At 66.1% G+C, this 57671-nt stretch carries 43 protein-coding genes and 1 pseudogene (1 of these 44 running past the window's edge); 19 read left to right on the top strand and 25 right to left on the bottom strand.

Going from position 1 to position 57671, the window contains the following annotated elements:
* The 3 genes in view from WS46_RS10425 to WS46_RS10415 are tightly spaced (at most 8 nt apart) and all read left to right on the top strand, a layout consistent with a single transcriptional unit that may run on beyond the window.
* Window positions 1-231 carry the end of a cytochrome c oxidase subunit 3 gene (locus WS46_RS10425; RefSeq protein ID WP_059690458.1) on the top strand. 384 nt of this gene lie to the left of the window's left edge, so 231 of the gene's 615 nt are visible here — the last part of the coding sequence; its start codon lies off the left edge, out of view; the stop codon is at window positions 229-231.
* Entirely contained in the window at window positions 228-935 is a 708-nt protein-coding gene (locus tag WS46_RS10420) for a heme-copper oxidase subunit III family protein (protein WP_059690457.1), read from the top strand. Before WS46_RS10425 ends, WS46_RS10420 begins: the two co-directional genes overlap by 4 nt.
* Window positions 936-943: 8 nt before the next feature.
* Window positions 944-1285 carry a cytochrome C oxidase subunit IV family protein gene (locus tag WS46_RS10415; protein ID WP_059690456.1) on the top strand — a complete coding sequence of 114 codons (342 nt, stop codon included), beginning with the start codon at window positions 944-946 and terminating at the stop codon, window positions 1283-1285.
* Window positions 1286-1452: 167 nt separating this feature from the next.
* On the opposite strand, the pseudogene WS46_RS35225 reads toward WS46_RS10415, so the two are convergent.
* The 4 genes and pseudogenes from WS46_RS35225 to WS46_RS10400 form a co-directional block, all read right to left on the bottom strand.
* Window positions 1453-1566 (bottom strand): annotated as a pseudogene (locus WS46_RS35225) (oxidoreductase); the annotation flags it as partial.
* 93 nt (window positions 1567-1659) lie between these two features.
* Window positions 1660-3099 (bottom strand): DEAD/DEAH box helicase, encoded by a 1440-nt coding sequence (locus WS46_RS10410; RefSeq protein ID WP_059690455.1) that lies wholly within the window; start codon window positions 3097-3099, stop codon window positions 1660-1662.
* A 129-nt stretch (window positions 3100-3228) separates the two neighbouring features.
* Window positions 3229-4284 carry an aldo/keto reductase gene (locus WS46_RS10405; RefSeq protein WP_059690454.1) on the bottom strand — a complete coding sequence of 352 codons (1056 nt, stop codon included), beginning with the start codon at window positions 4282-4284 and terminating at the stop codon, window positions 3229-3231.
* A gap of 71 nt (window positions 4285-4355) precedes the next feature.
* Complete coding sequence (locus tag WS46_RS10400; RefSeq protein WP_059690453.1) at window positions 4356-4946, bottom strand: flavodoxin family protein; 591 nt, start codon at window positions 4944-4946, stop codon at window positions 4356-4358.
* 118 nt (window positions 4947-5064) lie between these two features.
* Between WS46_RS10400 and WS46_RS10395 the strand changes: the two genes are divergently transcribed.
* Both WS46_RS10395 and WS46_RS10390 read left to right on the top strand, forming a co-directional pair.
* Window positions 5065-5970, top strand: a complete 906-nt coding sequence (locus WS46_RS10395) for a LysR family transcriptional regulator (RefSeq protein WP_059690452.1) — start codon at window positions 5065-5067, stop codon at window positions 5968-5970.
* Window positions 5971-6214: 244 nt separating this feature from the next.
* Window positions 6215-6742, top strand: a complete 528-nt coding sequence (locus WS46_RS10390) for a RidA family protein (protein WP_257129952.1) — start codon at window positions 6215-6217, stop codon at window positions 6740-6742.
* A gap of 681 nt (window positions 6743-7423) precedes the next feature.
* Here the strand turns inward: WS46_RS10390 and WS46_RS10385 are convergent.
* Window positions 7424-10438 carry an MAC/perforin domain-containing protein gene (locus WS46_RS10385; protein WP_059690450.1) on the bottom strand — a complete coding sequence of 1005 codons (3015 nt, stop codon included), beginning with the start codon at window positions 10436-10438 and terminating at the stop codon, window positions 7424-7426.
* Between the two features lie 719 nt (window positions 10439-11157).
* Between WS46_RS10385 and WS46_RS10380 the strand changes: the two genes are divergently transcribed.
* The gene (locus WS46_RS10380; protein ID WP_059690449.1) at window positions 11158-11559 is read left to right on the top strand and encodes a hypothetical protein; all 402 of its coding nucleotides are present in this window, start codon (window positions 11158-11160) and stop codon (window positions 11557-11559) included.
* Between the two features lie 246 nt (window positions 11560-11805).
* Here the strand turns inward: WS46_RS10380 and WS46_RS10375 are convergent, their stop codons facing one another.
* The gene (locus tag WS46_RS10375; protein ID WP_059690448.1) at window positions 11806-12897 is read right to left on the bottom strand and encodes a nitroreductase family protein; all 1092 of its coding nucleotides are present in this window, start codon (window positions 12895-12897) and stop codon (window positions 11806-11808) included.
* A 289-nt stretch (window positions 12898-13186) separates the two neighbouring features.
* Here WS46_RS10375 and WS46_RS10370 point away from each other — a divergent pair, with 289 nt between their 5' ends.
* The gene (locus WS46_RS10370) at window positions 13187-13639 is read left to right on the top strand and encodes a pyridoxamine 5'-phosphate oxidase family protein (RefSeq protein ID WP_059690447.1); all 453 of its coding nucleotides are present in this window, start codon (window positions 13187-13189) and stop codon (window positions 13637-13639) included.
* Between the two features lie 96 nt (window positions 13640-13735).
* Window positions 13736-14113 carry a hypothetical protein gene (locus tag WS46_RS10365; protein WP_156443114.1) on the top strand — a complete coding sequence of 126 codons (378 nt, stop codon included), beginning with the start codon at window positions 13736-13738 and terminating at the stop codon, window positions 14111-14113.
* A 215-nt stretch (window positions 14114-14328) separates the two neighbouring features.
* On the opposite strand, the gene WS46_RS10360 is transcribed toward WS46_RS10365, so the two are convergent.
* Window positions 14329-15198: a CoA ester lyase gene (locus tag WS46_RS10360; protein ID WP_059690445.1), complete on the bottom strand. Its 870-nt coding sequence runs from the start codon at window positions 15196-15198 to the stop codon at window positions 14329-14331.
* 599 nt (window positions 15199-15797) lie between these two features.
* Here WS46_RS10360 and WS46_RS10355 point away from each other — a divergent pair.
* A complete protein-coding gene (locus tag WS46_RS10355; protein ID WP_059529163.1) occupies window positions 15798-17105 on the top strand; it encodes a dicarboxylate/amino acid:cation symporter in 1308 nt (435 codons plus the stop codon).
* 13 nt (window positions 17106-17118) lie between these two features.
* Entirely contained in the window at window positions 17119-18060 is a 942-nt protein-coding gene (locus WS46_RS10350) for an amino acid ABC transporter substrate-binding protein (protein ID WP_059690444.1), read from the top strand.
* Between the two features lie 86 nt (window positions 18061-18146).
* On the opposite strand, the gene uvrA is transcribed toward WS46_RS10350, so the two are convergent.
* From uvrA to WS46_RS36415, 4 genes are all read right to left on the bottom strand, one after another.
* Complete coding sequence (gene uvrA / locus WS46_RS10345) at window positions 18147-24050, bottom strand: excinuclease ABC subunit UvrA (protein ID WP_059690443.1); 5904 nt, start codon at window positions 24048-24050, stop codon at window positions 18147-18149.
* A gap of 420 nt (window positions 24051-24470) precedes the next feature.
* Window positions 24471-25133 carry an OmpA family protein gene (locus tag WS46_RS10340; protein ID WP_059690442.1) on the bottom strand — a complete coding sequence of 221 codons (663 nt, stop codon included), beginning with the start codon at window positions 25131-25133 and terminating at the stop codon, window positions 24471-24473.
* 126 nt (window positions 25134-25259) lie between these two features.
* A complete protein-coding gene (locus WS46_RS35220) occupies window positions 25260-29255 on the bottom strand; it encodes a YadA-like family protein (protein WP_059690441.1) in 3996 nt (1331 codons plus the stop codon).
* Window positions 29256-29669: 414 nt separating this feature from the next.
* Window positions 29670-29798 carry a hypothetical protein gene (locus WS46_RS36415; protein ID WP_257129951.1) on the bottom strand — a complete coding sequence of 43 codons (129 nt, stop codon included), beginning with the start codon at window positions 29796-29798 and terminating at the stop codon, window positions 29670-29672.
* A gap of 940 nt (window positions 29799-30738) precedes the next feature.
* Here WS46_RS36415 and WS46_RS10330 point away from each other — a divergent pair.
* The gene (locus WS46_RS10330) at window positions 30739-31572 is read left to right on the top strand and encodes a response regulator (RefSeq protein WP_059690440.1); all 834 of its coding nucleotides are present in this window, start codon (window positions 30739-30741) and stop codon (window positions 31570-31572) included.
* Window positions 31565-33898 (top strand): sensor histidine kinase, encoded by a 2334-nt coding sequence (locus WS46_RS10325; protein ID WP_059690551.1) that lies wholly within the window; start codon window positions 31565-31567, stop codon window positions 33896-33898. The genes WS46_RS10330 and WS46_RS10325 overlap by 8 nt, the downstream gene beginning before the upstream one ends.
* A 150-nt stretch (window positions 33899-34048) precedes the next feature.
* Here WS46_RS10325 and yjfF read toward each other — a convergent pair whose 3' ends face one another.
* From yjfF to WS46_RS10305, 4 genes are all read right to left on the bottom strand, one after another.
* A complete protein-coding gene (gene yjfF, locus WS46_RS10320) occupies window positions 34049-35161 on the bottom strand; it encodes a galactofuranose ABC transporter, permease protein YjfF (protein ID WP_059690439.1) in 1113 nt (370 codons plus the stop codon).
* The gene (locus WS46_RS10315; RefSeq protein ID WP_059690438.1) at window positions 35158-36198 is read right to left on the bottom strand and encodes an ABC transporter permease; all 1041 of its coding nucleotides are present in this window, start codon (window positions 36196-36198) and stop codon (window positions 35158-35160) included. The genes yjfF and WS46_RS10315 overlap by 4 nt, the downstream gene beginning before the upstream one ends.
* Window positions 36195-37709 carry a sugar ABC transporter ATP-binding protein gene (locus tag WS46_RS10310; RefSeq protein WP_059690437.1) on the bottom strand — a complete coding sequence of 505 codons (1515 nt, stop codon included), beginning with the start codon at window positions 37707-37709 and terminating at the stop codon, window positions 36195-36197. Before WS46_RS10310 ends, WS46_RS10315 begins: the two co-directional genes overlap by 4 nt.
* Window positions 37710-37777: 68 nt before the next feature.
* Window positions 37778-38740, bottom strand: coding sequence for an ABC transporter substrate-binding protein (locus WS46_RS10305; protein WP_059529188.1), 963 nt, complete (start codon window positions 38738-38740; stop codon window positions 37778-37780).
* A 425-nt stretch (window positions 38741-39165) separates the two neighbouring features.
* Here WS46_RS10305 and WS46_RS10300 point away from each other — a divergent pair, with 425 nt between their 5' ends.
* Window positions 39166-40212, top strand: a complete 1047-nt coding sequence (locus WS46_RS10300) for a DNA topoisomerase IB (RefSeq protein WP_059690436.1) — start codon at window positions 39166-39168, stop codon at window positions 40210-40212.
* Between the two features lie 51 nt (window positions 40213-40263).
* Here the strand turns inward: WS46_RS10300 and pqqE are convergent, their stop codons facing one another.
* The 6 genes from pqqE to WS46_RS10275 all read right to left on the bottom strand — a co-directional run bounded on the left by pqqE (window position 40264) and on the right by WS46_RS10275 (window position 45773).
* Window positions 40264-41382, bottom strand: a complete 1119-nt coding sequence (gene pqqE / locus WS46_RS10295) for a pyrroloquinoline quinone biosynthesis protein PqqE (protein ID WP_059690550.1) — start codon at window positions 41380-41382, stop codon at window positions 40264-40266.
* Between the two features lie 25 nt (window positions 41383-41407).
* Entirely contained in the window at window positions 41408-41689 is a 282-nt protein-coding gene (gene pqqD / locus WS46_RS10290) for a pyrroloquinoline quinone biosynthesis peptide chaperone PqqD (RefSeq protein WP_006751646.1), read from the bottom strand.
* Window positions 41686-42405 (bottom strand): pyrroloquinoline-quinone synthase PqqC, encoded by a 720-nt coding sequence (gene pqqC / locus WS46_RS10285; protein WP_059529194.1) that lies wholly within the window; start codon window positions 42403-42405, stop codon window positions 41686-41688. Before pqqC ends, pqqD begins: the two co-directional genes overlap by 4 nt.
* 2 nt (window positions 42406-42407) lie before the next feature.
* Window positions 42408-43331: a pyrroloquinoline quinone biosynthesis protein PqqB gene (pqqB, locus tag WS46_RS10280; protein WP_059529197.1), complete on the bottom strand. Its 924-nt coding sequence runs from the start codon at window positions 43329-43331 to the stop codon at window positions 42408-42410.
* Window positions 43332-43395: 64 nt separating this feature from the next.
* Window positions 43396-43470, bottom strand: coding sequence for a pyrroloquinoline quinone precursor peptide PqqA (pqqA, locus tag WS46_RS33665; RefSeq protein WP_006410019.1), 75 nt, complete (start codon window positions 43468-43470; stop codon window positions 43396-43398).
* A gap of 293 nt (window positions 43471-43763) precedes the next feature.
* Entirely contained in the window at window positions 43764-45773 is a 2010-nt protein-coding gene (locus tag WS46_RS10275) for a sigma-54-dependent Fis family transcriptional regulator (RefSeq protein ID WP_059690435.1), read from the bottom strand.
* Window positions 45774-46092: 319 nt separating this feature from the next.
* Here WS46_RS10275 and WS46_RS10270 point away from each other — a divergent pair, with 319 nt between their 5' ends.
* Window positions 46093-47070 (top strand): alpha/beta fold hydrolase, encoded by a 978-nt coding sequence (locus WS46_RS10270; protein WP_059690434.1) that lies wholly within the window; start codon window positions 46093-46095, stop codon window positions 47068-47070.
* On the opposite strand, the gene WS46_RS10265 is transcribed toward WS46_RS10270, so the two are convergent.
* From WS46_RS10265 to WS46_RS36410, 4 genes are all read right to left on the bottom strand, one after another.
* Complete coding sequence (locus WS46_RS10265) at window positions 47055-49355, bottom strand: TonB-dependent receptor (RefSeq protein WP_059690433.1); 2301 nt, start codon at window positions 49353-49355, stop codon at window positions 47055-47057. The two genes, WS46_RS10270 and WS46_RS10265, sit on opposite strands and share 16 nt — an antisense overlap.
* An 88-nt stretch (window positions 49356-49443) precedes the next feature.
* Window positions 49444-49872 (bottom strand): biopolymer transporter ExbD, encoded by a 429-nt coding sequence (locus WS46_RS10260; RefSeq protein ID WP_059690432.1) that lies wholly within the window; start codon window positions 49870-49872, stop codon window positions 49444-49446.
* The gene (locus WS46_RS10255) at window positions 49869-50588 is read right to left on the bottom strand and encodes a MotA/TolQ/ExbB proton channel family protein (protein ID WP_059690431.1); all 720 of its coding nucleotides are present in this window, start codon (window positions 50586-50588) and stop codon (window positions 49869-49871) included. Before WS46_RS10255 ends, WS46_RS10260 begins: the two co-directional genes overlap by 4 nt.
* A gap of 10 nt (window positions 50589-50598) precedes the next feature.
* Window positions 50599-51435, bottom strand: coding sequence for an energy transducer TonB (locus tag WS46_RS36410; protein WP_059690430.1), 837 nt, complete (start codon window positions 51433-51435; stop codon window positions 50599-50601).
* Window positions 51436-51480: 45 nt separating this feature from the next.
* On the opposite strand from WS46_RS36410, the gene WS46_RS35215 reads away from it, so the two are divergent.
* The 5 genes from WS46_RS35215 (at window position 51481) to WS46_RS10230 (ending at window position 57257) form a co-directional block, all read left to right on the top strand.
* Window positions 51481-51837 carry a hypothetical protein gene (locus WS46_RS35215; protein ID WP_156443113.1) on the top strand — a complete coding sequence of 119 codons (357 nt, stop codon included), beginning with the start codon at window positions 51481-51483 and terminating at the stop codon, window positions 51835-51837.
* An 87-nt stretch (window positions 51838-51924) separates the two neighbouring features.
* Window positions 51925-53652 carry a methanol/ethanol family PQQ-dependent dehydrogenase gene (locus WS46_RS10245; protein ID WP_059690429.1) on the top strand — a complete coding sequence of 576 codons (1728 nt, stop codon included), beginning with the start codon at window positions 51925-51927 and terminating at the stop codon, window positions 53650-53652.
* An 82-nt stretch (window positions 53653-53734) separates the two neighbouring features.
* The gene (locus WS46_RS10240; RefSeq protein WP_059690428.1) at window positions 53735-54994 is read left to right on the top strand and encodes a c-type cytochrome; all 1260 of its coding nucleotides are present in this window, start codon (window positions 53735-53737) and stop codon (window positions 54992-54994) included.
* Between the two features lie 75 nt (window positions 54995-55069).
* On the top strand, window positions 55070-55387 hold the full coding sequence (locus WS46_RS10235; RefSeq protein WP_059690427.1) for a high-potential iron-sulfur protein: 318 nt from the start codon (window positions 55070-55072) through the stop codon (window positions 55385-55387).
* Window positions 55371-57257 carry a sigma-70 family RNA polymerase sigma factor gene (locus tag WS46_RS10230; RefSeq protein ID WP_082725296.1) on the top strand — a complete coding sequence of 629 codons (1887 nt, stop codon included), beginning with the start codon at window positions 55371-55373 and terminating at the stop codon, window positions 57255-57257. The genes WS46_RS10235 and WS46_RS10230 overlap by 17 nt, the downstream gene beginning before the upstream one ends.
* The last annotated feature ends 414 nt before the right edge of the window (window positions 57258-57671 follow it).

Below are 57671 nucleotides of genomic sequence, written 5' to 3'. Positions count from 1 at the left end.
CTCACCGGCCTGCACGGATTGCACGTGCTCGGCGGGCTGGCGGCCTGGGCCGTGACGATCGTGCAACGCCGGCATGTGGACCCGTTCCGGGCTCAACGCGCCATTTCGCTGTGCGCCCTCTACTGGCATTTCCTGCTGGCGGTCTGGCTCGTGCTGCTGGCCGCGATGTGGTGGCTCACCCCCGCGGTTGTCGCCGCCATCTGCGGGCCGCTGTATGGAGCCGCGCCATGACCTCGCCCACGCTCCCGCCGGAATCCGCCGCCACCCCGCCCGCCGACGCCGGGCCTGACGGCTGGCGCGGCATCGTCACGGACTGGTCGGCCGACCGCGAAGCCTTCAAGGTGCCGTGGGGCAAGGCGATGATGTGGATCTTCCTGCTGTCGGACACCTTCGTCTTCAGCAGCTTCCTGATCGGCTACATGACGGTGCGCATGTCGACCACGGCGCCCTGGCCCGACACGTCGAAGGTGTTCGGGCTCACGGTGGCGGGCGTCGACGTGCCGTTGCTGCTGATCGCCATCATGACCTTCACGCTGATCACCAGCAGCGGCACCATGGCGATGGCCGTCAATTTCGGCTACCGGCGCAATGCACGGCGCGCCGCCGCGCTGTTGCTGGCGACCGCGCTGCTCGGCGTGACCTTCGTGTCGATGCAGGCCTTCGAATGGACCAAGCTGATCGTCCACGAAGGTATTCGCCCGTGGGGCAACCCGCTCGGCGCCACGCAGTTCGGCGCGTGCTTCTTCATGATCACCGGGTTCCACGGCTTTCACGTGACCTGCGGCGTGATCTACCTGCTGCTGATCGCACGCAAGATCCTGCAGCCGGGGTTCACCGAGCACGGCAACTTCCAGATCGTCGAGATCGCCGGCCTGTACTGGCACTTCGTCGACCTGGTGTGGGTGTTCATCTTCGCGCTGTTCTATTTGTGGTGAGGCAGTCCATGGACCACTCCGATCCCGCCGATCGCCCCGACGCCGCGCACGGCCAGCAGCATCCGATCGGCATCTACCTGAAGATCTGGGGCCTGCTGTTCGTCCTGAGCACGTTGTCGTATCTGGTGGATTATTTCCACGTGCAGGGCCTGATGCGCTGGGTGCTGATCGTCGTGCTGATGATCGCCAAGGCCGGGCTGATCGTATCGATCTTCATGCACATGATGTGGGAGCGGCTGGCGCTGGTGTACGCGATCCTGATACCGCCGCTGTGCCTGCTGGTGCTCATGGTGCTGATGGCCGCCGAAGCGCATCACACCTTCGGGATGCGGGAACTATTCTTTCACTGACCGCGTTTCTCGTTCGTTCCTCGGGTGACGGATGCTTCGGATCACGTACGATCCGGCGCGCCGGCGTGCGAGCGACTGGCTTTGCCCGGCAATCGACCGATCGCATCGGAACACTGAACGAGCACAATCCGGACTGTGCCGGAGCCAGTCCGGCCACGGAGCTAGTTGAAAATGATGCGCCCCCGGTCGGCCTGCTTCATCGCCGGCAGGAACAGGCGGGCAAGGCGTACGCCGCTCAGGACGTTGACGTCGAAGAAACGCGTCCAGTCCGCGCCGGGGACGCAAGCCCGCCATGTTCCGATATTCAGGTTGGGGTGCGCGCGATCAACCGATGTTCGACTACACGGCGGCAGTCCGCGCCGCCCCGATCGGCATCAGCGCGTCCCGCGCCCACCCGCGGGCTTGCCAGCCGGCTTCCGCGAACCCGCCGACGTCTTGCCAGCCGGTTTGCCGCGCGGCTTTTGCACGCTGAACGGGCTACCGCTCGACAGGCTTGCCCCCTTACCCGCGGGCGCGGCGCGCTGCCCCGTGGGCTTGCGCTTGCCTTCCCCGCCTTGCGGTCGCGGCTTTTTGCCGGCCGCCGGCATGGCGCCCGCCCCCGCTTGCGGCACCTTGGGCTTCTTCGGCTTTTTGGGTTTCTTGATGATCTGCCCGGTCGCGCTGGTTTCCGGCACGCGGTGTTCGGCTTCGAAACCCGGCTCTTCCTCACGGCGCAGCGTTTGCCGGATCAGCGCCTCGATCGCGGCCAGTTGCGGTGCTTCGTCGGCACACACGAGCGACACCGCCACACCGCTGGCGCCCGCGCGGCCGGTACGGCCGATACGGTGCACGTAGTCTTGCGCGACGATGGGCAGATCGACGTTGATCACCAGCGGCAGGTCGTCGATATCCAGCCCGCGCGCGGCCACGTCGGTTGCGACAAGCATCTGCACTTCGCCCGTCTTGAAGCGCTCGAGCGCACGCAGGCGCGCAGGCTGCGGCTTGTCGCCGTGGATCGTGTCGACCGCATAACCCGCATCGTTCAGCATGGCCGCGAGGTAATCCACGCCATTGCGGGTCTTGACGAACACCAGCGCGTGGTCCCAGTTGTTCTCGGCCACCAGGTGCATGAAGAGGTCGGGCTTGTTCCGCTTGTCCACCGGCACCACCCACTGCTTGATCTTGCTGGCGGTGACGTTGGGCGGGCTGACGCTGATATTGACCGGACTGCGCAGAATGCTCGCCGCCATCGCGCGGATGTCGTCGGTAAACGTCGCGGAAAACAGCAGCGTCTGGCGCTGCACCGGCAATGCGGCAAAGACGGCGTTGAGTTCGCGCGCGAAGCCCAGATCCAGCATGCGGTCGGCTTCATCCAGCACCAGCGTCTGGACTTGATCGAACTGCACGGCGTTCTGGCGATTGAGGTCCAGCAGACGGCCCGGCGTGGCGACGAGCACATCCACGCCCTTGCGCAACTTCATCATCTGCGGGTTGATGCTCACGCCGCCATAGGCGGCCAGAAACCGCAAGTCGAGGCCCTTGCCGTACTCGACGAAACTCTGCAGCACCTGTTCGGCCAGTTCGCGCGTGGGCACCAGCACCAGAACGCGCGCGCGGTTGCTCGACACAGCCGGCCCGTGCTGCACCAGCCGCTGCAGCAGCGGCAGCGCGAAACCCGCCGTCTTGCCGGTGCCGGTCTGCGCCGCGGCCATGACGTCCTTGCCGCTGAGCACAGCGGGAATCGCCTTGGCCTGCACCGGCGTGGGTGTCTGGTAATTGAGGCCCTGCAGATTACGCAGCAAGGGATCGATCAGGCCTAGCGAGGCAAAAGACATGGACGTGTTCCGGGCTAAAACCGCAATTCTAGCGGTTGCGGCGACGATCGCCGTGCGGATACCCGGTGCGGGGCGGTGTTCAGCGTCGGGCGATCCCGTCGAGCACGACAAGGATCGCCGTCGGCCGCCCTATTTCGACACCGCACGCGTGAAAGGCCGCGGCACCCTGCCCGCCGCCTGACGATCGATCATCCAGCCGGGATAGTCGGGAGGCAATGCGCTCACGGCATCGAGCTGCGCAAGCTCGTCCCCGGTCAGCACGATATCGGCAGCACCGAGATTGTCTTCGAGCTGTTCGACGCGTTTGGCGCCGATGATGACGCTCGTGACATGCGGCTTGGCGAGCAGCCACGCGAGCGCGATCCGGGCGACCGACACGCGTCGCGCGTCCGCGATCGCGCGCATCGCTGCAACGCACGGCCAGGCGCGCTCGAGATCGACCGGCGGAAAATCGAAATGGCTGCGCCGCGAACCCGCTTCGGTCGGCGCGCCGGGGCCGAACTTTCCCGACAGCAGCCCGCCGGCGAGCGGCGACCAGACGAGGAGCGCCATCTGCTCGTCGATCGCGAGCGGCACCAGTTCGCGCTCCACGTCGCGTCCGGCGATCGAATAGTAGGCCTGAAGGGTCTCGAAGCGCGTCGCATGGAGCGCTTCGCTGAGCCCGAGTGCCTTGCCGATCTTTCCGGCGCGCCAGTTCGAGACGCCGACATGACGAACCAGCCCCTGACGCGTCAGATCGTCGAGCGCCCGCAGCGTCTCTTCGATCGGTGTCACGGGATCGTTCGCGTGGATCTGGTAAAGGTCGATGTGGTCGACCTGCAGCCGTTCCAGGCTTCGCTGCACGGAATCCATGATGTGGCCGCGCGACGCGCCCTGATCGTTGGGTTTCGTGCCCATCACGCCCGCGGTCTTCGTCGCCAGCACGATCTCGCTGCGTGCGACGCCGAGGTCCCGAAGCGCCTGTCCGACGAGGCGTTCGGACTGACCGAAGGAGTAGATGTCGGCGGTATCGATGAAGTTGATTCCCTCGTCCAGTGCGCGCGAGATCAGTCGGGTCGCGTCGTCCTGGCCGACCGCGCCGATCGAGGCCCACATGCCGGCATCGGCATTGCCGCCCAGCGTCATCGTGCCGAGACACAGCTCGGAGACGTACAGGCCGGTGCGGCCCAGTTGCTTGTATTTCATGGCCGTTTCCTTCGAAGTCGGCGGGAAAAAGTGCGGCGGCGTCCGCTCCGGGGCGCCCCGCACGCCAGGTTTCAGCCGATGCGAGCGTGTCCTGCCCGGAATTGTCCGGCGATCGTTGCGACCCGTGCGCCGTAGCGGCGTGCCGTCTCGAGATCCCCCGGCGACATTTCATCGGGCGACGCATCGGCCGGCGTCTGCGCCATCGGTGCGATATAGGAGCCCATGCGATTCAGGTCGTCACGCATCGACGCCTTCAGGTTCGCCGGCTTGATGTCCATGCTCACCCAGATGCCGCCGTGCTGCCCCGCAAGCAGAACGAAGTATTCGAGCGTATTGAGCTTGTCGCCGTTGATGCTTGCGCTGTTGGTGAAGCCGCCGAAGATCTTGTTGCGCCATGCGCCTTCGAACCAGGCCTTCGACGATGCATCGGCGAACTTCTTGAACTGCCAGCTGGGACCGCCCATGTAGGTCGGCGAGCCGAACAGGATGACATCCGCGCCGGCAAGCGCGTCCCACGCGTCCTGCGCGATGTTGCCATCGGCGTCGATTGCGACGAGAACGCCGCCGGCCCCCTCCGCGACAGCCGTCGCCATGCGTTCGGTGTGCCCGTAGCCGGAGTGATAGACGACGATCGTTTTAACCGGAGAGATGTGCTGTGTCATGGTTGTGCCCTTTCGTTCAGGTGGTCGTCGGGGGACGACATCGGAAGGCACTTTACTGAGTTCAAATTGAGTTATAAATGACGGCCGATTGAACGTTCTGTTACTCCCTGGAAGAACAATGCAAAACCTCGACGCGCTGTTGATCTTCGCCCGTGTCGCCGAAATGACGAGCTTCACGCGCGCGGCCGAAAGCCTGGGCATCCAGAAAGGACGGGTGTCGATGGTGGTCCGCGCGCTCGAGCGCGACGTGGGCGTCGCGCTCCTGCATCGGACGACGCGCAGCGTGCAGCTGACCGAGGACGGACGCGCCTTTTATGCGCGCGCGCGGGACCTGCTGGCCGACGTACAGGAACTTCAGTCGATGTTTTCCGGCAATGGCACGCGGCTGCGCGGACGATTGCGCGTCGACATGCCCACCGAGCTCGCGCGCAGCGTCGTGGTTCCCGCGCTACCGCAACTGATGGCGATGCATCCGGAGCTCGAACTGGAACTGTCGAGCACCGATCGGCGCGTCGATCTCGTCCAGGAAGGATTCGATTGCGTGATCCGTCTGGGGCCGATCGTGGACGAGACGCTGATTGCCCGGCCGTTGGGCCGCCTGCGCATGATCAACGCGGCGAGTCCCGGCTATCTGGCGCGGTATGGCGTGCCGCGAACGCTCGACGATCTCGTCGGTCAGGGACACCGGATGGTCCACTACGCGCTGACACTCGGCGCGCGGCACCCCGGGTGGGAATATCCGAGCGGCGACGGCTATGCGACGCTTGCATTGCCGAGCGCGATGCAGGTCAACAACGTGCAGACCTATCACGCAGCCGGGCTTGCGGGCATCGGGTTGATCCAGGCCGGGTATTCGGCACTCGCGAATCATATCGAAAGCGGCGCGCTGGTCGAGGTGCTGCCCGATCTGCGTCCTGAGCCTCTCGCGGCGTCGCTCGTCGTCGCGCATCGGCGCAATCTGTCGCCGCGCGTTCGGGCGTTCATGGACTGGATCGAGGGGGTGTTGCAGCCTTATTTCGATTGACGGCGGTATGTAGATGAATGCGCCCACCCGTCACGATCAATATGTCCTACGGCGATGCCGCTCCTGTTCTATCACCAGCCGGTCGCGTCGAATGGCTCAAAACGGCGGCGGATTCAACCGTTCGACGGCATCACATGATTTGTTCACGATCGACTCCACGTTCCCGAAAATGGACGCTTCATTAATAGAAGCACCTCACTCACGCTGAGGCCGTCGTGGATATAACACAGGCAGATATGCCAAAATGACAAGCGAAGCTGATCAACCTTTCGCGTTCAAACCGGGTACTAAAACCATGACCGCCACGACTACCGCCGATCGCATTCAAAGTTTAGGTTTAGTGCTGCCTCCAGTTCCCACCCCGATCGCCAACTTCGTGAGCTGGCGTCGATCCGGTCAGATTCTTTATTTATCTGGTCAGGGGCCACGTGATGCTTCCGGCTCAGTGATCAAGGGAAAATTGGGTCGAAATTATAGTGTCGATCGTGGCTACGCCGATGCCCGTCAAGTGGGTCTACAGCTTTTATCGACAATTCAGCAGGCGGTGGGGTCGCTCGACCACGTGGAGGGAGTTTTGAAGATCTTCGGAATGGTAAACGCCGAGCCGGATTTCCATGATCACCCGAAGGTCATCAATGGCTGCTCAGACCTGTTGGTCGAGGTTCTAGGTGATCGCGGCCGACACGCCAGATCGGCGGTCGGGATGGGTTCTCTGCCAAACGGGATGTCTGTGGAAATCGAAGCGATCGTAGAGATCGTGAACGGATACTAAGGCATCGCCGGGCGCCACGCCAAGAGTGGCACACAGGCGTCGTCGATCGTTTGCGGATTCAACCCGCACGCCTCGTGTGCCGCTCAAACGACAAGATTTCGTTTGGAAGCGGCCGACTACGCTGATCGATACGACGAACGGTTCGATCGGTTTGTTGTTACCGGACCCACGGCCTCGGAACCGAGTTTTGCAACCAAGTCCGGGGTGCAATGAGCATGCCACCCATCGCCAACCTATCCAGACATCCCAAGAAAGCCTGGGTACGTAGTCGAGACGGCTTGAGCGTCAGATATGCTTACGGTCTACATGGCACATGAACACTCTTCGTATGTGCGTAAAGATTATCGACTTTGCATTTTGATGAGCTCATTCCATTGACGGTGAAGTGCGGATCGCTCTTCTGATGACAGCCCTTGGTTACTTGAAGTACGCAAGCATCCGGACTGTCGATGATTCTTTTAAGGTCGTCAGTCTCCCCCCTCAAGAAATTCTTCGCCCCCGACTTATCGTATTTTCGCACATCGCTGTTTTCTGGCTCGCTCCACCCGTTCGCAAACTGAATCTTCGCATGGGCAGACGCTGCAAATGCCAAAAAGAAGCTGAAAATCAAAAGAATTCTTAACACGATTCTCCCCCAGTCTGAAAATGCCAAATTCAATGAGTTGAACTGTCTCGTTCGCGTCAAAGGTGTTCGTTCTTCCAGTCGGTATAGGCGTCCTTGAACGAACAATTGTAGCCTGCTCCCGTATGCGACTCCGGAGTGATGCTCGTTTCGATATTTTTCAGGCCGATGGTCACGAGCTGCAACTGTTGCTCATCTTTCCAATCCGCACGGTCGGCGCTGTAGGCCTTCCAGATGCCGCGCCCGTCTGCGTCCAGCACGGGCATGCTCCACGAAATAAAGTTGCGTTGACCCGTTACCCATGCGCCGCCGCCAATCATTGGCGAGTCGCTTGCACCGCGTTCATGTACCAGATCGGCGGTCGGATGGTGCCTTTTGTCGGTCAGCGTGGACGTGTACACAGGTTCGAGCGCCGCGCCATTGGTCGCCTTGATGGCGATGACATAGCCCGTCAACATGTGCGCTCTCACATTTGTCCCATCGCCTCCATGTGGAGACTGCACGTTGGCTGTCTTCACGCACCAGACTCTGAGCGGCGCATAGCGGGCCTGCGTGACAGCTTCGTGAGGAAATCCGATACCAGTAATCGTTGGACGTTCATAGTAGTCGATGCGCGCGCCGCCTCCGGTGATGACAAAGCCGAAGGCATCTATGCCCATCTCATGCTGCTCCAGACTATCCTCTGCTTTACGATCGAACACGCGCACATCCCACTCATTGTCCGGATCGTAGAGCAGAATGAGACCCATCGTCAGCTTGGCCTTTGCCCTGCCATCATGATCCGTATAGGCTGCAGCTCTTGTCTTCAAGCGCCATTTCCAGATTTCTTTGCCATTCTTGGTTTCCTTGATCGGATAGCTTTCGATGAGCACGTGGTCTGTGTTCGGGAGCGCACCGCCGCCGCCGGAGAGGATCTTCCATGGTGGCGGTAACGTGATTTCCACGGCGCCGCCCTTGGTTTCCTCATCCCTGGTCACCGTCACGTATTTCAGTCTCATCTGCGGTTTCGCCAGAGCGGATGCGTGCGTTTTCAGGACCTCCTCCAATTGCTTCACCGTGTCGATTCTCGTGCCTTTCTCTGTCGCTGCACGTATCCCTTCGGCGAGCCGCCGATAGCATGCCAAGTCCGATCCGTTCAGCGACTGAAGGAAGACATCGTGAATCCAGACGCGCTCGAGCAATTTGGCCAGGATGCCGCGCTTGTCGGCATCAAGCTCGACAGATTCCGTCGTGCGCAGCAGGTCCCAGACGGCAATCGCCTCCCGGCGGTCGATTACGCTCCACCATTCCGAACGCAACAGGCTCTGCCTCCATTGGTCGAACGGCATCTCCTGCAGTCCTCCGCGCCCTACGATATTCACGCGGACATCCTGTTGCTTTTTTCCGGCCTTCGTGACCATGCTCGTCGCCGAAACCGAGGACGTCGTGTTCTCATGCGCCGACGATCCGCCCGCCAAGAACTTTCCGAAGAATCCGGCACCGAGCGACCCCGCCTTCTGTTGCGCTTCGCTCAGCGCTGTTTCCAGGTCATCATAGGTTTCTCTACTGGTTGACTCTGCTCTGGCCACATAGCTGTATCGTCCACCTAGCGTGACCGACCGGAAGACGTGACCGCCAAAGTTTGAAAGAAAGAGGCGCGCATACTCGTCGTGCAATTGCGGGTCCGCCTTGGAAATCTGCATCAGATGGCGCACGGCCGTGTCAGACAGCGCGATCGTTTCGCGCGGTAGCGTGATGACCATCTTTGGGGCATAGACGCTGCGCTCTTTCACCTTCACGGACTGCCAGGTTTTTTGCGCGTGCGCCTTGGATTCGCTGGTCATCCTCGATTTTGCGTACTGGAAGGCGCCGCATATTGCACCGATGCCCGAAGAGGTGAAGAATCCGCCAAGAAGACTGTTCGAGGTCGAGTAGGTATGCGAGGATTCCTTAATAGTCCTCTCTGCGAGTTGGTAATTCTGTTCGCTCTCGTAGTCGCTGACGACTTCTTCATATGCTGCGGGCGTACCACGCCCACAGACGGCTGTCACCAGATCGCTGCCACTGACCTCGTAGATGCCAGTCGCCGAAATCAGCAACCCGCGCTTCAGACAATTCTGCGTGGCCAGGGCGTCCACGTCCTGTGGTTTCCAGTCTTTGAAAATCAACGCGCTGAATGCCTCATCCGCGGCTCTACTTAGCCCGTGCGTCACGGCATCGAGCGCTTCATTGAGGTCCTCCACGGTCGCAGGTGATCGACCGTCGAATACATTGAGGAGATCCCGCGAATTCACCTTGGTCAGAATCGATGCGAGCCTTTGCTGGGTCTTCTCGGAAATGTCGTCGGACAGATCATGGGCCTTGTCGGCATCTTGTTGGCGCAGCGCATTGACTTCGTCCACAGCTTGCTTCAAATGCTCGTAGCGTGCGACCGCATTCGCATCGAGCCCTGACTGCCGGAAATCCGGACGTGGTTTCGCCTGCTCTGCCTCCAGCATGGGTAATGATAGCGATGCCAGTTGATTGCTGAGCTCGGCCGAGCCAAGTACGGTAGTGGTAGCGTCGAGGTCTGTCGTTTTGCCGAGTTTCCTCGTCAGTTTTTGAAAGGTTCCTTTAGCGTCGGACTTGTTGTTCAATGCGCGACGCAGTGAGTCCAGTGATGTTACCCCCTCACTCTCGAAGACGGGCATCAGTTCCGCGCCGAAGCCGTTGGCGCCGAGATACGCTTTCAGTTCCGCGTTCGCACGCGGACGCAAGATGGTGCGGGCCGGTGGTTTGAGTTTCACCATTCGATTCGGCTCGATCTCGGTCAGCAAGGTTCCCAGCCTTTCGTCGACATTATCGGCTCCGACCAACTCTCCCGCAAGGGCATCGCTCGTGGTCGCAGTCTTGCCGCTAAGCGCTTTACGGAGCGCGTCTTTTCCAGGGGCGCTACCGATGACCTTCCGCAGCTCGACGAGGTTGGTGACGCCTTGTGCTTGTAATTTCTTATAAGAGCTGCCGGCACCAATATGGCTCAGGAGGAGCTGTAGCGATCGAGGATCGTCATCCTCAAGTCTGGCGGTTGTAGCGGCGTCTTGTGTCTTCTTAGCCATGGCGGATCCCCATTCTTACATTATTTTTCAGGAATTCTTTCGACTTTCTCTTTGTAATTTTCTTGTCGCTCTGGACATATGAATTTACGCATTTCGAGCGGGATTGCCTAGTGATTTTGCATCATCTCCGGCTAGCGGCGGCGTGGCCTCAAGACTTTAATGTTTCTTGTCCGAATTATCCGAGTACCGCTCCACGGTGCAGTGGAAACTTTGAAGACCTGCGTCGGCAGGCGTGCAACTCCGGCCTACTGATCCTGATGCAACGAGAACCTTGGGTTCTCGGTTCTTACCTATTCGGTCTGGCGTCGCGATAAACGTAAGCTAACCATTCGTTGAATAGCCGTTCAGCCCGCCGAGCCGTCAGCGCCGTCGCGACTGGCCGTCTTACGCTCGTAAGCGACCGCTGAGTACGTGCTGGATCGGAGGACCGTTTCGGGTCGATGTCGGACGTCGACGTCACGAGGAAGCACATCGTTCGATGCGCATCACGGAGGGCCCGCACCGATAGACGCGAAAGTTGAATTCCGGTCTCGGCGGAAACAGCGGCCGTCTAATCGTGGAGTAGTATTCCCCCAATGTCCAAGTTATTGCTCGGCCTTTGCGACGCACTGGCAACCCATCCGTGACGAGGGCGGCAAGCTCGTAGGAGGGTTTGGAAACCGCTTGAACAATGCGTGTGGTGGCGTCGGCCGTGACGATGGCGTCGACGGGAATGCATCATGTCAACCGAGTGGAAGCACCGCGTCAGACTGTTTATCCAGCGCTTCTGGCAGCCGACCAGTGCGTGCATGACCTGCATGCCGGGAAGCTGGGGAAATATCACGAGCCTTGCCCACTGGTCCATTGCATTTCATACAGGTTTGTTCACCGGACTCCTGGCGGTACTTTTGACTTTCACGCCCGCGGCGAAGCTCTACACGCATCGATACGGCAATGCGCTGATCGTTGGTGTCCTGACAACGTTGGGCGATGCCTACTCACACACGAGTCACTACCGCATCCCCTTTGTCGAGCACATTCTGACGGGTGCAATTTCAGGTCTCTTGACGCTCGCGGCCTCATATCTGCTCGAAGATCGCGCGCGACGCCTTCGGGCGGTATGGGCTCGGGTTTTCGGATAGCGGATCCGCTGACTTTCCGAACCCACCGCGGCCGCTTGCGGCGGCGAGACTCTGGACTGAAAGATGTCTGACGAAGCAGCGACTTGAAAGACCGTTCGTCGCCGAGGGTCGCCTGACGCAGCGGACCACACTCGCCCCTTTCCTTACGTTCGGAGTCCCATCCGCCTAACGGCAACTGTCCAGGTCAAACAGTCCCCTCCTCACATCGTGCTCCACGACGCCGACAGCGCGGCAATACCGGCGGCATCAAACCAGCACCGCCTCCACGCGACGGCGGGGCGAGAACGGCAAAGTCGGTCCATAGCCGAAGCGCATGACGATATCCGGCCGTCGCCGGCCAGTATCGCCGACGATGCCTGCCAGAAGCGGACGAAAGCGAGCGACCTCGACGGGCTGATTGACGAAGGCGACCTTGATTCCAAGGTTTGTCGCCGTCAGCGCGAAGCGCTGACAGGCCCGACCGACCCTGATCCAATGCTCGTTGTCTTCCCGATCGCCGACAAACACGGCGATGCCCGCTGACGAATCGATTTGGCGTGCATATTTGTCGTGCTCCGTTCGGGCGTTGAAGAACCGTTCGAACGCGAAGCGACCGAGTGCGCTCGGCAGCACGGGATTCCCGCTCGCAGCGGAGAACAGGCCGTCGCCCGACGACATGGCGCTGCGTGGGTTGAATCGGATCCATCGCTCCAGTTCGTTCATGAAAGCCGAATCCGCCATTTGAACGTCGTTGGCCGCGACAACCAGATCTCTGACCTTGTCGATCCTCATTCGGTCAGTGATGAGGGTCAAGTGAACGCCGGGCGTGGCGGCAGCCTGCTCGAGGACTGCGAGATCGGCGACAGGAACGGGATGCCTGTCATATTCCGCGCGCGTCGACTGTCGTTTGGCAATTGCAGCATGGAGCGAACTCGCCCTCGTCGATCCGTGTACGAATGCATAACGCGCGCCGTCCCCGCCGGGCGCCATCTGCACCTCGCCCGGCCAGCCGGTTGCCACCGCCGAGATGGCGAGGTTTTCCGCCGCGCATCCAAGGCTCACGAACAGATGATGATCGTCCGGGTCGACAGCGGGCGTGCGGCGCGAGATATCCGGCAGAATGTCGATGAACCCGTCGCCGACATGAAACCGCCAAGGCTGCGTATTGTGGCTGTTGGCGGCAAGTGTCGCATGGCGGATGAGCCCGCCAAGGTTCGGCGGCATTGTCAGATCGGCACGCAGGCGCTTTGCATAGGCCTGATAGTCGGCCATCGATCCCACGGACGACATCCACGCCGTCGTGCCGCCCGCCAGCAACAAGGCGCCGCCGGCGCCGACGAAAAAAGTTCGCCTGTTCATGCCAGATTCCCGTACGTTGCAGCGGGCAACGGAAAATTCGCAATGCCCCCTTTGGACCGCGAGTCCAAATCCCCCGTGCCTCAACCTATGCCAGGCAAATGCCGGCGCTGTTGATTTCAGTCAATTGCGGTCGGCTTGAGTCGAGTCCCGCGAAGCGGGCCGTGCAGGCGGGCCGCTCGCTCTTGCGCGCCGTGCGTCTCGAAGCCGCTCATCTTCGGCATTTGATTTGCATCAAGCGCCAAATGACACGGTGGTACAGGATAGGATTTCACGAACGGGAAGGTGATCCATGGACGAGCAGATCAAGCAAAAGATCCTGTCATTGCTGGACCAGCATCGGATCATGACGATCGCCACGCTGAGGCCGGACGGCTGGCCACAGGCGACCACCGTCGGCTACGTGAGCCAGGGGCTGACGCTTTACTTCCTTTGTGGTCTGGAAAGCCAGAAGGCGGCCAATCTGGCCCGCGACGACCGCGTATCGCTCACGATCGATCACGACACGTCAGATCTGATGGCGATTACCGGCTTGTCGATGGCGGCGCACGCACAACCCGTGACCGATCGTGCCGAAGCAGAGAAGGTCTTGCGCATGCTTCCGCTGAAGTATCCGGATATGCAGGCGCTGCCGTTGCCGATGCCGTCTCCTGACGAAGTCCGGATATTTCGCGTGATTCCGAAAGTCATTTCGGTGCTCGATTACTCGCAGGGCTTCGGGCACACCGATCTTTTCACTTGCTAGTACCCCTCCCTATCAACCACTTGAAACTCCGTGACGCGGCGCTCGCATCGTAGCCTCAGGTGGGCAATCTGCGCCAAAGCGGGCTGCGTTTATGCATTGACCGTTTTTGTGATCGGCTTCGCTTTCGGCGCGATTCGTGTCCTGCTGCTGGTGCGGTTCCTGGGAGAGACGGCAGCGGTATCGCTCGAAGCGCCATTCATGCTTGCCGCGAGTTGGTACCTGTCGCGCTGGAGCGCGAAAAAACACGACATGCTGACAGACACCAACGAGGCGTTGCTGATGGGCGCGATCGCGCTGGCCATATTGACGTTTGCGGAGTGGTGCACTGGCTGGCTGCTGTTCAAAAGGACCGTGCTCGAGTACTTTGCCGGCTTTTGGTCTGTGCCCGGCGCGATCAGCCTCGCAAGCCAACTTTGCTTTGCAGGCTTTCCATTTCTGCAGGCGAGCGGTCACCGAATCGAATCGAGCAGGTGAGCGCGATTGCCGCGTGGTTTTGAAACGCCGTGCTCGCACATGCGAGGGCCGACGTCGCTCACGATCAACGCCCCCGAATTTCCACAACAGGATCGTTCATCGACTGGGTCGTCGAGCTGATGAACGAACCTGCTTCGGTGGACAGGCGATGAACGTGCGCGATGTCGCCGGGAACGACTCGCATCTCGTCCCGATGCCGGCAAGATCGCGCTTCGTCATGCACGGCCCGCCCCCTCCGCTGCCGGGCTGACGGACGCTGCCAACTCCGCAATGCGGGTCGCACGCAACAACACGGGCCGATCGACCATCTTCCCGTCGACCGTCACCACGCCGCCGTTCGCATCGCGTATCGCGTCGAGCACGCGGCGCGCCCAGTGCACCTCATCCGCACTCGGTCGAAAGCACGTGTGCACGAATCCGATCTGCCTCGGATGAATGCACAGCTTTCCGCCGAATCCCAGTTGCTTTCCGTTTAACGCGTCGCGCTCGATCCGTTCACCGTCGTGAATATCCGGCGTCACCCCGTCGACCGGCGATTCGATCCCGGCGACGCGCGAAATCAACGTCAGCTGCGAGCGAAAGTGATTGAGCGAAACGCCATCATCCGACATACCCATGTCCACGATGAAATCGAGCGTGCCGAACAACAATCGTTCGACATGCGGAGCCTTGGCGACCTCAAGCGCATTCCACATGCCATGCGCGCTTTCGATCAGCGGATAGACCGGCACACGCCGGCGCGCAATCGCAACGGCAGCGCACACGTCGTCCGCACGCTCGGCCTTCGGCAGCACGATTCCGGCCACCCCGTTCAACGCGCCGAGCGCGGCATCCGTCTCGAACCACGGCGTGTTTCGCGCGTTGATTCGAACGAGCACCGGATGCCCGGGCGAAACCCACAGTGCTATCGCCTCGCGCGCGGCCACTTTGGCCTCCGGCTCGACCGCATCCTCGAGATCGATGATGACCGCATCGGCGCCGCTCGCGAGCGCCTTGTCGAACCGTTCGGGCTTGTTTCCCGGCACGAACAGGTATGACCGGGCATTCACGCGCACCGCTTCTCTCGCCGCGATGTCGACGCCCATGTTGTCCGACCTTACGCGGCCCTTCACGTCGTCATCGACCGCTCGTTTCACTGCTGCTGCGATCTTCACGGGCGGCTCCTCCGTCGAGTCGTTGGCATCATCCGGTTTCGGAGGCCATTACACGCGGAAACCCGTCACGCGACAACTATCGATCAACTCTGCCGGTCATAGCCCGAACCTATTGCGCCGCGCATTTTTGAGCGTCGGGAAGAAGTCCTCCACGGTCACTCCTCTTCATTGCGCCTGCCTGCTTCCGAATGTTGTGCGCTGCATGAGCGGCGGCGTTCACCCGCGCAGCGATTCGAGGGACGCGCGGCCTTTCTCCGAAGCCGGAAGCCGACGCGAAGCGCGTCGCCCACCGCGAAACCGCCGTCGGGATTCACAGGCCATCGGACAAGCCGTGTGCTGCTCCGCACAAACCGGATGCCGGGTTGCGCCGGCCCCGCGCACCGCGGCGCCACCGGTGCAATCGTCGCCGGGCAATCGGTCGCGACACCGCGCTAGCGCAAACCCGCCCCCGGTTGCACTGTTCATCGCCGTTCGCGTCCTGTATTGTCCTTCCATCCCCGGTTGCGGAACCGGTGCATGGGAGGCTCACGATGCAGAAAAAGAACGCTGCAGCCATCTGGATCCTGATCGCGATGGTGGCAGGCATCCTGATCGGCTACATGATCTTCACGAGCTTTCCTGACAAAAAGGCCACCACCGAGATCGCCGGATACATCTCGCTGATCTCCGACGTGTTCCTGCGCCTGATCAAGATGGTGATCGGGCCGCTCGTCTTCTCCACGCTGGTCGTCGGCATCGCGCACATGGGCGACGCGGCATCGGTCGGGCGCGTGTTCGCGAAATCGATCGGCTGGTTCGTCACCGCGTCGCTGATCTCGCTGCTGCTCGGGCTGTTCATGGCGAACCTGCTGCGGCCCGGCGACAACCTCGGCCTGCCGCTGCCGGACATCGGCGCATCGGCGAATCTCGCGACGTCCAAGTTCACGCTCAAGGATTTCGTCGGCCACATGGTGCCGAGGTCGTTCGCCGAGGCGATGAGCAACAACGAGATCCTGCAGATCGTCGTGTTCTCGATGTTCTTCGGCGTGGCGCTCGCCGCGCTCGGCGAGCGCGGCAAGATCCTCGTGGCCGCGATCGACCAGCTGTCGCACGTGATGCTCAAGATCACCGGCTACGTGATGAAACTCGCGCCGCTCGCGGTGTTGGCGGCGATGGCCGCGACCGTCGCGGTCAACGGGCTGTCGGTGCTGCTGAAGTTCGCGGTGTTCATGGGCGATTTCTACGTGAGCCTGTTCCTGCTCTGGACCTTGCTCGTCTGCGCGGGTCTGCTGTTCCTCGGCCGCCGCGTATTCAAGCTGCTCGTGCTGATCCGGGAAGCGTTCATGCTGTCGTTCGCGACGGCCAGCTCGGAAGCCGCGTATCCGAAGATCCTCGACGCGCTCGACCGGTTCGGCGTCCGGCGCAGAATTTCGAGCTTCGTGATGCCGATGGGCTATTCGTTCAATCTCGACGGCTCGATGATGTACTGCACCTTTGCGGCGCTGTTCATCGCGCAGGCGTACAACATCCACCTGTCGCTCGGCACGCAGATCACGATGCTGCTGGTCCTGATGCTGACGTCGAAGGGGATGGCCGGCGTGCCGCGCGCGTCGCTCGTCGTGATCGCCGCCACGCTGCACCAGTTCGGGCTTCCGGAAGCCGGGCTGCTGCTGATCCTCGGTGTCGACACGTTCCTCGACATGGGCCGCTCGGCCACCAACGCGGTCGGCAATTCGATCGCCAGCGCCGTGGTCGCGAAGTGGGAAGGCCAGCTCATGTCGGAGGCGGAAGCCGAGGCCAACCTGGCGCGCATCGACGCGGAGCAGGAAGGGACGATCGCGCATCCGGCGGATGTCTGACGGAGGCCCGGCGATGAAGATGCAGCGATTCTGGCGCGCGCTCGCGCTCGCAGGCCTGCTTGCCGCGGGCGCCACCGCGCGCGCGGAAGATGCGCCGTCCACGACGCCGCGCGTCGAGCCGTTCGCGCCGGCCCAACTGACCGGCACGCTCGCGAAGGTACGCAGCAGCGGCACGATCGCGATCGGCTATCGCGACGCGTCGATCCCGTTCTCGTACCTGAATGCGCGCAACCAGCCGATCGGTTATTCGATCGAGCTCTGCAAGGCGCTCGTGTCGTCGATCGAGGATGCGGTCAACAAGAGCCTGACGATCCGCTGGGTGCCGGTCACGTCCGACAACCGCATCGACGCGGTGGTCAACGGCACGGTCGATCTGGAATGCGGCTCCACGACGAGCAACCTGGAGCGCCAGAAGCGCGTGGCGTTCTCGCCGATCATCTTCGTGGCCGGCACGAAGGTGATGGTGAAGCGAGGCTCGCCGATCCGCTCGTTCCGCGATCTCGCGGGCAGGAAGGTCGCGGTGACGGCCGGCACGACCAACGAGAAGGCGCTGCGCGACCTGGACGCGCGGTTCAGGCTCGGGATCCAGCTGCAGGTGGTGCCGGACCATGCGCAGGGCTTCGCGCTCGTCGCGAACGGTCAAGCCGACGCGTTCGCGACGGATGACGTGCTGCTGTACGGCCTGATTGCCGAGAATGCGGGCAAGGGCGGCAAGTACGACGTGGTTGGCGATTTCCTGTCATACGACCCGTACGGAATCATGTTCCGCAAGGACGATCCGCAGCTCGCGCAGGTCGTGAAAAGCACGTTCGAGGAGCTGGCCGTCGACGGCGAGATCACGCGACAGTACAAGCGCTGGTTCCTGCGCCCGCTTCCGTCGGGCATGAGTCTCAACCTGCCGATGAGCCCGCAACTTGAAACCATCATCGAGACGATCGGCGTCAAGGGCGAATGAGATTGCGCGGCTGACCGCACGGATGCATGTAAAGGCGGCCCCGATGTCTGAGCGGACACCGGGGCCGTTCACATGAAGCACCGCGTTCAACCGACCCGCGCTTCTCCCTGCCGCGCCGCGTCGCCGTCTTCCGTCGCCGTTCGCGCCAGCACGGGCTTCAGAGCGTGCCCGGTATGGCTCGCCCTCACCTGCGCGAGCCCTTCGGGCGGCGCCGCCGCGACGATCGTGCCGCCGCCCACGCCGCCTTCCGGGCCGAGATCGATGATCCAGTCGGCTTCCGCGATCACGTCGAGGTCGTGCTCGATCACGACCACGCTGTGCCCGCCGTCGACCAGCCGGTGCAGCACGCGGATCAGCTTCGCGACGTCGGCCATGTGCAGACCGACCGTCGGCTCGTCGAGCACGTAGAGCGTATGCGGCGCCCTCTGGCCGCGCCGCGTGATGTCGTCGCGCACCTTCGTGAGCTCGGTGACGAGCTTGATGCGCTGCGCCTCGCCGCCGGACAGCGTCGGCGACGGCTGGCCGAGCGTCAGGTAGCCGAGGCCGACATCCTTCATCAGCTGCAGCGGATGCGCGATGTTGGAAATCGGCGCGAAGAACTCCACGGCTTCGTCAATTTCCATCGTCAGCACGTCGCCGATGTTCCGGCCGCGCCACGTGACCGCGAGCGTCTCCGGATTGAAGCGCTGCCCGTGGCACACGTCGCACGGCACCTTCACGTCGGGCAGGAAGCTCATTCCGATCGTGCGCACGCCTTGCCCTTCGCAGGCCGGGCACCGCCCGTCGCCGGTGTTGAACGAAAAACGCGACGCCGTGTAGCCGCGCGCACGCGCTTCGAGCGTATCGGCGAACAGCTTGCGGATCGTGTCCCACACGCCGATGTAGGTGGCCGGGCACGAGCGCGGCGTCTTGCCGATCGGCGTCTGGTCGACTTCGAGCACGCGGTCGATCCGTTCCCAGCCGCTCAGCGACTCGCAGCCCTGCCACGCATGCGTGACGTTCAGCGACGGCCGCGGCGCGCGGCGCGCGAGCACGCTCGAGCGGCGGTTCGTGGCCGGCGCATCCTGCTGCGCGGCCTTGCGCGCGCGCCGCGTGGCCGGCGACGACAGCACCGAGCGGCCCACCGCATCGAGCAGGTTCGTCATCAGCACGTCGCGCGCGAGCGTCGACTTGCCCGAACCGCTGACGCCCGTCACCGCGACGAGCCGCGCGAGCGGAATGCCGACGGTGACGTCGCGCAGGTTGTGCAGCGTCGCGCCGTGCACGGTCAGCCAGCCCTCCGGCACTGCCGGTGCGCCCTGCTTGCCCGGCAGGCTCACCGCACGGCGCGGTTGCAGCGGGTGCGTCATCGGATGCGCGAGCAGGCGCCCCGTCACCGAGTCCGGCCGCGCGGCCAGATCGGCGACCGCGCCCTCGGCGACCAGCGTGCCGCCGCGCTTGCCGGCGCCCGGGCCCACGTCGATGATGTGATCGGCGCGGCGAATCGTGTCCTCGTCGTGCTCAACGACGACGAGCGTGTTGCCCTTGTCGCCGAGCTTGCGCAGTGCATCCAGCAGGATCTGGTTGTCGCGCGGATGCAGGCCGATCGTCGGCTCGTCGAGCACGTAGCACACGCCTTGCAGGTTGCTGCCGAGCTGCGCCGCGAGCCGGATGCGCTGCGCTTCGCCGCCCGACAGGCTCGGCGCCGCGCGATCGAGGCTCAGGTAGCCGAGTCCGACTTCCTCGAGAAACGCGAGGCGGCTGCCGATCTCGCTGACGATGTCGCGCGCGATCTGCGCGTCGCGCCCCGTCAGCTCCAGCGCGTCGATCCAGCGGCGTGTATCGGACACCGTCCACTGCGCGACCTCGACGATCGGATGCGCATCGAACGTGACCGCGCGCGCGGACGGGTTCAGGCGCGTGCCGCTGCAATCCGGGCACGGCTCGTTGCCGACGCCTTCCGGTTCCTGTTCGTCCGACGGCAGAGTCTGCTCGCGGCCGCGATCGTCCCCGGCGAGCACCGTGTCGTCGTACGCGGCGCGCTGTTCGCGCGTGAGCGTGACGCCCGTGCCGACGCAGGTCGTGCACCAGCCGTGCTTGCTGTTGTACGAGAACATCCGCGGATCGAGTTCCGGGTAGCTCGTGCCGCACACCGGGCACGCGCGCTTGACCGACAGCACCTTGATCTCGCCGACGCGCGCGGTCGAGCGGTCGTTCTGCATCGCGTGGTGCAGCCCGTCGAGCGGCGCGAGCAGGTGCATCACGCCCTTGCCGAGCTCGAGCGTCTCGTCGAGCACGCGCCGCAACTCGGCCTCGTTGTCCGGCGACACGACGATGTCGGCCACCGGCAATTCGATCGTGTGCTCGCGGAAGCGATCGAGCTTCGGCCACGGATCGACCGTCACGAACTCGCCGTCCACGCGCAGATGCGTGCTGCCGCGCGCCTTCGCCCACTTCGCGAGATCGGTATACACGCCCTTGCGGTTGACGACGAGCGGCGCGAGCAGCCCGACGTGCTCGCCGCGATGGTCGCGCAGCAACTGCGCGGCGATCGATTCGACGGTTTGCGACGTGACGGGCGTGCCGTCGTGGATGCAATGCTGCAGGCCGAGCTTCACGTACAGCAGCCGCAGGAAGTGCCAGACTTCGGACGTGGTCGCGACCGTGCTCTTGCGGCCGCCGCGCGACAGCCGCTGCTCGATCGCCACCGTCGGCGGAATGCCGTACACGGCGTCGACCTCCGGCCGCCCGGCCGGCTGCACGATCGAGCGCGCATACGCGTTCAGCGATTCGAGGTAGCGGCGCTGGCCTTCGTGGAACAGGATGTCGAACGCGAGCGTCGACTTGCCGGAACCCGACACGCCGGTGATCACGTTGAACTTGCCGTGCGGGATGTCGACGTCGAGCGCCTTCAGGTTGTGCTCGCGCGCATTGACGATCCGCACGACGTCCTCGCCCTCGATCGCGCGCCGCTCGCGGGCGGCGTTCAGCACGGCCTGCAGCGGCACGCCTTCGTCGGCGAGCGCGGTTTCGCCGTCCATCGCGCGGTCGTACTGCAGCAGCGCGACGCCGGTATGCGATTGCGCGCACGCCTTCACGTCGTCGGGCGTGCCCGCGCACAGCACGAGGCCGCCGCCGTCGCCGCCCTCCGGGCCGAGATCGATCAGCCAGTCGGCCGCGCGGATCACGTCGAGGTTGTGCTCGATCACGATCAGCGAATGGCCGGCCGCGAGCAGCTTGCCGAACGCCTGCATCAGCTTCGCGATGTCGTCGAAATGCAGCCCGGTCGTCGGTTCGTCGAACATGAACAGCTTCGCACGCGCGATGCGCGCCTCCTCGCTCGCGACGCGGCGCCCGCCCGCGGCGGCCGCCGATTCGGCGAGGAAGCCGGCCAGCTTCAGCCGCTGCGCTTCGCCGCCGGACAGCGTCGGCACCGGCTGGCCGAGCTTCACGTATTCGAGGCCGACGTCGACGATCGGTTGCAGCACGCGCAGCACCTCGGCATCGGTCGCGAAGAACGCCGCCGCTTCGCTGACGGTCAGGTCGAGCACGTCGGCGATGTTCAGCGCGCGGCCGTCGCGCTCGATGCGCACTTCGAGAATCTCGGCGCGGTAGCGGCTGCCGTCGCAATCCGGGCAGCGCAGATAGACGTCGCTCAGGAACTGCATCTCGATGTGCTCGAAGCCCGAGCCGCCGCAGGTCGGGCAACGGCCGTCGCCCGAGTTGAAGCTGAACGTGCCGGCGCCGTAGCCGCGCTGCAGCGCGAGCGGCGCCTTCGCGAACAGCTTGCGGATCTCGTCGAACGCGCCGACGTAGCTGGCCGGGTTCGAACGCGTGGTCTTGCCGATCGGCGATTGATCGACGAACACGACGTCGCCGACCTGGTCGGCACCCGTGAGATTGCGGAACGCGCCCGGCGACTCGGTCGCCTTGCCGTGGTGGCGCGCCATCGCCGGATAGAGCACGTCCTGCAGCAGCGTCGACTTGCCGGAACCCGACACGCCCGTCACGCACACGAGCCGCTGCAGCGGAATCTCGACCGTCACGTCGCGCAGGTTGTGCTCGGTCGCGCCTTCGAGCACGATGCGCGGCGTATTCGCGTCCACCGGGCGGCGCGCCCAGTTCGACGCATGCGCGACGTGCTTGCGGCCGCCGAGATACTCGCCCGTCAGCGTGTGCGCGGAACGGATGTCGCCCGGCGTGCCGTCGTAGACGATCGTGCCGCCGCGCTCGCCGGGGCCCGGCCCCATGTCGATCAGCCGGTCGGCCGCGAGCATCACCGACGGATCGTGCTCGACGACCACCAGCGTATTGCCCGCGTCGCGCAGCCGCTGCATCGCCTCGACGATCCGCGTGAGGTCGCGCGGATGCAGGCCGATGCTCGGCTCGTCGAGCACGAACAGCGTTTTGGTCAGCGACGTGCCGAGCGCCGTGGTCAGGTTGATCCGCTGCACCTCGCCGCCCGACAGCGTGCGGCTTTGCCGGTCGAGCGTCAGGTAGCCGAGCCCCACGTCGCACAGGTATTTGAGGCGCGTGCGCACCTCGGCGAGCAGCAGCTTCAAGGCATCGTCGAGCAGCGCGCTCGGCAGCGTGATCTCGTCGAAGAAGCGGCGAATGCGCTCGATCGGCAGCAGCATCAGGTCGTGCACCGTCAGGCCCGGCAGCGCCTCGAGCTGCGCGCGCGTCCAGTCGACGCCGCGCGGCATGAAGCGATTCGCGGGCGCGAGCACCGTATCGGCGTTCGCCTTCGAGCCGAGCCGCCACTGCAGCGATTCGGTCTTCAGGCGCGCGCCGCCGCAGACCTCGCACGGCGTGTAGCTGCGGTACTTCGACAGCAGCACGCGGATATGCATCTTGTACGCTTTCGATTCGAGATAGCCGAAGAAGCGTTTCACGCCGTACCACTGGCTCTGCCACTTGCCGTTCCAGTCCGGCGAGCCATTGATCACCCAGTCGCGCTCGGCGTCGGTCAGGTCGGACCACGGCGTATCGCGGCGGATGTCCGCCTTCGCCGCGTAGCGCATCAGGTCGTCCTGGCACTCCTTCCATGCGGGCGTCTGCATCGGCTTGATCGCGCCGCCGCGCAGTGTCTTGCGCGCGTCGGGAATCACCAGGCCGAGATCGACGCCAATCACGCGGCCGAAGCCGCGGCAGGTCTCGCATGCGCCGTATGCCGAGTTGAACGAGAACAGCGCCGCTTGCGGCTCCGCGTAGCGCAGGTCGCTGTCGGGGTCGTGCAGCCCCGTGGAGAAACGCCACACCTGCGGCTCGACGGTCGCGGCAAGCGCGTTCTCCGCTTCCGGCGCGAGCACGTAGACGTTCACGCGGCCGCCGCCGCGCTTCAGCGACGCCTCGATCGCCTCGACCACGCGCACCTTGTCGGCCTGCTGCACGCGGAAGCGGTCGGCCACCACGTCGAGCAGCTTGCGCGGGCCCGTGGGCGACGCGACTTCGCGCTGCGCCTGCACGCGCGTGTAGCCGCTCGCGGACAGCCACTGCGCGACTTCGTCCTCGGATGCGCTTTCCGGCAGCTCGACCGGGAACGTGACGACGACGCGCGGATCGTCGGCGCGCGTGCGCTCGACGAGTTCCGCGTAGATCGTCTCGGGCGTGTCGTGCCGCACCTGCCGCGCGGTCTGGCGGTCGAACAGCTCGGCCGCGCGCGCGTACAGCAGCTTCAGGTGATCGTTGAGCTCCGTCATCGTGCCGACGGTCGAGCGCGAACTGCGGACCGGATTGGTCTGGTCGATCGCGATCGCGGGCGGCACGCCGTCGACGCGCTCGACCTGCGGGCGGTCCATCCGGTCGAGGAACTGCCGCGCATACGCGCTGAACGTCTCGACGTAGCGCCGCTGGCCTTCCGCGTACAGCGTGTCGAACACGAGGCTCGACTTGCCGGAGCCCGACGGCCCGGTGACGACCGTCATTTCGCCGGTGCGCAGGTCGAGATCGAGGTTCTTGAGGTTGTGCTGACGTGCTCCGCGAATGCGGATCAGATTGCTGGATGACAATTTGCCTGCCCGTCTGAGTGAGTTAGCCGGAATTCACGGTGCCGGAACGCTGCGGCGGATTGCCCGCAGGCGCGGCGCACGTGCCGCACGGGTCATGCCCGCGCCGCTCGAGTTCGCCGGATACTATACTGTATATTCATACAGTTTTCCACGAACCGCACGAACGCGGGAAAGCGCCGCCGTTTCCTCGTACGAGGATTATGCGGCGGCACCGGACTCCGGACACCCGTTTCTCAAGCGCGTGGCCCGAACGGGCAACGGCGACACGGGCAAGGCAGGGACGCGCGAGTCGATCGGATCGTCGCGCGCGCGGCAAGACAGTCGATTGGGCAGGCCCGACGAAAGCTGGTGCCGCTACCGCGAGCGCGCCGCGCCGCCAGGCGTCGACGGCCACGCCCGCGGCAACCCGCGCGCCGCGCCTTACCGCTGCAACGAGATTTCCACCCGGCGATTGCGCGCCCGTCCCTCGGCCGTATCGTTCGAGGCGGCCGGATCGGCTTCGCCGTGCCCGGTCGCTTCAAACGAATCCGCCTTCAGCCCGCGCTCTCGCAAATACGCGGCGACCGCATCGGCGCGGCGCTTCGACAGCGTCTGGTTGTGCGCATCCGGGCCGGTCGCATCGGTATAGCCGTCCACTTCGACACGCGAGAAATGCCTGTCGCCTTGCCGGTTCAGCAACGTGTCGAGCTCCGCACGCGCGGCCGGCGAGAGCACCGCGGAGTCGGTCGCGAAGTACGCATCGCCGGTGAGGCTCACTTTCTCGACCGGGGCCGGTGCCGGCGCAACGGCCGCGGCAGCCGGCGCGGGCGCCGCGCCGCACTGGAACGCGATCGAGTGCGGATCGGCGCCGTCGCGGAACGGCGTCGTGGAATCGACCAGGCGCACGGGCTCGTTGCCGCACATGCGCGTTGCGACCTTCATGCAGGTCTTCGCGGTCGACAGGATGCCGTGGCAGTCGACCTGGAACGTCCGGATACCGTTTCGCGACTGCAGTTCGTAGGCGTTGTACGTCGGCCCCGACGCGCTCGAACAGGCTGCGAGGGACACGACGGACGCCAGCAAGGCAAGATGGATATTTTTCACTTGAGGACTCCGAAAATGCGTTGGGCACGGCGCGTGCGGCGCGATGGCGCGGCCGCATGCGCATGCGTTTGCGCTCGGCGCGGTCCGCCCCGGCAACGTGTGCCGGGAACGAACCGCCGCGCGCGATCACTTCCACTGATACAGCATGCCCGCGCCGACGACGCGCTGGCTGCCGGCGAAACCGCCGTTCAGCGTCGCCTTCAGGTTCTCCGTGATGCGGGCCTGCACGCCGACCGCCATGGCCTTCTGGCCCTGGAACGACGCCGTGCCGACACCCATCGCGAAGTTCGAATCGCGGTCCATGTGCGGGATCGACGCCATCGCGGCGGTCGCGGCGATCCCCTCGCGCGCCATCGAATCGGTCTGCTGGATCTGCTGCTGCATCTGCGTGAGCTGATTGTTGACCGTGTTCAGCGATTGCGTGAACTGGTTCGATACCGCATTCAGCTGGTTCACGTTCACCGCGTCGGTGCCCTGCGTGCCCGCCGCGACGTTGACGACTTGCCGCGCCGAATCCGCCGAGCCGACCGCGACGACGTTCGAGCGGCCGCCGTCGTTGCTGCCCGCGCCGACCGCCGCCGAATTGCTGCCCGACGAAGTCGCCCCGACGCCGAGCGCGGTCGAGCCGCTGCCGGACGCCGTCGATCCGTTGCCGACGGCCGTGCTGTTCGAACCGGAAGCCACCGCGCCCGAGCCGCCGGCCGACGAGTTCGAGCCTGACGGCCCCGGCGGCACGTTGCCGCCGGACGGGTTCGACGTGTAGGAACCGCCGAGGTTGGTCGTACGCTTGTCGATGAGCGTCGTCAGCTGGTTCGCGACCGAGTCGAGCTGCGACACGTTCACCGCGTCCGTGCCGTTCTTGCCGGCGGCGAGCCCGGTGATCTGCCGGTTGCCGACGTTCACTTCGCCGGCCGACGACTGCGGGCTGCTCAGGCCGTATGCAACGTAGTTCGTCAGCGCGCCGACTGTCGTCAGCGAACCGGCGCCCAGCGCCACGCTGTTGGCGAACGTCGCCGACGCGCCGGCGCCGAGCGCGAGGGCGTCGGTCGCGTTGCTGCGCGCACCGGAACCGAGCGCGACGCTGCCCACGCTGACCGCCGCCGCATTCGCGCCCTGCGCGACGGACTGCGCGCCGGTCGCCGTCGCACCGCTGCCGAGTGCGATCGCGTCGGCCTGCGCGGAACTCGCCGCCTGCCCGATCGCGATCCCGCCCGGCGCGGTCGCATCGACGATCGCGCCGTTGCCGATGCCGACGCCGTTGTCGCCGTTGACGACCGTCGTCGGCCCCACCGCGACCGATTCCGCGCCGACGGCGAGCGAATCCGCCGCCGTCGAATTCGCGTGGAAGTATTTCTGGCCCGTGACCGCGAACGACTGCAATGCGCCGGCAAGCTGCCGCACCGTGACCGCGTCTTGCTGGCCCGTGCCGTCCGCGACGTTGGTGATCTGGCGATACGTCCTGCTGGTCGCGTCGCCGACCGACACCGCACCGAGCAGCGTCTGGTCCGTCGTGTTGAACGGGATCGACGCGGTGCCGTTGCGGATGGTCCCGGACGCCGGCACCGTCGCGCGGTCGGCCACCGAACCCGAGCCGAGCGCGATGCTGCCGTCGACGCGAGAAATGGCGTTCGGCCCGATCGCCACGCTGTCGACGCCGAGCGCCTGGCTGTCCGGCGCGGTCGAGTTCGCGTGGAAGTACTTGATGCCGTGCGCGTTGATGTTGTCGACCGCGGAGCCGACGTTGTTGTTGATCGTCGTCGAGCCGTCGCTGTTGTACGTCACGTACGACGGCGCCGAGATCGTGCCGGTCGTCGGATCGTAGGTGGCCCCGCCGCCGATCGCGCCGGCCGTGCTGTTGCCGAGGTTGGTGTTGTTGTTCACGACGGAGCTCAAGCCCGTCGACAGTGACCCGATGCTCGTCGACGTGGCGGTCGACAGCGACGTCAGGTTGCTGTTCGTGCTCGACAGGCCGGTCGACAGCGAGCCGATGGTGGTCGATGTCGAGGTCGACAGCGACGTGATCGCGCTGTTCGTCGAGCTCAGGCCCGTCGACAGTGATCCGATGCTCGTGGACGTGGCAGTCGACAGCGAGGTCAGATTGCTGTTCGTCGAACTCAAGCCGGTGGACAGTGAACCGACGATGGTCGAGGTCGACGTCGACAGCGACGTGATCGAACTGTTGGTCGAACTCAGGCCGGTCGACAGCGAACTGATGCCCGTCGACGTGGAGGTCGACAGGGACGCGACGGAACTGTTCGTCGAGCTCAGGCCCGTGGAAAGCGAACTGATCCCGGTCGAGGTCGACGTGGACAACGACGTGATCGCGCTGTTCGCCGACGACAAGCCCGTCGACGTCGAGGTCGACAAGGACGTGATGCTCGACAGCGTCGACGTCGACAGCGACGTCACCGCCTGGTTCGTCGCATCGAGCTGCGACCCGTTGATCGCGTCCGTGCTCGACGAACTGATCCGCCCGGCCGCGACGTTGGTGATCTGGCGCTCGCTGCCCGCCGCGCCGACGCTGACGACGCTGGTCGGATTGATGCCGTTGAAGCTGTACGTGACGCCGCCGATCGTCGCGGACGCCGTCGGATTCGGCGCGGCCGTCACCGAGCCGGAACCGAGCGCGACATCGTTGGCGTTGTTCGCCACGGCCGACGCGCCGAACGCCACCGCGCCCGCCGCTGCCGCCGTCGACGTATTGCCAAGCGCGAGGGAGCCCACGCCCTGCGCGTTGTTCGAATTGCCGATCGCCACCGCGCCGTTGCCGTTCGCGGTGTTGTTCGAGCCCATCGTCACCGCGCCGGTGCCGATCGCGGTGCTCGGATCGCCGATGGCGACCGCGCCGTTGCCGCTCACGGTCTGACCTTCGCCGAGCGCGACGGCGCCGGTGCCGCTCAGGACCTGCGAGTTGTTCCCGCCGGCGATCGAGCCCGCGCCCGCCGCCGCCGCGACCGAGTTGCTGGCGCCGATTGCGACCGTGGCGCCCGCCGCCGCCACGCTGTTGATGCCGATCGCCGTCGCATTCACGGCAGACGCCGTCGCGCCGGCGCCCAGCGCGGTGCCCGATATGCCCGTCGCGAGCGCGAGATTGCCGAGCGCGACGCCGAACTGCTGCGTCGCAGTCGACTGCACGCCCATCGCGATCGAGCTGAGGCCCGACGCATTCGCGTTCAGGCCGAACGCCAGCGCATTGTCGGCGCCCGCCGAGGTATTCGAGCCCATCGCGATCGAACTGGTGCCGAGCGATTGCGCACCCGACCCCGGCACGCCTGCCGTGCCGCCCCAGCCGATGGCAATCGACGACGTGCCCTTCGCGCCGCTGTTCACGCCCACGGCCACGGCCGAATTGCCGGAAGCGAGCGAGCCGCTGCCCACGGCTACGCCGGCCGCGCCCGAACTCGTCGACTGATTGCCGAGCGAGACGGAGCCCGTATTCGTGGCGTTTGACGAAAAACCGAGCGCGACGGCTTGCGCCCCCGACGCGACCGATCCGAGGCCGAGCGCGGCCGCGTATTGACCGGAGGCCGTCGCATTGTTCCCGAGCCCGATCGCGGACACGCCGATCGCCGACGCACCGCTGCCGATCGCCACCGAGCCGCTTTGGGTCGAGCTCGACAGGTTGCCGATCGCGACCGAATAGTTGCCGGAGCCGATCGCCTGCACGCCCATCGCCACGCTGTTGACGCCGGTTGCCTGAGAATTGATGCCGACGGATGTCGAACCGTCGGCAATGGCGTGCGCGCCCGGGCCGATCGCCGTGGCTGAAACGCCCGTCGCCGTGGACAGGTTGCCGAACGCGGTGGAATTCACCTGCGTGGCGACCGAACCGTTACCGACGGCGATCGAACTCGCGCCGCCGGTCGCGGAGCCGCCCCCCGCCGAATACTGCGCGTGGGCGCCCGCCTGGAACAAGCCGAGATACGCGGCCGCGACCAGCGTCGCGATTCGCCGCGGCGACAGCCCCGCCAGCACTGTCGTGCCAGCGCCAGCGTCCGGTGCCGCATGCGCATCCGCACGTCTCGACGACACCACGCGCTTGCCGCGCGCGCGATCGAGCTCGGACGCCGCGACCCACGCCCCCAGTGCTTCGTTCCAGATCGACTTGAACGACTTGTTCATCTCGTTTTCCCTCGGTTTTCGTGTGCTGAATCACGCGACAGCGAACGCGACGGCAAACGAAGCGCGCATCCATGCACGCGCGCCCATCGCCTCGCACCGCTCCATTGCTTCACTTCGTACGACTAACTTGATTGCGAACGGCCCCGCACGACAGTCGCGACCGCTGTCGCGATCGCACGACCGCACACCGCTCGTGCCAATCGGACACGCGGCGCGGCGACGATCGCGGGTTATCGACTCACGGACACCGACATCGCTGGGCCAGGCGACGGCGCGACGCGCCCCGCGCCCGCGAAACGAACGCGTGCGGACACCGTCGCGCCGGACCCGCGGCGACGTCGAATCTCATGAGGAGGCGTCGTTCAGACGCCGGATGGAAGCAGCCGGCCTGACCTGCAGACCGGCCGCCCAGGTTCATTCGGGAGGCGGATGCCGCCGTGCGGCCCCGTGGGTTGACGCATGCGCCGCAGGATCGCGAACGCTGACAGCCGACACCGGTTCGAGCGAACCGGTGCGTTGATCTGCCATGCCTTTGATGTTCATGTCTTCTCGTGCCCGTCTGATCGACAGCGGTATCGCGCGACCGCCGTTCGAAGGATCGAACTGCCCGGCGATCGACGCGTACCCGCTCACCCCTTTTTACATCCAGGCCACCGCCGGACATTCCGGATTTCCGGAAATACCGCCGACTGACCGGATGACCCCTTCATTCCATTTATCGACTGACTTTCTTTGACGATTTCTTGCTGCCTGATGTGTCAAACTCGCATCGACTTCTGCATTCACCGATGCACCTTGTTACATCGGTACATTCGAAGAATGATGAAGTTTTTATTACCCTCGTGCCGGTTTCCGTCACACCGCTGCAATCCCGGAATATGAGATTGACAGCATGTAATGTCACATTGAATATTGCGCCCCGAAAAAGGCGGCGACGGCAAAACGTTTGCGGTGAATTCGCTGGTCATCCAGAACCGATTCCATCCGCCTCCAGTCTAGTGTGCCGGGGTTCGTCAGACCAAACCTTTTCCCGGGCGGAAAAATGCTTTTCCAGAGCGGACGATATTTACATTCATACAAGCCCGCCGGGCTGAAAATTTAAATATGAAAGTAATTTCAACCCGCCACCGATAAGATTTCCATTACGAGGCAATGAATTGATGAAATCGACCAGCACCGAATTCGGGCATGGCAACGACATAATTCGTTCAAAATCATTGTTCGGGCCACGGCATTTTCATAAAGAATCACGCGGCAATAAAAACCGATATTCGGCGGGCAATCAGGAAAGTTTTTCCGCTCCCTTTTTCGTCGAACCTTTCGGAGCGGCCATGCGCCCGCTCAGCCGTGTCAGACATGCCCCCACGGACCGCACGGAATCCTCACCGACGACTTTGTTGTCGGCATATAATTTTTCGCAACAATCGTGCATATAGATGCATCGATTCCGACCCCAGCCTACCCTCCCTTCGCGTTCGCAACCATGTCATCCCGCTCGTCCAGTCCGGCGTCGCTCCGCGTCACGCCGGATCTCGTTGGCGCACACATTCTCGTCGTAGATGACCGACCGAACGACCTGCGGCTCCTGACGGAGATCCTGCGTTCCGCGCGCTGCCGGATCAGCGTCGCGTTCGATGGTCTGCAGGCCTATCACCGTGCGCAGGCGATCGCGCCCGACCTGATCCTGATGGATGTGCGGATGCCGCGCATGGATGGCTTCGCCGCGTGCCGGCTGCTGGCCTCGACGCCGTCGACGCAGAACATTCCCGTCATCATCCTGACTGCCGCGAGCGATCTCCAGGATCGCATCGCAGGGCTCGAAACCGGTGCGCTCGACTACATCGTGAAGCCGTTCGAACCGGTCGAGGTCATTGCACGGATCCGCAATCATCTGAAACGGGCGCGACGCAGCCAGCCGTTCGCGCATCTGCCCAAGCTGCCCGACCACCCCGACGCCGCCCTGGTGCGCGCGGCAAGCGACATCCTGCTGCGCGAGCTGCGCAACCCGCCCGGGCTCGACGAACTCGCGAGACAGGTCGGCACACACGAAAAACGGCTGTCGCGCGTGTTCCGCGATCATCTCGGCCAGACCGTATTCGAATACCTGCGCGACACACGGCTGCGCGCCGCGAAGCACTTTCTCGCCGAGACGTCGATGGGCATCGGCGACATCGCCGAGGAGATCGGCTTCTCGACGCCGGGCAATTTCGCGACGGCCTTTCGCGAACGGTTCGGTATCACGCCGTCGGACTGGCGGCGCCAGCGGCCGACGATCGATGCTCCGCCGCCGGCGCATGACTGCCCGCGCGATGCATAGGCGTCGCACCTCGTGCTGGCACGCGATGGTGCTGCTGCTGACGGCACTGGTGCTCGCCTGCGCGACACACCGGGCCGCCGCGACGGAAAACCCCGCACAGCTGGACGCGGTCTCGTTGCTCGAGGATCCGGGCACGCAGTTGTCCGTCGACCAGGCCGCCGCACGGCTCGCCGAGTCTCAACGTCGTGCTGCCGCGGCGGCGCGACCGTCGTTCAACATCGAATTCTCACGCTCCGCTTGGTGGGTCGGCGCGACGCTGGTCAACGGCGACCGCGTCGAACAGCCGATGGTGCTGGCGATCCGCGACGCACGCGTCGACCGCGCCGATTTCTACGTCGGGCACGGCGGCACGTGGACGCTCGCCGGCCGCTTCCCGGCCGACGAAAACGGCATGAGCCGGCCGGCGTCCCGGTATCCGGTGCTCGATGCGACGCTGCGCCCGGGCGAACGGTTGCCCGTCCTGATCCGCATCACGTCGCGCAAGGAACTGCGGCTCGCGCCGAGCGCCTTCACGCGCGACGCATGGCAGGCCCACGAGCTGCACGCGACCATGTGGAACTTCGGCTTTCTCGGCGGGCTGCTCGCGCTCGTGTGGTGTGCGCTGCTGATCGGCTTCTTCTCGCGCAGCGGCATGTTCGTCGTGCTGGCGATGCTCGCGTTGAACACGACGCTGTTCGAGGCAACCTACCGCGGCTACACCGCGCTGTATCTGTGGCCCGCCGCGCGCGAATGGTCGGCGCGCGGCGAGGTGATCTTCGTCTACCTGTCGGTCGTGTGCTTCATCGCGTTCATCCTGACGGTCGCCCGTCGCGAGAAGGCACGCATCCCGTTCCGCGCGATCTACGCGGGGTTCATCGCGCTCGAGTGCGCGGGCATCGCCGGGGCCGCATGCGGCGACCTGCTCACGTTTACGTGGTTCTGCCTGCGGCTGAACACCGTGCTGGCGATCGTGAACCTCACCCTCGCGCTGACGCTCGCGATTCGCCGGACGCCGACGGGCCGCGTGATGCTGATCGCGATCGCGTTCGCGAGCTTCAACATGGTGATCCGCATTCTCGACGGCAAGGACGCAATCCCGGCCTGGCTGTTCTGGCTCAAGTCCGACATCTACCCGAACCCCGTCATCGCGATCATCGGTCTCGCCACGCACCTGCTCGTGCTGGCCGCGTGGATCAACCACGTGGGCCGTCAGCGCACCGAAGCACGCAAGCGCCTCGAGCAGTGGCAGCTCACCGAACAGGATCGCCTGCGCGACGAAGTCGCGAAGCGCACGGTCGCGCTCAACGACGCGCTGCAACAGGTTCGCATGCACATGCAGCAGAAGATCGAGACGCTCGGCTACGTGAGCCACGACCTGCGCGCGCCGCTGTCGACGATCAACGGCTACGCGAAGCTGCTGCTGCAAGGCGCGACGCGCAGCCAGGCGCGGCTGATCCGCTCGATCGACCGCAGCATCCGCTACCAGCTCACGCTGATCGACGAATTGCTGCAATACACGAAGGCGGAGTTGCAGCCGCTCGGCATTTCGCCGCACGCGACCGACCTGCCCGGCCTGCTGAACGACATCGTCGACTATGCGGTCGCGCTGTGTTCCCAGCAGGACAACCGGTTCGTCTACCGGCCGCTGACGCCGTTGCCGCGCAAGCTGTCGATCGACGGCATTCGGCTGCAGCAAGTGCTGCTCAACCTGCTGTCAAACGCGTCGAAGTTCACGCGCGACGGCACGGTCACGCTGTCGGTCGGCGCGTATCCGGAAGGCGATGCATGGCGGATCGTGTTCGAGGTCGCCGACACCGGAATCGGCATCGACATCGACAAGACCACCGACATCTTTCGTGCATACCAGCAGGTGCAGGCGGTGAACGGCGGCACCGGGCTCGGCCTGTTCATCGCGCAGCGGATCGTCGGCGCGATGCACGGCGAGCTGGCCGTGTCGAGCCAGCCGGGCGTCGGCACGTCGTTCACGTTCCAGATCGTGGCGCCCGCGATCGGCCGCGCGATGATCCCGGCGTCGGCGCTCGTGCGCGCCGCCGAATCCGCCGATCCAACCGGGCCCGTGCCGGACGCACACGCGATGCGCTGTCCGCCTGCCGACGCGCTCGACGAGCTGGCCGTGCTCGCGAGCGAAGGCCGCCTCACCGATATCGAGGAATGGCTCGGACAGCACGCGCATGCACCACGGCATGCCGCGTTCGTGCAGGCGATGCGCGAGCGCCTGGACACGCTGGATCTGCCGGCGATCGAACGACTCGCCGAGTCGCTGAAGCACACGGGCATCGCGGATGCGTCGTTCGACGTGGAACCCGACATGGCCGGGCCGGCGTGATTACAACGCACGCGTCGCTGTCGCGCGACGCGCATTCGCGAATCGGTCAAACGCGGCTGGCGGCCGCGCCGAAGCGCCGTTGACAGCCGCCAACGGCGACGCAGCAAGCAATGTCGGCCAACGAAGAAGCCCGCCAAAGGCGCGCCGGCATCACGCCGAACGTTGCATACGCAACAACATGCGCATCGTCGAACCGAGCGCCGCATCGTCGCGCGGCGCGGCGGCGGGCGTCACCTGCGCGGCATCGCGCTTCCGCCGCTTCGGATCGAGCCCGGTCCCACCGCTACGCCGCCGCGCCGCGTGCCGCTCGATGACCCGCTGCAGCAGACAGAACACGCACAGCAGCGCGCCGATCACGATCCGCGTCCACCACGAACTCAGCGTGCCGTCGAACGTGATCAGCACCTGGATCGTGCCGAGAATGCCGACGCCGAACACCGACCCGATCACGTACCCCACCCCGCCCGTGAGCAGCGTGCCGCCGATCACGGTCGCGGCGATTGCGTCGAGCTCCATCCCCTGCGCCTGCAGCCCGTAGCCGGACAGTACGTACAGCGTGAACACCACGCCGCCGAGCGCCGAACAGAAGCCGCTCAGCGCATACACGCCGACCTTCGTGCGCGCGACCGGCAGCCCCATCAGCAGCGCCGATCGCTCGTTGCCGCCCACCGCATACACGTTGCGGCCGAAGCGCGTGAAATGCGCGACGTAGATCGCGGCGGCCAGCGTCGCGAGCGCGATCAGCGCGCCCGCGCTCAGCGTCCCGCCGCCGACCGGCACGCTGATGCCCGCGAGCGCATGGAAGGTCGGCTCGTTGATCGTGATCGACTGCGTCGTGATCAGGAAGCATGCGCCGCGCGCGAGAAACATCCCGGCGAGCGTGACGATGAACGGCTGCAACCGGAAGTAATGAATCAACGCACCCATCGCCGCGCCGTACAGCGCGCCGAACACGAGCACGAGCGGGACGATCACCCAGACGGGCCAGTGCAATCGTTCGGCGCCGACCGCGCAGAAGATCGTTGTCAATGCAACGACAGAGCCGACCGACAGGTCGATGCCGCCCGACACGATCACGAACGTCATCCCGATCGCGACGATCAGCAGGAATGCGTTGTCGACGAGCAGCCCGGTCAGCACCTGCATCGAGAAGAAGCCCGTGTACATCACGGATCCGAAGCTGAACAATGCGGCGAACAGCACGATCGTCACGACGATCGGCAGCGTGCGCGGGTCGGTAAACCGTGCGAAGAATCGGTTCATCGCGGCGTGGCTCCGGTGGTGGTGCGCGAACGGATGGAAGACAGCAGCCGCGACGCATGCTGGATCACCCGCGCGCGCGCCGCGTCCGACTGGATCAGCGTCACGACGATCACGACGAGCGCCTTCACGACGAGCGTCGCCTCCGGCGGCACGCCGATCGAATACGTCGTATAGGTGAGCGTCTGGATGATCAGCGCGCCAAGCACGGAGCCCGCGAGGCTGAAGCGGCCGCCGAGCAGCGACGTGCCGCCGAGCGTCACCGCGAGGATCGCGTCGAGTTCGAGCAGCAGCCCCGCGTTGTTGCCGTCGGCGCTGCGCACGTTCGAGCTGGCGAGGATGCCGGCGAGCGCCGACATCACGCCGGAGAACAGATAGACGCCGAACACGACCGCCCCCGCGCGCAGCCCGACGAGCCGCGTCGCGACCGGATTCACGCCGATCGCGCGGATGAACAGGCCGAGCGCCGTACGGTTCACCAGCAGCGCGGTCGCCGCGATCGTCGCGATCGCGATCCAGACCGAGCACGGCACGGCCGCGAGATAGCCGCCGCCGAGTTCGAGGTAGCCCGGCGCGCCGATCGGGATGATCTGTCCGCCGGTCAGCAACTGCGCGATGCCGCGCCCGGCGACCATCAGGATCAGCGTCGCGATGATCGGCTGCATCCCAACGAACGCGACGAGCACGCCGTTCCATGCGCCCGCGAGCAACCCGACGCCGAGCGCGGCGGCCAGCGCCGTGCCGACCCGCGTCGGATCGCCGTCGAGCACGATCGCCGCGGCCGCGCCGGCGATCGCGACGATCGCGCCGACCGAGATGTCGATCCCGCGCGTCGCGATCACGAGCGTCATGCCGAGCGACACGATCACGAGCGGTGCCGCGCGATTCAGGATGTCGATCGGCGCGCCGAACAAGTGGCCGTCGAGCACCGCGATCGACAGGAAGCCCGGCCGATACGCGACGTCGAGCGCGAACAGCAGCGCGAGCGTCAGCACCGGCCACACGAGCGGATGGCGAAGCAACGTGCGTAACCGGATCATGACCGGCCTCCCGCGATCAATTGATACACGTGTTCCTCCGACGCCTCGGCACCGGTCAGTTCGGCGACCTTGCGGCGATCGCGCAGCACCGCGATCCGGTGGCTCACGCGCACCACTTCGCTGATCTCCGACGAGATGAACAGGATCGCGAGCCCCTGCGCGCACAGCGCGAGCACGCGCTCCATGATGTCGAATTTCGCGGCGACGTCGATGCCGCGCGTCGGCTCGTCGAGGATCAGCAGCTTCGGCTCCGTCGCGAGCCAGCGCGCGAGCAGCACCTTCTGCTGGTTGCCGCCGGACAGCAGCCCGATCGGTTGCTCCGCGTCGCGCGCCTTGATGCCGAGCCGCGCGATGTACGTCTCGGCGAGTTCGCGCTGGCGCGCGCGGCTGATCAGCCGCCACCAGCCGCGCCGCGCCTGCAGCGCGAGGACGATGTTCTCGCGGATCGACAACGCCGCGACGATCCCCTCCTTCTTGCGATCCTCCGGGCAATACGCGATCCCGTTGCGAACGGCATCGTGCGGCGACGCGAGCCGCTTGCGCGTGCCGTCGATCTCGATCGCGCCGGTGTCGGTGCGCTCGGCCGCGAACGCGAGCCGCGCGGTTTCCGTGCGCCCCGAGCCGAGCAGCCCGGCCAGCCCGACGATTTCGCCGGGCCGCACGTCGAGATCGAGCGGGCTCATCATCCCGCGCCGGCCGGCCTGCTGCATCGACAGGAACGGCGCAGCCGCGTCGGCGTCGCGCTGCACGGCCGCCGCGCCCGCTTGCAGCGTGCCGGACATCGGTTCGCGGCCGGTCATCTTCGCGACGAGCATGTCGACCGGCAGGTCGCGCGCGAGATACTCGCCCTCGCGCTCGCCGTTGCGCATCACGGTGATCCGGTCGGACACCGCATAGGTCTGTTCGAGAAAGTGCGTGACGAACAGGATCGCCATCCCCGACGCCTTCAGTCGGCGCAGCACGTCGAAGAGCCGCGCGACCTCGCCGTCGTCGAGGCTCGACGTCGGTTCGTCGAGAATCAGCACGCGCGCATCGACCGACACGGCCCGCGCGATCGCGACCATCTGCTGCACCGCGATCGGATGCGCGTCGAGCGAACGCGTGACGTCGAGCGACAGGTCGAGCTCGGCGAGCGCATCGCGCGCCCGCGCATGGATCGTCTTCCAGTCGATCGCGCCGCGCCGCATCGGCTGCCGGCCCGCGAAGATGTTCTCGGCGACCGACAGGTTCGCGCACAGGTTCACTTCCTGGTACAGCGTCTGGATCCCGGCCGCCTCGGCCTCGCGCGGCGCGGCGAACCGCACCGGCGCGTCGCCGACGCGAATCTCGCCCGCGTCGTGCGCATGCACGCCGGTCAGCACGTTGATCAGCGTCGACTTGCCCGCGCCGTTCTGGCCCATCAGTGCATGAATTTCGCCCGGAAACAACCGGAAGTTCACGCGCTGCAGCGCGTTCACGCCCGGAAACGCCTTGTCGATGCCGATCATCTCGACCACCGGCGGATTCGTCATGGATCGCCCTCGATTCGAGGCGGACGACGGACGACGGCAGCCGCGCCGCCGCCCGCGTCCGCCGGGACTCAGTACTTGCGGGTCGGCAGCACCTGCGCCGCCACGCTCATCGGGAACACCGTCTCGTTCGTGACGATGCGCTTCGGCAACTGCTTGCCGGCGACCACGTCCTTCACCGCGGTCATCAGCTGCGGGCCGAGCAGCGGGCTGCATTCGACGTCGACGTTGATCTTGCCGGCCACCATCGCCTGGAAGCCGCCCTTGGTCGCGTCGAACGACACGACGCTCACGTCCTTGCCGGGCTTGATGCCGGCCTCTTCCATCGCCTGGATCGCGCCGAGCGCCATGTCGTCATTGTGCGCGTAGACGACGTTGATCTGCTTGCCGTACGTCTTCGCAAACGCTTCCATCACCTGCTTGCCGCCGGCGAGCGTGAAGTCGCCGCTTTGCGACGCGATCACCTTGAACTTCGGATTGTTCTTGATCACTTCGAGCAGGCCCGCGCGGCGGTCGTTGGCCGGTGCGGAGCCGACCGTGCCCTGCAGCTCGACGATGTTGATCGGGCCCGCGTCGTTCTTGAAGCGCTCTTCCATCCAGTGGCCGGCGCGCCGCCCTTCCTCGAGGAAGTCGGAACCGATCATCGTCACGTACAGCGACGGATCCTTCACGTCGACGCCGCGATCGGTCAGGATCACCGGAATATGGGCCGCCTTCGCTTCGGTCAGCACCGGCTCCCAGCCCGACTCGACGACCGGCGAGAACGCGATCACGTCGACCTTCTGCGCGATGAACGAACGGATCGCGCGGATCTGGTTCTCCTGCTTCTGCTGCGCGTCCGAGAATTTCAGGTTGATGCCGGCATCTTTCGCCGCGCTCTTCACCGACACGGTGTTCGCGGTGCGCCACGCGCTTTCCGCGCCGACCTGCGAGAACCCGAGCGTGATCGGCTTTTGCTGCGCGTGCGCGCCCGACGCGAATACCGTCGCCGCGGCGACGAGCGCACCGGCCGTCAGCTTCCTGATGAATGTCATGGTCCGTCTCCGATGATGTCGTTGTATGTCGCGGCCCGGCCTGGCGCGGTGCCGTGCTGTTGTGGTTCTGCGTGGCGCGGACGCGGTTCGGGCGGTGCCGGCCGGCGCGTGCGGTCGGCCCGGTATGTACGCCCCGGATCAGTCTAGAAACAAGTCCGATAACCTTCCAATGAAATATTGGATTGAAGCGATATCGGTATCGGCATACGTATAAACACCTAGCGCCTGTCTTCGTCTGCTCCAACCGCTTCGACGTCGATGGGGCGGCGCATCCAGCGGCGGCGCACGGATCTTGCTGTCGCCCTTGCAAGCGCCGTTCGCGCCCCGCGACGGCCGCTCCGACAACAAGGAGAACAACGATGTCCGCCGTGCGTGAACCCCCGAACGCCGCACATGGAAACGCTCGTCCGCTGGCGCCTCGCGCCATGAAGAAGTGCGCGTCCCGACGCGGCTCCGGCACCGAAACCGGCTATCATTCGGCCGCGCCGCTGCGCCATGTCGACGACCGGCATCCCGGCTACACGCGCCGGCGATTGCGCCACGGCTTCGCGTACTACACGCAGGACGGCGTCCGGATCCGCGACGCCGACGAAATCGCCCGCATCGATGCGCTTGCGATTCCGCCGGCGTATACCGACGTCTGGATCTGCATGGACCCGCGCGGCCACTTGCAGGCGACGGGGCGCGATGCGCGCGGGCGCAAGCAGTATCGCTATCACCCGCAGTGGCGCGAGACGCGCGACGCGAACAAGTACGCGCGGATGGCGGCCTTCGCCCGCGCACTGCCGCGCATCCGCACGCGCGTCGCGCGTGATCTGGCACTGCCCGGGATGCCGCGCGACAAGATCGTCGCGACGATCGTCCGGCTGCTCGACACGACGCTCGCGCGGATCGGCAACGCCGAATACGCACGCGAGAACGCGTCGTACGGACTGACGACGCTGCGCAAGCGCCACGTGACGATCCGGCCGGGACAGGTTCGCCTGCGCTTCACGGGCAAGAGCGGCATCGAGCATGACGTGACCGTGGAAGATCCGCGCGTCGGCCGGATCGTGCGGCGCTGCGCGGAGTTGCCCGGGCACGAGTTGTTCCAGTATGTGGACGACGACGGCGCACGTCATTCGATCGGCTCGTCCGACGTGAACGATTATCTGCGCGAGGCGGCGGGCGCGGAGTTCACCGCGAAGGATTACCGGACCTGGGCGGGCAGCGTTCAGGCGCTGGCGTTGCTGCGGCGCATCCCGCACGAGGACGTCACGCAGGCGCGCAAGCAGATCGTCGAGACGGTGCGGGCCGTCGCCGACATATTGCGCAACACGCCGGCCGTATGCCGGCGCTGCTACATCCACCCGGCCGTGCTCGATGCGTTCGAGGCCGGGATGCTCGCGGCGCTGGAGGTACGCCGCGCGCCGCGAGGGCTGCGCGTGGACGAGGCCGCGTTCGCGGCGTTGCTCGAACAGGCGGTGCGTTGATCGTCGAGGAAGTCAAGAAAGTGACGTGCCCGATGCAGCGCTCCGCGCCGCTCACCGCCCGACAGAATTCGCAGCACTGCGAAAGATCAGCGGACGCTCGTCCTGTCGCCCTGCCAGTCGCGCGAACTGCACGGCCTGCTCGACCCGGCCGTGATGCGGAGACTTCGCGCAGACCGGATCGGCCTGCGCCGGATCGCCGGCCAGCATGTACGCCTGGCAGCGGCACCCGCCATAATCCGCATGGCGCTCGTCACAGGTGCGGCACGGGTCGCGCATCCAGCCATCACCGCGAAACGCGTTGAACGCGTCGCTTTCGTACCAGATGTCCTTCAGCGACCGCTCGCGCACGTTCGGCAGCACGAGGCCGGGCAATCCGCGCGCGGCATGGCACGGCAGCGCGGTGCCGTCCGGTGCGACACCGAGGAACACCGAGCCCCAGCCGTTCATGCAGGCCTTCGGCCGCTGCTCGAAGTAGTCGGGCACGACGAACAGGATCTTGCACCGTTCGCCGACGAGCTTGCGGTAGCGGTTGACCGTTTCCTCCGCTTCGCGCAGTTGTTCGGCGGTCGGCATCAGCTGTTCGCGATTCAGCATCGCCCAGCCGTAGTACTGCGTATTCGCGAGTTCGAGAAAATCCGCGCCGAGGTCGAGCGCCATCTCGATGATCTGGCCGACATGCGGCAGGTTGTACCGATGCAGCACGCAGTTCAGCACCATCGGATAGCCGTGCGACTTGATCAGCCGCCCGACGCCGCGCTTGAGGTCGAAGGTGCGCGTGCTGGTCAGGAAGTCGTTCAGCTCGCGCGTCGAATCCTGCAGCGACAGCTGGATATGATCGAGCCCGACCGCCTTGAGCCGGTCGATGCGCGTGGCATTCAGGCCCACGCCCGACGTGATCAGGTTGGTATAGAAACCCAGCGACCGCGCATGCTCGACCAGCACCTCCAGGTCGCCGCGCTGCAGCGGTTCGCCGCCGGAAAAGCCGATCTGCGCGGCGCCGAGCGCGCGCGCGTCGCTGATCACCGTGCGCCATGCGTCGGTATCGAGCTCCGCGCCGTGCGTCGCGAAATCGACGGGGTTGTAGCAGAACGCGCAGTGCAGCGGACAGCGGTATGTGAGCTCAGCAAGCAGCCACAGCGGCGCGGACGGCCGGTTCGGGGGTGGGGTCATGTCCATGTCAGTCGAGTCAGTCGAGTCAGTCGAGCCAGCCGCGCAGTCGCGCATGATCGAGGAAGCGATAGACGTCCGACGCAAGGTCCGACGTGCTGAACAGCCGCTCGAGTTCGTCGATGATGTCGTCGAGCTCGCGCGTGCCGTCGCAGCGCGCGAGGATCTCGCCCGCGCTCGGGTTGAGCCGGACCATGCCTTCCGGATACAGGAGCACGTACGCATCCTGGGCCGCCTCCCATTGCAGGCGGTACATGCCCCTCAGCGAGGGGCGCAGCGGCACGCCGCTGACGGCGTCGTTGGAGTTCATGCGGGATACGCCTTTTCAATCGCATCGAGAATCGACCACAGCACATCCAGCTTGAACGACAGGATGTCGAGCGCGCGCCGTTGCGCGTCCGGTGTCGTGAAATGGTTCAGCGTCACCGCGAGCCCGTGTTCGACGTCGCGCTGCGCGAGCGGCACGCGGCTGCGGAAATACTGCAGCCCGGCCGCCTCGATCCACGGATAGTGGGACGGCCAGCCCGCGAGCCGGTCGAGGTGGATCTGCGGCGCGAACATCTCGGTCAGCGACGAGCACACGGCCTCCTGCCACGGCGCGCGCCGCGCGAAATTGACGTAGGCGTCGACCGCGAACCGCACGCCGGGCAGCACATGCTCGAGCGACCACAACTCCGCGCGCTCGATGCCGACCGCCTCGCCGAGCCGCGCCCATGCCTCGATCCCGCCTTCCTGGCCGCCGTGACCGTCATGGTCGAGAATCCGCTCGACCCACAGCCGGCGCGTGTCGCGATCCGGGCAGTTGGACAGGATCGCCGCGTCCTTCAGCGGGATGCTGATCTGATAGTAGAAGCGGTTCGCGACCCAGCCGCGAATCTGCGCCGGTGAACACGCGCCGCTATTCAAGCGGCGGTTGAATGGATGGTGGATGTGATAGCGCGATTCGAGCGCGCGCAGGCGCGCCTCGAACTCCTGCGCACTCCAGGGCGTCGCGTGCAGCGCCGCGGCGGGAATCGGTGCGTTCATGGTCAGACCTCGAATTGCATGCCGTCGTGGGCGACCTCGATGCCGTGCTCGCGCAATTGCGCGCGCTGCGCGGAACCGGGGTCGAGAATCGGATTCGTGTTGTTGATGTGCGTGAGGACCTTGCGCGTGTGCGTCGGCAACAGCCGAAGGCGGTCGATCATGCCCGGCCGCGCCGCGTCGCCGCACTGCTCGAGATGCCCCATGTCGGCCGCGTGCTTCGACGACAGGCCGAGGTCGATCATCTCCGTGCCGGTCCAGAACGTGCCGTCCACCAGCACGAGGTCGGCGTCGCGCATCGCGGCGCGCACGCCGTCGTCGACGTCGGCGAGCCCCGGCGCATAGAACGCCTGTCGGCCGCTCGTCGTGTCCTCGATCAGGAGTGCGATGTTGTCGCCCGGCACGCTCGCCTCCCGGCGCGGCGAATAAGGCGGCGGCTTGCTGTCGACCGGCACGGCGGTGAAGCGGATGCCGCCGGCGCCCGGTATCGCGAACGGTTCGCCCGGTGCGATCGTGTGAACGTCGACACCGCAATAGTGGCCGAGCAGCGGCACGAGCGGCAGCCCGGTCGACAGGTCGTCGAGCACCGGCGCGCTCGCATATAGCGGCAGCGGCGACGTGCGTTCGCGCAGCATCAGCAGGCCCGTCACATGATCGATCTGCGCGTCGCACAGCACGACGGCAACGATCGCGCTGTCGCGGATCGCGCGAGCCGGCTGCAGGTCGGGGGCGGCGCGCAGCTGCGCGAGGATGTCCGGCGACGCATTCACCAGCACCCAGTCGACGCCGTCGCCGCTGACGGCGATCGACGATTGCGTGCGCGGCACGATGCCGTCGGTGCCGGCCCGCGCGCGACGGCAGTTGCCGCAGTTGCAATTCCATTGCGGCAGTCCGCCGCCGGCGCCCGAGCCGAGTATCTTGATCTTCATCTGCGTGTGCTCCCGGTGCCGCCCGCATCGTGTCCGTCGATGCGGGCGGCACAGCGCGTGTCGATCAGCGGTTGGCGATGTACATCGTGATTTCGAAACCGAAACGCAGGTCGGTATAGGCCGGGGTGGTCCATTGCATGATGTGTCTCCTTGTTGAGTGGGTGAGTCGAAAAAAACCGCATCGATCGAGCGGCCGATACCCATTCAGCAAGGAGCGTGCCGGGGCGGGACTTGCGTCGCGCGGCGGCGTGCGAAAGCATGCGGCAGCCGCCGGGTGGTCACGGCACCGTCATTCTTACGATTTGCCAACGGTAATATTTCAGAAACCGTCTGGCGACGATTCATGTGACGCACGGCCGGTTGAGCAAGTGTTGAATCCTTGAACACCGGGTGTTGCAACCTGACACACCGGTGTGACAGTCGCGGCTTGCGTCACGGTTCATCCCGCTCCAGTGCATCCGGGCAGGCGGCCGGCATCTTGCGGTAGATCGTGTTGCGCGACACGCCGAGCGCGCGTGCGGCGGCCGACACGTTGCCGCCGTGACGCGCAAGCGCGGCCGCGATCGCGGAGGCGGCCACGTCCTGCAGCCGCGCATCGCAGGCCGCGGTCGCGAACGCCGGCGCTTCCGATGCGAGCGGCGCGGGCGCACAGGTCTCCTGCGCCGCCGTGGCGCCGTCGCACCGCACGTCGTCGAAGAAATCGTCCGGCAAATGCTCGCAGCGAATCTCGCAGTCGTCGTCGACCATCGCGGCCGCCGTGCGCAGCAGGTTCGCGAGCTGCCGGAAGTTGCCCGGCCACGCGCAGCGCTCGAACAGCGCCATCACGTCGGGCGCGACGCTCAACGGCCGGCGCCCGGGCCCCGACAACGTCTCCCGTTGCAGCATCTTCTGGACGACCACCGCGAGGTCCGTGCGGTCGCGCAGCGGCGGCAGGCGCACGACGAGGCCGTTGAGCCGGTAGTACAGGTCTTCGCGAAAGCGGTTCTGCGCGATCATGTCGCGCAGGTCGCGGTGCGTCGCGCAGATGATCGCGATGTCGACGCCGATCGCCTTCGTCGAGCCGAGCGGGTTGACGACGCGCTCCTGCAGCACGCGCAGCAGCCGCACCTGCAGCGGATACGGCATGTCGCCGATTTCGTCGAGAAACAGCGTGCCGCCGTTGGCCTGCAGCAGCTTGCCGGTCGCGCCCTTGCGGCGCGCGCCGGTAAACGCGCCCTCCTCGTAGCCGAACAGCTCGGATTCGATCAGCGTCTCCGGTATCGACGCGCAGTTGACCGCGACGAACGGCCCGTCGCGGCGGGGCGAGTCGTTGTGGATCGCCTGCGCGAGCAACTCCTTGCCAGTGCCCGTCTCGCCGGTGATCAGCACCGGAATGTCCTTGCCGATGACCTTGCGGACCTTCGCGATCACCGCCGCCACCTGCGGATCGCCGGTGTCGAGATAGCTGAGCCGCGACAGGCTCGCCGCGCCCTGCGCGGCAGGCGGCCGCGCGGCCGACGCGGCGCCGTCGTGCACTTCGGCGGGCCGGCTGCCCTCGGCCCGCAACGCGCGCCGGAACTGCACGCGCGCGCAGACCACCGCGCCGTTGCCGAGGTTCAACGACACGTGCTGCTCGGTGCTCGCGCGCATCCGGTCGATCAGCTGCGCGCTCGTCACGTCGAACAGCGACGCGAGCGTATGTGCGCGCAGCGCGGCGAGCGGCATCCCGAGCTGGAACTGCGCGCTGCGATTCGCCGACAGGAAGCGGCCGTCCGCGGTGAACGCGACGATCCCTTCCATCAACGTTCCGAGGAATTCGGGGCGGCCGTGAAACGACACCTGCAGCGTTTCCTGGAACGTCGTCGTGAACAGGTGATTCTCGATCATCTGCACCGACATCTTCGCCAGAGCCATCGTATGCTGGTGATAGCTGCGATGATCGCCCGTCACGTCGAGCACGCCGATCGCGTCGCCGTACGGGTCGAGGATCGGCACGCTCGAGCAGGTCAGGAAATGGTTCGCGGCCAGGAAGTGCTGGTCGCCGTGCACGACCATCGGGCACAGCTCCGCGAGCGCGGTGCCGATCGCGTTGGTGCCCTGCCGGCTCTCCGCCCAGTTCGCGCCGGGGCGCAGCGCGACCCGTTCCGCGCGCCGTAAAAAGTCGCCGTCGCCGATCGAATGCAGGATCAGCCCTTCCGCATCGGTCAGCACGATCATGCTCTGCGTATTGACGATCTGCTCGTGCAGCGTCTCCATCACGGGCATCGCATGCACGCACAGCACGCGGTTCTGCTCGCGCTTGAGCGCCAGCGCGGCGCCGGACAGCAGGTCGTAGTCGGGACGTGTAGACGCCTGCAGGCCGAACGTCTCGGACCGCTCATGGGACTTCTGGATCGTCGGCGTCGGCCAGCCGGGCGCATGCGTGGCCCGTGCGTTGGCCGTCGGATGAACGTCATCGCGCATTGTCTCCTCCGGGGATCCTTCCGGTCGGTGCCGGACTTTGTGCTGGATCAAGCAAACTTCGGGCCACGCTGTCGGCAGCGCTTGCGTCGGGCGCCGCGCATCATCGCTCGACGCAAATCGAAATCAAAATGAAAGCAACGTCGATTGCATGCGGTGCAGGCGTACGCGACGCGCCGGGACGCAATATCGCGATTCCGCCCGTCGCCGCTACCCGATCGATCCCGATCGTGGTCGCTGGCGCGATTCTGGCTTTGACGTGAGTCAAGCCCCGGCCTGTTGTCGGGTTCTCCCGGACCCGTCACCCTCTCTCCGACACGACATGACGCAGCGACTGCCCCGACCTGCCCTGTCCCGCGACGCATGCCGGATCGCGTGGACCGAATTCGGCAACCCGCACGGCGATCCGGTCGTCGTGCTGCACGGCGGCCCGGGCAGCGGGAGCCGACCGGCGGTGCTCGGCCTGTTCAACCTGGCACGCATGCGCGTCGTGCTGGTTGACCAGCGCGGCGCGGGCGCATCGACGCCGCGCGGCGGCCTGCGTCACAACAACACGATGCGTCTGATCGGCGATCTCGACGCGCTGCGTGCACGGCTCGGCATCGCGCGCTGGTGCGTCGTCGGCGGTTCGTGGGGCGCGGCGCTCGCGCTCGCCTACGCGGGACGGCATCCGTCGCACGTGACGGGCGTCGTGCTGCGCGGGTTGTTTCTGACGTCGTCGCGCGAAGTGCGCAGCCTGTTCGTCGGCACGCGCGCACGCGCGCCACGGGCCTGGCAGCGCCTGACGGCCGCCGCCGGCACCGCGCGCGCCGATCGCCTGATCGCCTGCTGCGCGCGGCGTCTCCAGCCGGGCGCCGGCGCGGCGCGGCAGCGTGCGGTCGCGCTCGCATGGAACGCGTATGAGGATGCGGTCCTGACCGGGCGGCCGGCGCGCGGCGCGCGGCCGACGCAACCCGCCATCGACCGGCTGATCGACAAATACCGGATCCAGGCGCACTACCTGCAACGCGACTGCTGGCTCGGCGAGCGCCGGTTGCTGGCGCTGGCGCGGCGGGCCGCGCAAGCCGGTGTGCCACTGCATGCCGTGCACGGCACGCACGACCGCGTGTGCCCGGTCGACAACGTCGATCGGCTCGCGCGCGCGGTGCCGGCGGCCATCGTCGAGCGCGTGCCGGCCGGGCATCTCATGAGCGACGACGCCCTTGCGCGTAGCGTCGCTCGCGCGGTCCGCCAGATGCTCGACGTCACGGCAGCGGACGCACCGCAACACGCCGAGCCGGCCGTTCAGTCCCACGCATAGCGCGCGCCCACCCACGCGCCGCGCGGCGCGCCCGGACCGACGAACTGCTCGTTGACGGGGTTGAGCCCGTCGAACGAATGATTCGGACCGTTGAAGAAATTTCGGCCGAGCATCCCGAAGCTCGCGTAGCGCTTGTCGAGCAGGTTGGTGATCGACGCGAACAGCTGCAGGTGCTTCGTCACCTGCCACGTCGTGTCGAGGTCGATCAGGACATAGCCGGGCACCTTCCCATTCACGTCCTGGTTGTTCTCGTCGCCGCGCGCGAACACCCCGCTGCGATACGTGATGTTGGTGCCGACATTCCACTTCGGCGTCGCCGCATAGTCGAGCCTCAGCTTCACGGTGCTCGACGGAATCCCGGGAATGCGGTCGCCGGAGCGAACGACGATGTTGCCTTGCGCATTGGCGCTCGAATTGCTCGCGCTGCTTTCGATCCACGTCGAGCGGTAGGTGGCGTCGACATAGCTGTAGCTGACACCGATGCCGACCGGCCCCAGCCGCGTATGGCCCGCCAGCTCGAAGCCTTGCCGGCGCGTCTTGCCGACGTTCTGGAAATAGCCGAGCGTGCTCGCGCCCCCGTTGCTGCTGACGAACTGGATGTCGTCGTCGAGCGTCGTGCTGTAGACGGCCGCGCTCCACGTCGTCGCCCCACCGCTTCGGCCGCGCGCGCCCAACTCGATCGTCTTCGCGATCACCGGCTTCAGCGCCGGGTCGGCGAGAAAGTCGTTCGGCAAGGAACACGGCGCGGCCGGATCGGCGCATGCGAGCTCGATCGCGGTCGGCGAGCGCATTCCTTCGTTGTACGTCGCATATGCGGTGAAGCCGGGCACCGGATTCCACGTCACGCCAACGGCCGGATTGAACCGCGAGAACGTATGACGCGCGGTGAGCAACGGCTGCAGGCCGCTCGCGTCCTCGATCGCCGCGCGCGACCAGTTGTAGCGGCCGGCCAGTGTCAACGACCATTGCCGCGTCAGCGCCAGCGTGTCGTCGAAGTAGACGCCGTAGCTGGCGTTGCGCGTCTTCGCGCGCGTCTTCCGGGTGAAGTCGCCGATGCCGACCGTCGCACGCGTATCCGTGAACATCGCATCCTGCGACGACTGCTCGAAGCCCGAGTTAGCGAGATCGGCGGACGCGCCCACGACGAACTGGTTGTCCAGGCCCGCGAGCTTGCCGAGCAGCGTCAGCTGCAGGTTCGCGCCGTAGCTGTCGGTCGTGATCACCGCGCGGTCGTTGGTCGCCTGCACGGCGTCGGTGGCGCCGCTGCCGTCGACGCTGCCGAAATCGTCGTTCACGTTGCTGCTGGTGTTGGTGTTGCGGTAATGCCGGTAATAGACGTTGCCGCTGAGCTGCACGTGATCGCCGAAAGAATGGTCGCCCGACACGGTGACGTACGCGGCGCTGTTGCGATTCAGGTCTGGATAGGTGTAGGCCTGCGCGCGATTGTCGAGAAACGAGCGCGGAATCGTCTGCGAGCCTTGCAGCGCATTGTCCGCGCCGCCGGCCGAGATCGACAGCGTCGTATCGGCGTCGGTGTAGCGCAGCTTGCCGAATCCCTGCCGCACGCGGCTCGCATTGTGATCGGCCCAGCCGTTGTCGTTCGCAACGTTGCCCGTCACGTAGTAATCGAGGTTGCCGCCGATGCGCCCGCCCTGCTCGAGCTGCGCGGTCTTGCGGCCCCACGAGCCGACCGACACCTGTGCGGCACCGCCCGGGCTCGTCTTGCCGTTCTTCGTCGTGATCGCGAGCGCGCCGCCGAGCGTGTTGAGCCCGTAGGTCGGGTTCGAGCCGGGAATCAACTGCATCGTGTCGGTCGCCGCCTGCGGGATGAGATCCCAGTTCACGACGTCGCCGAATGGCTCGTTCACGCGCACGCCGTCGACGAACACCGACAGCCCCTGCGGTGTGCCGACGACCGGCGATGCCGTGAAGCCGCGGTAGTTCACGTCCGTCTGGTACGGATTGCCCTGCGCCTCGTTGATGTCGACGCTCGACACGTTCTTCTCGAAGTAGTCGGTCAGTACGCCGCCGTGCTGACGCGTGATGTCCTCGCCGCGAATCGTCTGGACGTTGGCCGGCACGCGCGACAGCGGCGTGCCGATCCCGAGCAGCGGCGTCGTGCCGACGACGACGATCGGCGCGAGCGTCGGTGCATCGACGTTGCCGGCCGGTTCGACCTGCGCCGACGCCGACGTCAGCCAGCCGCCAAGCATGCCGCCGAAGCACAGCGTGACGCCCGCGCGCCGGGCGACGAAGCGGCGCTTCGCCCCATCCGTTTCCTTCATCTCCACGTCTCCTCTTTTCTTGTCTGATCGTCGTTATATCGTTGTCCGTACCGATATGTCGGTGGCGACTCGGCTGACGTCGATCACCTCACCGTGCCGTACCGGCATCGCCGTCCGACGTCGCGATCGCCACATGCGCGACACGCGCGCGCCCGATCGACGCGATGACACCGGCCACGGTGCCGAACGACTCGTTGCGGTCCGCGTGCAGGCTGACGCTCGTCCGCGGGTCGCGCGCGACGCGGCGTGCCAGCACGGCTTCGACCTCGGCTGCCTTGACCTGCGCGCCGTCGATACGGACCGCGCCGTGCGCGTCGACGGTCACGGTGACGGTCGATGCACGCATGTCGCGCGCCGGGGCGGCCGCCTTCGGCAGGTCGATGCGGATCGCATGCGTCATCAGCGGCGCGGCGACCATGAAGATCACCAGCAACACGAGGACGACGTCGACGAGCGGCGTCACGTTGATCTCGCCGAGCGGTTCGCCCGCGTCGGCTTCGCGGTTATCCGTCCTCATACGGCCGCCCGACGCACGGCGCTTGCATTGCTCGCTGCCGGGAGCGCGGCATGTACCGGCGCGTCGATCCTGAACCGCCGCTGCTCGGCCAGCGCGATCAGGTCCTGCCCGAACTCGTCGAGCCCGGCCGTTACGGTCTTGAGCCGCCGCAGGAACAGGTTGTACGCCAGCACGGCCGGAATCGCGACGCCGATGCCGATGCCGGTCGCGACCAGCGCCTGCCCAATCGGCCCCGCGATCGCATCGATGCCGTTCGTGGCCGACGCCGTCATCGACTGCAACGTATGGACGATGCCGAACACGGTGCCGAACAGCCCGACGAACGGCGCGACGTTCGCGATCGACGCGAGCACGGTAAGCCCGCGCTCGAGCGACCGCTGCGCGCGCCGGATCTCGCGCGCGAGCGTGCGTTCGAGCAGATCGCGGCGATCCCATGCGACCAGCGCGGCAGGTACGTGCGGCTCGGGCGCGTCGAGATCGCGCAATGCGATGCACACGGCACCTTGCAGACGCGCGTTCAGGCTGGCGGCCGCATCGTCGTCCGTCGGCATCGACAGCGCCGGGCGATCACCGTGGCGCGCGGCAAAACGGCGGTTGGCGAGCGCGACGCGCGCATACAGCGTCGCCTTGACGACGATCAGCGTCCAGGTGAGCGCCGACAGCACCGCGAGAAGTGCAAACGCGCCGACGACCGCATAGTGGCTGTAATCTGACATGACGGATTCCTTAGTTTCCGAGTTTGAACACAACCGGCACCCTGACCCAGCCGTCGATCGATTCCGTGCCGCGCTTCGCCGGCACGAAACGCCAGTCCATGACCGCCGCGACGGCCGCGTCGTCGAGCGCGTCGTGTCCGCTGCTCGCCGACAGCAGCACCTGATCGGGCCGGCCGGTCGCGAGCACATGCACGTTCAGGAACGTGGTGCCTTCCCAGCCGCGCCGCTGCGCGACGTCCGGATAGTCGGGCGCGGGATTGCGCAGGTAGGCCGCCGCGAAGCGCGGTGCGGTGACGGGTTCTGGTTTGGGTTTGGTAGACGACTGCGCGCCCGGCATCGCCTGCGCGACAACCGTCGCGGTATCCGCCGCTGCATTTTCAGCGGCAGGCTGAGCCGATTCCTGCGCCGGCACGGTTCGCCCACGTTCACTGTCCGGCTGCGCCGCCGCGGTGGCGGCGGCTGGCTTGTGCGAAGGACCTGCATGATCGGCCTGACGCGTTGCGGCCACACTCGGCCGAGCCTCTCGATGCATGGCTGTTTCTCGTCTCGAATGCGACGGCATAGCCTCGGGAGGAACCTGCGTCGCGGCATCCACCCGACCATGCACACCCGGCTCTGCCACCCGCGCGAATTCGCTCGCGTCCACCTCGACGGCGAGTGCGCGCGGCAGCGTCGGGCGTCCATCGGATACCCATGCGTGCCACAGGGCGACCATGATCGCCGCATGAACCGCGAATACCGTTATCGCGACGGCTCGCAACGGTTCGCGTGCGCGCGCGGCCTGCGGCATCTCGATCGTCGCCGCGGACGGGCCGGCGGTCGCGACGCCGTATGCGAGCGCGACCATGCGGCGGCGCTCGCACCTGCGAGCAGCATCGGACGAAATCGGGACATGCATGGCGGTCTCTCGTTGCGCGGAATCATTCCCGTGTCGAACGGCAAGAAGCATGCCGATCTGCGCAACACCTGGCTGGCCACCAATCGAAGCCGCCACGCATCGATACGCAACCGAGCACCTGTTGCAGTTCGTGCCACCCCTGTTGCGCCTGTGTCAATTTGGATCAACGAGGCGACGCCTGCGGCCGCGCACCGCACTGTCATGTTTCGCAACACTCGACCCGCGGCTGTCCCCGAACGCAACACACGCGGATCATCCGCGCCACGCCGCGCACGTCGTCGCGGCGCGCACGATCGGCCGCTCGGCCTTGCGCGACAGGGCGCGCGCCTCAATGGCATGCGATTTGCGTGATTGGCTGCGCACTGGACCCGGATCCCCACCCTGCCGGCCCGGCCATGTGTTGGCCGCGGTGCGACCACAATGACTCTGGAGACAACCATGAAAAAACTCTCGGCTTCGACGAGCCGACTGGCAACGATCGGAATCGCGGCAGCGGCCGCGATCGCCCTGAATCCCGGCCTGGTGGACGCTGCCGCGGATTATCCGGCCGTCACGTACCAGCGGCTCACGGATGCGCAACGCGATCCGGGCTGGCTCACCTACTACCGCACGTACAACGGCCAGGCGCATTCGCCGCTCAAGCAGATCGACGCGTCGAACGTGAAGCAGCTCACGCAAGCGTGGAGCTACAAGTTTCCGGCCGAGCTGAAGCAGGGCTTCGAAGCCACGCCGATCGTCAACGGCCGCTACCTGTTCGTGACCACGCCGAAGGACAACGTGTACGCGTTCGACGCAGCCACCGGCGCGCAATTGTGGAAATACGAACCGAAACTCGGCGCCGAATCATTCAAGACGGCCTGCTGCGACGTCGTGAACCGCGGCGTCGCGCTGTACGGCAAGAACGTCTACGTCGCGATGCTGAGCGGCGAGGTGGCCGCGCTGGATGCACAGACCGGCGCGCTCGTGTGGAAGAAGCAGATGTTCGAGCCGGGGCTCGGCTATGCGTTCTCGCTCGCGCCGCTCGCGCTCGACGGCGCGATCGTCGTCGGCAGCTCGGGCGGCGAATACGGCGCACGCGGCTTCATCGCGGCGCTCAGCCCGAACGACGGCACGCTGCTGTGGAAACGCTTCACCATTCCTGGCCAGGGCGAGAAGCACGCTGACACCTGGCCCGACGGCATGCAGGCGCACGGCGGCGCACCGGCCTGGCTGACCGGCACCTACGACGCGGCGACGCGCACGCTGTACTGGGGCGTCGGCAACCCGGGGCCGTGGCTTGCCGACCTGCGCCCGGGCGACAACCTGTACTCCGATTCGCTGCTCGCGCTGGATCCGAAGAACGGCGACCTCAAATGGCACTACCAGTACACGAAGCACGACACCTGGGACTATGACGGCGTCAACACACCCGTGCTCGCGACGATCAAGTACAAAGGCAAGGAGCACGACGCGATCATCCACGCGGACCGCAACGGCTACTTCCATGCGATCGATCGCGACACCGGCAAGCTGATCTATGCGGAGCCGTTCGTGAAGGCGACGTCGGTGACCGGCTACACGGAAGACGGCGCGCCGATCCAGGATCCCGCGAAGTATCCGAAGGTCGGCACGACGATCGACACGTGCCCGAGCTTCCTCGGCGGCAAGAACTGGTGGTCGGTGTCGTACGACCCCGTGCGCCATCTCGCGATCGTGCCGGCGCTGCATGCGTGCATGAGCTTGTCGGGCAAGTCGGTCAACTACATGGAAGGGCTGCCGTATCTCGGCGAAGGCTTCGAGATCAAGCCCGAGCCGGGCAGCGAAGGCTACGGCGAACTCCAGGCGATCGACGTGAACACCGGCAAGAAGGTATGGAGCCACTGGAGCAAGCTGCCGTGGAACGGCGGCGTCGCGACGACCGCGAGCGGCCTCGCGTTCAGCGGCTCGCTCGACGGCCACCTGTATGCGTTCGACGTCGCCACCGGCAAGGTGCTGTGGGAGAGCCCGAAGCTCGCGAGCGGGATCATCGCGCAGCCGTCCGTCTTTGAAGTCGACGGCAAGGAGTACGTAGCGGTACTCGCCGGCTACGGCGGCGCGAATCCGATCTGGGGCGGCCCGATGGCCAAGGCGGCGGACGACGTGCCGCGCGGCGGCACGCTGTACGTGTTCGCCCTCGACCGCGGCTGATCGACATCCGGCCAACCGTATTGCGCCCGCGCCGCCGGCGCGGGCGCCCCTCCCTTTCTCCTGTTCAACCGAGCGTACGATCATGAACATCCGACTTTCCCGCCTCGCCGTGGCCTGTGCGCTCGCGGCAGGCACGGCGCTGACACCGGCGCTCTCCACGGCCGCGACGGCGGTGCGCGTCTGCTCGCTGCCGGGCACGCCGACGGCCGCGCTCGACAAGGCCGTCGCCCGCGACGTGTTCCGCACGGCCGGCATCGCCGCAAGCTTCTCCGGGCATGACGCGGGCGGCAACGACGACGACGGCGTGTCCGCGCATGAGCTCGCCGGCATCCTCGAACACGACTGCGACGTGCTCGCCGGTTTTCCGCGCTCGGCCATCGCCGACGCATCCGATACGAAACTGCTGTTCTCGCAGGGCTACCTGCGCTCGGGCTACGTAAGCGTCACGCGCCGCGATGCCGGCGCGCCGGCCGCCGGCCGCGAAATCGTCGCGGCGACCTACGCGAGCCCCGCGCAATTGATCGCGGTTCAGCAGAAGAACGCGCGCTTCGATCTCGAGAACACGTCCGAGCAAACGGTCGACGCGGTCGCGCGCGGCCGCGCGCATCGCGCGATCGTCTGGTATCCGGCAGTCATCGCGTATCAGGCTGCGCATCCGAAACAGGCGTTCCGCATCGGCGCGACGTCGTCGCCGTATGCGGAATGGCAGCTCACGTTTGCGTTCGCGCCGCGCGCGGCCGAATTGCAGCAACGTATCGATGCGGCACTCACGCAAATGAAGAACAACGGCCGGCTCGCCGCGCTGACCCGCAAGTGGACGCTGCCCGGCAGCGCGCTCGAGGCGCACGAGTCGCGCATGCCGTCGCGTTTCCTCGACGGCGCGACGGCGAGCGCAGGCCGCGTGCCCGGTAGCCTGCTGCGCGCGCGGAACGTGCCGGCCGGAGGCGGCTTCATCCGCGTCGGCGCGAGCACCGGTGACGCCGCGCCGTCCTTCGACGCGGCCCAGGTCGCCCACGGCAAGGAAATCTACGGCAATGCGTGCGCCAAATGCCACGGCGCCGATCTCGAAGGCAACACCGCGCCCGCGTTGAGCGGCCCGTCGTTCGCGCCGCTGTCGCATTCGCACCTGACGATCGGCGGCGTGTTCGGCTACATGGCGACCAACATGCCGGCAGACCAGCCGGGCAAGCTGAAGGACGACGAATACGCGGACCTGATGGCCTTCCTGCTCGCGTCGAACGGCTATGCCGCCAGCAAGAACAAGCTGACGGCCGATACCGCTCACGCGTCGACCGCGCCGCTCGTCGCCGGGCCCGCCGCGCACAAGGACGCGAGCCAGTAACGCCGGGCAGGCGGCTTCGACACGCGATGCGGGCCGCGCCCTTCCCCACGATTTCATCTTCAACAGGAAACGACCGTGACGTACCCGACCTCCCGCAGAACCTTCATCATCAATGCCATCGGCCTGTGCGCGACGCTCGCCGCCGCACGCTCCGCATGCGCGGCGCCGCCCCTCGTCGACGAGAACGACCCCGCCGCGAAGACGCTCGGCTATCGCGCGCATGCGTCCAGCGTCGACGCCGCGCAGTTCCCGAAATACCAGGCCGGCCAGCGCTGTGCAAATTGCCGCTTCTACAAGGGCGAAGCGGCGGACACCGCCGGCACGTGTCCGATGTTCGCCGGCAAGCTGGTCGCGGCGGACGGCTGGTGCAACGTGTATGCGAAGCGCGCGTGACGCGTCGCGCGACGGGCTGCCGGCGCGACACGCACCGGCGCCGGCGGCTGGCAGCGACGACGGCGCGCCGCCGCACGCGGTCGCGCATCTGCACGCGCTGATCGCGACCGGCCTGTCGCGCGGCTTCGTCACGCGCGGCGACATCATCGACGCGCTACCCGACGACGATGCGAGCGAGAGCAGCATCGATGCGGCCGCCGCCGTGCTCGCTGAACTCGGCATCGCGGTGTCGGACAGCGCCGATGCCGCGAGCGGCTGGACGCTCGACCGCTACTTCCGGCTGGCGCCGCCCGCGCGCGCATGGGTCGACGGCGCCGGCACGCTCGCCGCCGCCGACCTGCTCGCGCCGCGCACGACCGATCCGGTCCGGCTGTACCTGCGCGAGATGGGCACGACGCCGCTCCTCACGCGCGACGAGGAATTCGCATACGCGCAGCGCATCGAGCGTGGTCGCGCGGCGTCGGTCGCGGTGCTGTGCGGCGATCCCGATGCGCTCGATGCGCTCGTGTCGATTCGTACCGAGATCGCCGAATGCCGAGCCGCCGCATCGACCTATGTGATCTTCCTCGCCGACGCCACCCGCGACGCCCGACGGTCCATTGACGCCGATGCAGGCGCCTCGCCTGCCGCCGCCGGCGAGCCCGGGCGCGACGACGACGCGCCATTGGAGGATTCGGCCTGGCGCGACGCGGTACTGGCACGGCTCGCCCGCATCGACGCATTCGCGGACGGCATTCGTGCCGCGCTGGCCTCGGGTGGCACCGCGTCTGCCGCGTATCGCATGCACGTACGCGACGCCGCCGCGCTGCTCGGCACGCTGTGTCTGTCCGCTCGCACACTCGAACGAATGAGCGAACCGTTACGCAGCCGCGCGCGCCGGCACCGCGCGCTGCGCGGCCGGCTGGCGCGATTGTTGGCCGACGTGGGCGTCCCGCCCTCGTTCGCGCAGACGGACTACGACGATCACGCCGGCTGGCTCGCGTCGTGCATTGCCGCGCACCCGGCCTGCGCGGCGACGCTGACGCGACGCGCGGCGGAATTCGTCGACGCACGCGTCGCGATCGTGCGCGATGCCCCGTCGTCGGAACTGCCGCCCGGCGCGACCGCGTCGCTCGACGCCCTGCTCGGCGCGATCGAACGCGCGATGCAGCCGGCGAAAGCTGGCTTGTTCGACGCGAACCTGCGGCTCGTCGTGTCGATCGCGAAGCGCTATCCCGATCGCGGGCTGCCGTTCGCGGACCTGATCCAGGAAGGCAACATCGGCCTGTTGAAGGCCATCGAGCGCTACGACTACCGGCGCGGCTTCCGCTTCTCGACCTACGCGACCTGGTGGATCCGGCAGGCGATCACGCATGCGCTCGCCGACCTCGGCCGCACGATCCGCGTGCCGACGCATACGGTCGACGCGCTGAACAAGCTGACGCGGCTCGCACGTGAGCATCGGCAACGCGCGGGCACGGCCGCGACGCCTGCCGAATTGGCCGTCCACATGGGCGAGCCGGTCGACAAGGTGCGCGACCTGCTTGCGATCGTGAAGGAACCGGTGTCGGCGGACCTGCCGGTTTCGCCGGAAGGCGACATGACGTTCGCCGACGTCGCGCCGGATCTGTCGTCGCCGTCGCCGGAGGACGCCGCCGGCGCCACCCAGTTGCGCAACACGGTCGCTGCCGCGATCGACCGGCTGCCGCCGCGCGAGGCGATGGTGCTTCGGCTGCGCTACGGGCTGCACGCGGACGAAGGCTGTTCGCTCCGCGACATTGGCCGGCAGATGAACCTGTCCGCCGAACGCGTGCGGCAGATCGAGGCTTCGGCTCTCACGCGCCTTCGTGCGTCCGACGCGCTCGGCGTGCTGCGGTCGTTCATCGCATAGCGCGGCCTCAGTCCCACGGCGCGCGTCGCGCGTCGTGCGTCGTGCGTCGTGTTGACGCCTGCAACACCCTCTGCTGCATTTCGACGCAACGTTCACGCTGACAAGAGCGCCGCTCGTTCCATCTTTCATTGCTCTGCAATGCAGATCAATTATCGAGAACCGCGCGCCAACGTGCATACACGCCTTTCCGGCCGAAGACCCGCGCAATTGGCATGCAAGTTGCGTTTCAACGGTCATGCGACACCCAACGCTTTCCATGGAGACCATCTTGACTGCCCTCGTATCGATCCTGCAGGAGCGCCGAATCTTCGAACCGACGGCCGACACGCGCGAGCGCGCGACCATTTCCGGCATGCCGGCCTACCGCGCGCTGGCCGCCGAAGCCGAGCAGGATTACGAAGGCTTCTGGGCGCG

This window comes from Burkholderia sp. RF4-BP95, assembly GCF_001521985.1.
Lineage (GTDB): Bacteria > Pseudomonadota > Gammaproteobacteria > Burkholderiales > Burkholderiaceae > Burkholderia > Burkholderia diffusa.
This window is presented reverse-complemented; position numbering and strand designations above follow the sequence as displayed.

Coding starts and splice junctions, on each gene's coding strand:
- WS46_RS10420 (WP_059690457.1), top strand. CDS start 228: ATGACCTCGCCCACGCTCCCGCCGGAATCCGCCGCCACCCCGCCCGCC.
- WS46_RS10415 (WP_059690456.1), top strand. CDS start 944: ATGGACCACTCCGATCCCGCCGATCGCCCCGACGCCGCGCACGGCCAG.
- WS46_RS10410 (WP_059690455.1), bottom strand. CDS start 3,099: ATGTCTTTTGCCTCGCTAGGCCTGATCGATCCCTTGCTGCGTAATCTG.
- WS46_RS10405 (WP_059690454.1), bottom strand. CDS start 4,284: ATGAAATACAAGCAACTGGGCCGCACCGGCCTGTACGTCTCCGAGCTG.
- WS46_RS10400 (WP_059690453.1), bottom strand. CDS start 4,946: ATGACACAGCACATCTCTCCGGTTAAAACGATCGTCGTCTATCACTCC.
- WS46_RS10395 (WP_059690452.1), top strand. CDS start 5,065: ATGCAAAACCTCGACGCGCTGTTGATCTTCGCCCGTGTCGCCGAAATG.
- WS46_RS10390 (WP_257129952.1), top strand. CDS start 6,215: ATGACAAGCGAAGCTGATCAACCTTTCGCGTTCAAACCGGGTACTAAA.
- WS46_RS10385 (WP_059690450.1), bottom strand. CDS start 10,438: ATGGCTAAGAAGACACAAGACGCCGCTACAACCGCCAGACTTGAGGAT.
- WS46_RS10380 (WP_059690449.1), top strand. CDS start 11,158: ATGTCAACCGAGTGGAAGCACCGCGTCAGACTGTTTATCCAGCGCTTC.
- WS46_RS10375 (WP_059690448.1), bottom strand. CDS start 12,897: ATGAACAGGCGAACTTTTTTCGTCGGCGCCGGCGGCGCCTTGTTGCTG.
- WS46_RS10370 (WP_059690447.1), top strand. CDS start 13,187: ATGGACGAGCAGATCAAGCAAAAGATCCTGTCATTGCTGGACCAGCAT.
- WS46_RS10360 (WP_059690445.1), bottom strand. CDS start 15,198: ATGGGCGTCGACATCGCGGCGAGAGAAGCGGTGCGCGTGAATGCCCGG.
- WS46_RS10355 (WP_059529163.1), top strand. CDS start 15,798: ATGCAGAAAAAGAACGCTGCAGCCATCTGGATCCTGATCGCGATGGTG.
- WS46_RS10350 (WP_059690444.1), top strand. CDS start 17,119: ATGAAGATGCAGCGATTCTGGCGCGCGCTCGCGCTCGCAGGCCTGCTT.
- WS46_RS35220 (WP_059690441.1), bottom strand. CDS start 29,255: ATGAACAAGTCGTTCAAGTCGATCTGGAACGAAGCACTGGGGGCGTGG.
- WS46_RS36415 (WP_257129951.1), bottom strand. CDS start 29,798: ATGAACATCAAAGGCATGGCAGATCAACGCACCGGTTCGCTCGAACCG.
- WS46_RS10330 (WP_059690440.1), top strand. CDS start 30,739: ATGTCATCCCGCTCGTCCAGTCCGGCGTCGCTCCGCGTCACGCCGGAT.
- WS46_RS10325 (WP_059690551.1), top strand. CDS start 31,565: ATGCATAGGCGTCGCACCTCGTGCTGGCACGCGATGGTGCTGCTGCTG.
- yjfF (WP_059690439.1), bottom strand. CDS start 35,161: ATGAACCGATTCTTCGCACGGTTTACCGACCCGCGCACGCTGCCGATC.
- WS46_RS10315 (WP_059690438.1), bottom strand. CDS start 36,198: ATGATCCGGTTACGCACGTTGCTTCGCCATCCGCTCGTGTGGCCGGTG.
- WS46_RS10310 (WP_059690437.1), bottom strand. CDS start 37,709: ATGACGAATCCGCCGGTGGTCGAGATGATCGGCATCGACAAGGCGTTT.
- WS46_RS10305 (WP_059529188.1), bottom strand. CDS start 38,740: ATGACATTCATCAGGAAGCTGACGGCCGGTGCGCTCGTCGCCGCGGCG.
- WS46_RS10300 (WP_059690436.1), top strand. CDS start 39,166: ATGAAGAAGTGCGCGTCCCGACGCGGCTCCGGCACCGAAACCGGCTAT.
- pqqE (WP_059690550.1), bottom strand. CDS start 41,382: ATGACCCCACCCCCGAACCGGCCGTCCGCGCCGCTGTGGCTGCTTGCT.
- pqqD (WP_006751646.1), bottom strand. CDS start 41,689: ATGAACTCCAACGACGCCGTCAGCGGCGTGCCGCTGCGCCCCTCGCTG.
- pqqC (WP_059529194.1), bottom strand. CDS start 42,405: ATGAACGCACCGATTCCCGCCGCGGCGCTGCACGCGACGCCCTGGAGT.
- pqqB (WP_059529197.1), bottom strand. CDS start 43,331: ATGAAGATCAAGATACTCGGCTCGGGCGCCGGCGGCGGACTGCCGCAA.
- WS46_RS10275 (WP_059690435.1), bottom strand. CDS start 45,773: ATGCGCGATGACGTTCATCCGACGGCCAACGCACGGGCCACGCATGCG.
- WS46_RS10270 (WP_059690434.1), top strand. CDS start 46,093: ATGACGCAGCGACTGCCCCGACCTGCCCTGTCCCGCGACGCATGCCGG.
- WS46_RS10265 (WP_059690433.1), bottom strand. CDS start 49,355: ATGAAGGAAACGGATGGGGCGAAGCGCCGCTTCGTCGCCCGGCGCGCG.
- WS46_RS10260 (WP_059690432.1), bottom strand. CDS start 49,872: ATGAGGACGGATAACCGCGAAGCCGACGCGGGCGAACCGCTCGGCGAG.
- WS46_RS10255 (WP_059690431.1), bottom strand. CDS start 50,588: ATGTCAGATTACAGCCACTATGCGGTCGTCGGCGCGTTTGCACTTCTC.
- WS46_RS36410 (WP_059690430.1), bottom strand. CDS start 51,435: ATGGTCGCGCTCGCATACGGCGTCGCGACCGCCGGCCCGTCCGCGGCG.
- WS46_RS35215 (WP_156443113.1), top strand. CDS start 51,481: ATGCATGGCGGTCTCTCGTTGCGCGGAATCATTCCCGTGTCGAACGGC.
- WS46_RS10245 (WP_059690429.1), top strand. CDS start 51,925: ATGAAAAAACTCTCGGCTTCGACGAGCCGACTGGCAACGATCGGAATC.
- WS46_RS10240 (WP_059690428.1), top strand. CDS start 53,735: ATGAACATCCGACTTTCCCGCCTCGCCGTGGCCTGTGCGCTCGCGGCA.
- WS46_RS10230 (WP_082725296.1), top strand. CDS start 55,371: ATGCGAAGCGCGCGTGACGCGTCGCGCGACGGGCTGCCGGCGCGACAC.